Source organism: Roseateles sp. GW823-FHT07B05, assembly GCF_058794515.1.
Genome location: NZ_JBXAGX010000004.1, coordinates 1 through 57671, shown reverse-complemented (window position 1 = coordinate 57671; position 57671 = coordinate 1). Strand labels below are relative to the sequence as shown.

Below are 57671 nucleotides of genomic sequence, written 5' to 3'. Positions count from 1 at the left end.
GCTGTGACGATGGGCGATCACGACTTCCAGCCCACGATGCCAGCGCCGATCCCGGCGCCCCACCCCGCGCCCGCTGCCGCCCCGGTGGCGCGGGCGCTGGAGATCCGCTTCACCGGCTCCGGCAGCGAGTACTTCCGCATCTGGATCGTCAACATGCTGCTGACGCTCGTGACGCTGGGGCTGTACCTGCCCTTCGCGAAGGCGCGCCGCATCCGCTATTTCTACGCCAACACGCTGGTCGATGGGCAGGCGCTGAGCTTTCACGGCGATCCGTGGAAGATGTTCCGCGGCTTCCTGCTGCTGGTGTTCGTCATGGGGCTGTACGGCGGCCTCAGCGCGCTGTCGCCGCTGCTGGGCGGCGCGGTCTTCATCGTGCTGATGCTGCTGTGGCCACCGCTGTGGCGGGCCGGCATGCGCTTTCGGCTGACGCACACCAGCTGGCGTGGCCTGCGCTTTGGCTTTGCCGGCGACGTGGCCGGTGCCTACCGCGTCTTCCTGCCCATCGCCGTGCCGCTGGCGCTGCTCGTTGCCGTGCCCGAGGACGCCAGCACGGCCTGGCACGTGTTGGCCGGCATCGGCGCGCTGGCCATCAACATCATGGTGCCGTGGACGCTGGGACTGGCCAAGCGCTACCAGCACAACCACTACCGCTTCGCCGGCCAGCAGACCCGCACCTGGCTCGAGCCCTCGCAGGTCTACGGGTTGAGCTTTCGCGCCGGCTTCATGGGCGGCGTCGCCCTCCTCGTCGGCGGGTTCGCGGCGGCGCTGCTGCTGCCGTCGACGCGCGGGCCGGGCGACTGGACACCGCTGGTGATGCTGGGCGTGCTGTATGGACTGGTCTCTGTCTGGGTCAGCTCCGCGTTCACGGCCGGGTTCCAGAACATGGTCTGGTCGCGCACGGCCAGCGAGCACCTCAGTTTCAAGAGCGAGTTGGACACCATGGCGCTGGCCACGCTGACGCTGAAGAACTGGGCGTTGACGGTGCTGACGCTGAGCCTGTACCGGCCGTTCGCGGCCGTCGCCACGGCGCGCTTGCGCCTGCAGGCCGTCGAGTTGCAGACCACTGCCGACATCGACGCCTGGGCGGGCGACGAGGCGGCCCGCGATGCCAGCGCTGCGGGCGACTTCGCCGGCGACTTCTTCGGCATCGACCTGGGGCTGTGATGAGCGATCAGCCTCACCTTGTCGCCGACTGGTTCGACGGCCGCAGCGCCCGCGGGCGGCCGGTGGACGTGTGGGTCGACGGCGCGACGCTGCATTTCGGCGACCACAGCGCGCCGCTGTCCGGCCTCACCTGGCCCGAGCGGCAGCGCCACGGCCAGCGCCAGATCCTGCTGCCCGGCGGCGGGCTGCTGAGCTTTGCCGACGCGCCGGCCTTCGACGCGTGGGCGCAGGCCTCGGGCCGTGGCGACAGCCTCGTCGTGCGCTGGCAGCAGAGCTGGCGGCTGGCGGCGCTGTCGTTGCTGCTGCTGGTGGCCAGCCTGGCCGCCGGCTACCGCTGGGGGCTGCCCTGGGCCGTCGACCGGGCGGTGGACGTGCTGCCGGCCTCGGTCGAGCTGCGCCTGGGCGAGCAGGTGCTGGCGGGGCTGGAGGGCGACTGGCTCAAGCCCAGCCGGCTGGACGCCGCGCAGCAGCGCGCCTGGCGCGAGCGCTGGGCCGCCGCGCTGGACAAGGCGCGCGACGACGGTCGCACGCCGCTGCCGCCGCGCTACGAGATCCACATTCGCGACGGCGGCAAGTCGCTGGGGCCCAACGCGTTTGCGCTGCCGGGCGGCGACATCGTCATCACCGACGCGCTGCTGGAACTGCTGGCCGACGAGCCCGACGCGGTCATGACGGTGCTGGCCCACGAGCTGGGCCACGTGCAGCACCGCCACGGCCTGCGCCTGATGCTGCGCGCGGGCGCGGTGGGCATCGTCGCGACGGTCATCGTGGGCGACTTCTCGTCGCTGCTGGCGGCGGCGCCGGCGTTGCTGGCGAGCAATGCCTACTCGCGCGACAACGAGCGCGAGGCCGACGTCTACGGCCGCACGCTGGCCCGCGCCGGCGGCGTCGACACGTCGCGCATGGGCGTGTTTTTCGAGCGCCTGGCCAAGAAGCATGCGAGCGTGAGCGACAACCCCGTCGCCATCGCGATCTCGTCGCACCCGGCGGACGCGGAGCGCGTGAAGTTCTTCAGCGAACCCTGACCCCGCGAACGCCGGTGGGTCGCCGGCCGGCGTGACTTTTAGAATGTCGGGTTTTCCACGACCCGCCGGCCTGCCATGACCACCACCGACTACTCCGCCATCAGCGCCCTCTCGCCGCTGGACGGCCGCTATGCCGCCAAGGTCGCGGCGCTGCGCCCGCTGCTGTCCGAGTTCGGCCTGATGCACCGCCGCGTGCAGGTCGAGGTGGAGTGGTTCATCGCGCTGAGCGACGCGGGCTTCAAGGAGTTCAAGCCGCTGTCGTCGGCCGCCCGCAGCCGCCTGCGCCGCCTGGTGAAGAAGTTCTCCGAGGCCGACGCCGAGGCCATCAAGGCCATCGAGCGCACCACCAACCACGACGTGAAGGCCGTGGAGTACTGGATCAAGCGCAGCTTCGAGGGCCACCCCGAACTGCTGGCCGCCGGCGAGTTCGTGCACTTCGCCTGCACCAGCGAGGACATCAACAACACCAGCCACGCGCTGATGCTGAAGGCCGCGCGCGACGAGGTCATGCTGCCGGCGCTGGACGGCATCATCGAGAAGCTGCGCGGCATGGCGCACCAGTTCGCGGCCATCCCGATGCTGTCGCGCACGCACGGCCAGACGGCCAGCCCGACGACCGTGGGCAAGGAGATCGCCAACGTCGTGGCCCGCCTGCAGACGGCCCGCACGCGCATCGCCGCCGTCAAGCCGCTGGCCAAGATGAACGGCGCGGTCGGCAACTTCAACGCCCACCTGTCGGCCTGGCCCCGCCACGACTGGGAAGCCTTCTCCAAGACCGTCATCGAGAAGCAGCTGAAGCTGACCTTCAACCCGTACACGATCCAGATCGAGCCGCACGATTACATGGCCGAGCTGTTCGACGCGTTCACGCGCGCCAACACCATCCTCATCGACTGGTCGCGCGACGTGTGGGGCTACATCAGCCTGGGCTACTTCAAGCAGAAGACCAAGGCGGGCGAGATCGGCAGCTCGACGATGCCGCACAAGGTCAACCCGATCGACTTCGAGAACGCCGAAGGCAACTTCGGCCTGGCCAGCGCCGTGCTGACGCACCTGAGCCAGAAGCTGCCCGTGAGCCGCTGGCAGCGTGACCTGACCGACTCCACCGTGCTGCGCAACATGGGCGTGGGCCTGGGCTACGCGCTGCTGGGCTACGACTCCCTGGCCAAGGGCCTCTCCAAGCTGGAAGTGAACGAGGCCGCGCTGGCCGATGACCTCGACGCTGCCTGGGAAGTGCTGGCCGAGCCCATCCAGACTGTCATGCGCCGCTTCGGCCTGCCCAACCCCTACGAGCAGCTCAAGGAGCTGACGCGCGGCAAGGCCATCACGCAGGAATCCATCCGCGCCTTCATCGAGGGCCTGGACCTGCCCAAGGCCGAGAAGGCGCGGCTGCTGAAGATGACGCCGGGGTCTTACACCGGCATCGCGCAGGATCTGGCAAAACGCGTCTGATCAAAGCGCCAACCTGAACACTCTCGAGGGCTCGTTGTAGCCCTCGAGCTGTTCCTGGCCCTGCTCGATGAAGCCCAGCTTGGCGAGCAGCGCCACGCTGGCCGGGTTGTCCAGCGCCGTGATGGCCATCAGCGTGGGCCAGCCCAGCACGTCGCGTGCATGCGCCACGCAGCCGCGAGCCGCCTCCAGCGCGTAGCCGCGGCCCTCGTACTCGGCCAGCAGCGCGTAGCCGATGTCCGGCTCCGGCAGCACCGGCCGCTTGAACAGCCCGCACATGCCGACCAGCGTGCCATCGTCGCGGCGCTCGACCGCCCAGAAGCCGTGCCCCAGTTCCCGGTAGGCCTTGAACAGCCGGCCTTCGGCCCAGGCGAGCGCGTCGCCCACCGTGCGCACGCCGGGGTCGTTGATGTTGCGCAGCCAGCCGGGCTCGTTGACGAGGCGCAGCAGGAAGGGCGCGTCTTGCGGTGTGAATTCACGCAGCGCCAAGCGTTGGGTGTCCAAGATATGCATGAGGCCAGACAATAAATGGTTCATGCCCTGATACTCCGCCGCCCTCCCGTTCGACGCCTGATGACGCCTTCATGAGCCTCGCGCCCGACCCCAGCGACAACCCCGCGCTCAGCCAGGCGTTGCGGGAGCTGGACGTCATCCTGGCCAATGCCGGCGTGGGCGTGGTGTACGTGAAGGCCCGCACGCTGGTGCGCTGCAACCAGCGCTACGCCGAGATCTACGGCTTCGCCGGTCCCGAGGACGCGACCGGCCGCAGCAGCATCGAGCTGTACGAGAGCGAGGACGAGGCACGCAGCCTGGGCCGGCGCGCCTACCCGCTGCTGGCCTCGGGCGAGACCTTCCGCAGCGAGCAGCTGATGCGGCGCCAGAACGGCGAGATGTTCTGGGCCCACCTGACCGGCCGCCTCATCGACGCCGCCGACCCGGCCGCGGGCTCCATCTGGATCGTCGACGACATCCACGAGCGCAAGCTGGCCGACGCCGCGCTGGCCGACCTGCATGCCGAGCAGCAGCTGATCTTCGACCACGCGATGGTGGGCATCGTCTACCTGCGCGGCCGCCGCGTGACGCGCTGCAACCGCGCGTTCGAGCAGCTGTTCGGCTTCGGGCCGGGCGAGCTGGACGGCCAGCTGTCGCGTGCCTGGTACCTCAGCGACGAGGCCTGGAAGGCCGCCGGCGACCTCTGCTACGAGCCGCTGTCGCGCGGCGACTCCTTCCACGCCGAGATGCTGCTGGGCCGGCGCGACGGCACGCCCGTCTGGTGCGAGGTGCGCAGCAAGGCCATCGACCGCAGCGACCTGTCGCGCGGCTCGATCTGGATCACGCAGGACATCACGGCCCGCAAGCAGGCCGAGCAGGAGCTGGTGCAGGCCAAGGCGCAGCTGGAGGCGCTGGTGGCCCAGCGCACCGAGCAGCTGAGCCAGACGGTTGCGGCACTGGAGCTCAAGATCGCCGAGCAGCAGGCGGCCGAGGCCCGCGCCGAGCGGCTGGCGCTGTTCGATGGCCTGACCGGCCTGCCCAACCGCCTGCTGCTGGCCGACCGCGCCAGCCAGGCCATCGACATCGCGCGTCGCGGCGACGAGCCGCTGGCCGTGCTGTTCCTGGACCTGGACCACTTCAAGAACGTCAACGACTCGCTGGGCCACCGTGTCGGCGACAGCCTGTTGACGCAGCTCGCCTGCCGCCTGCGCGGCGCCGTGCGCGAGCAGGACACCGTGGCCCGCACCGGCGGCGACGAGTTCGTGCTGGTGCTGCCGCTGACCGACATCGCCGGCGCCGCCCACCTCGCCACCAAGCTGATGGCGCTGGCCAGCGCGCCGTTCCAGGTGGAGGGGCAGGAGCTGACCGTCACGCCGTCCATGGGCATCGCGATGTTCCCGACCGACGGCGACGACTTCGACACGCTGTGCAAGTGCGCCGACGCGGCCATGTACCGCGCCAAGAAGGACGGCCGCAACGCCTACCGCTTCTTCACGAGCGAGATGCAGGCGCAGTCGGCCCGCGCGCTGCAGCTGGAGAACGCGCTGCGCCGTGCGCAGGAGCGCGGCCAGCTCAGCCTGCACTACCAGCCGCAGCTCATGCTGGACGCCGATGGCGACAGCCACGTCGTCGGCGCCGAGGCGCTGCTGCGCTGGCAGCACCCCGAGCTGGGCTGGGTGTCGCCGGCCGAGTTCATCCCCATCGCCGAGGCATCCGGGCTGATCCTGCCCATCGGCGAGTGGGTGCTGCAGGAGGCGCTGCACCAGCTGCGCCGCTGGGACGACGCTGGCCTGCCCGAGCTGTCCATGGCCGTGAACCTGTCGGCCGTGCAGTTCCGCCACGATGACCTGCCCCAGCTCGTCGAGCGCGTGCTGGCCCAGGTGGGCATGCCCGCCGAGCGGCTGGAGCTGGAGCTGACCGAGGGCGCCGCGATGGACAATCCCAGCGTCGCCATCACCGTGATGAACGAGCTGCACGAGCGCGGCGTGCGGCTGTCCATCGACGACTTCGGCACCGGCTACTCGTCGCTGGCCTACCTGAAGAAGTTCCGTGTCAGCAAGCTCAAGATCGACCAGTCCTTCGTGCGCGACCTGACCGACGACGCCGAGGACCGTGCCATCGTCGACGCCGTCATCCGCATGGCCGGCGCCTTGGGCCTGCAGACGCTGGCCGAGGGCGTCGAGACCGACGGCCAGCTCGCCTTCCTGCGCCGCCAGGGCTGCCAGGCGGTGCAGGGCTATCTGTTCAGCCGCCCGCTGCCGGCCGAGGCTTTTGCAGAATTCGTCCTCGCCCAGACCGCCCCTCTTTCCGCCTACTGATGACCTTCACCGCCCAGCTCCAAGCCCTCTGCCCGCAATCCCGCCTCTGCGTGGGCCTGGACCCCGAACCGGCCAAGCTGCCCGGCGACTGGGCCGGCGACGCGAGCAAGTTCTACGACTTCTGCGCAGCCATCGTCGACGCCACCAAGGACCTGGTCTGCGCGTTCAAGCCGCAGATCGCCTACTTCGCCGCGCATGGCGCCGAGGCGCAGCTGGAGCGGCTGATCGACCACATCCACGACGTGGCGCCCGGCGTGCCTGTCATCCTCGATGCCAAGCGAGGCGACATCGGCTCCACCGCCGAGCAGTACGCGCGCGAGGCCTTCGTGCGCTACCGCGCCGACGCGGTGACGCTGTCGCCCTTCATGGGCTTCGACAGCGTGGAGCCCTACCTCGCCTACGAGGGCAAGGGCGCCATCCTGCTGTGCCGCACGTCCAACAAGGGCGGTGACGACTGGCAGATGCAGCGCCTGGCGGACGTGCCGGGCCAGCCGCGGCTGTTCGAGCACCTGGCGCACCTGGCCGAGAGCCAGTGGAATCGCAACGGCCAACTGGGGCTGGTGGTGGGCGCCACCTACCCGGCCGAGATCGCACGGGTGCGCGAGCTGGCGCCCACGCTGACGCTGCTGGTGCCGGGTGTCGGCGCGCAGGGCGGTGACGCCGGCGCCGTCGTGCAGGCCGCCGGCCGCACGGCGCCGCTGGTGGTCAATTCGTCGCGCGCCATCCTCTACGCGAGCCACGGCGCCGACTTCGCCGAGCGAGCCCGGGCCGTGGCCGAAGCCACCCGCCTCGCCCTGGCCTGACATGGCCCGCGCCGGCGACGACCTCAGCAGCCTCGTCGGCCACGCGGCCCCGCCCGAGCAGCAGCGGGAGCAGCTGGCCACCAGCATGCGCTGGCATGCGGCGCGCGTCTTCCTGCTGGCCTGCGGGCCCGTCTTCCTGCCGGTGGCGGCGCTGCTGTGGCACACGCGCCAGCCCAGCGAGTGGTTGGAGGGCTGGCTGCCGCCGCTGATCGCCGCGCTGATCTCTGTGCTGGCGTTTGCCCGGCTGCTGGTGTTGTCGCGCAGCCCGCGCCGCGAGTCGCGCCCGGGCCTGGCGCTGCTGATGATGGCGCTGGTGATCGCGCTGCCAATGGTGGTGGCGGTGTCGCGCGACCTGGGCGTGTGGGCGTTGAGCCTGCCGCTGTCGGGCCTGGTGGTGGCCTTCGCCACCGGCATGCTGGGCCTGCGCGCGGGCGCCGTGCTCACGGCGCTGGCTGGCAGTGGCCTGGCCGTGATGGCGGGTGCCGAGGTGCTGGGCTGGGCCACCCACCCCATGGCCATGAACAGCCTGCTGCTGCGCACCGTCGTGCAGTTCAGCCTGCTGGGCTCGGGGCTGATCGCCGGCTTCGGCCTGTTGAAGATGGTGCAGCGCTCGCTGGCCGAGGCCGAGGAGCGCACCGCGCGCTTCCGTGGCCTGCTGGGCATGGCGGTGGACTGGTACTGGGAGATGGACCGCGATTTCCGTTTCACCCACGTGGCCGAGGAGCGCGCCGGCAGCTCGGGCCTGGACCTGTCGTCCCGCCTGGGCAAGACGCCGTGGGAGATCGACGGCATGGGCCTGTCGGACGACGAGCTCGACGCCCACCGCGCCGACCTCGAATCGCACCGCCCCTTCCACGGCATGGTGGCGCGCCGGCTGGGCGTGGACGGCCATGCGCGCTGGGTGTCCATCAGCGGCGAGCCGCGCTTCGACGCGCAGGGCAACTTCCGCGGCTACTGGGGCGTGGGCCGCGACGTGACGCACGAGGTCACCGCCGAGCAGACCGTGCACGCCACCGAGACGCGCTACCGCGAGCTGTTCCGCCGCTCGCCCAGCCCGCTGGTGCTGCACCGCTGGGGCCGCGTCGTGGACGCCAACCCGGCGGCCATGGCCATGTTCGGCTACGCGCAGCGCTCCAGCATGATCGGGCAGGACCTGTTCAGCCACTACGAGCCCGGCGACGACGAGACTGCGCGCCAGCAGGCCGCGCGGCTGGAGGGGCTGGCGCCCGGCGCGATGCAGCCGATGGCCGAGTACCGGCTGCGCACGCTATCGCGCCGGCGCCGCCTCGTGCAGGCCACCAGCGTGCGCGTGGAGACGGCCTCGGGCCCGGCCACGCTGACCTTCTTCACCGACCAGACCGAGCAGAGCCGCGCGCAGGACGCGCTGCGCCGCAGCGAGGGCCTGCTGTCCCATCTCGTCGCCACCAGCCCCGACCTCATCACGCTGACCGAGGCAGACAGCGGCCGCTACGCGATGGTCAACAAGGCCTTCGAGCACCTGACCGGCTGGAACAGCTCCGAGGTGCTGGGCCGTACGTCCGAGGAGATCGGCATCTGGCACAACCCGGCCGACCGTGCGGCCGTGCGCGAGTCCATCCGCCGCGACGGCATCGCCAGCAACGTACCCATCGCGTTCCGCCGCAAGGACGGCAGCACGGTGTCCATGCTGGTGTCGGTGGCGCCGTTCGAGATGGACGGACAGAACTACCTGGTGCTGTACGCGCGCGACGTGTCGGAGAGCGAGCGCACGCGGCTCGTGCACGGCGCCATCCTAGAGAACGCGTCCATCGGCATCGCGCTGACGCGCGACCAGCAGTTCGTGCTGGCCAACCCGCGCGTGGAGGCCATGTTCGGCTGGGAGCGCGGCGCGCTGCTCGGGCAGCACGGCAGCGTCGTGTGGCCCAGCGTGGAGGACTGGCAGTCGGTGGGCCGCGACCTGGGCCCGCGCCTGGCCGCCGGCGAGCAGGTCGAGGCCGAGCGCACGATGCGCCGCCGTGACGGCTCCACTTTCCTGGCCCGGCTGCTGGCCCAGGTGGTGGACCCGGCCCACCCCAGCCGCGGCGGCACGATCTGGATCATCGAGGACGTCACCGAGCGCCGCCGCGTGGAGCAGCAGCTCGCCCACGCCAAGGACGAGGCGCAGGCCGCCAACCGCGCCAAGAGCGCCTTCCTGGCCAACACCAGCCACGAGATCCGCACACCGCTGAACGGCCTGCTGGGCCTGGGCCGGCTGGCGCAGCAGCCCGACATCGGCGACGAGCAGCGGCGCGACTACCTGAACCAGATGATGGACAGCGCCGAGAGCCTGTCGGGCCTGATCTCCGACATCCTGGACCTGTCCAAGATCGAGGCCGGCCGCCTGACGCTGGAGACGCAGCCGTTCTCGCTGCGCGAGCTGCTGGCGTCCATCCGCCTGGCCTACCTGACGCTGGCGCAGGCCCGCGGCCTGACCTTCGCCGTCGAGATCGACCCCGCATTGCCGAGCTGGGTGTTTGGCGACCCGCTGCGCACGCGCCAGATCCTGTCCAACTACCTGACCAACGCGCTCAAGTTCACGTCGCACGGCGGCATCACCGTGCGCGTGAAGGCCTTGTCGCGCAACAGCCAGGGCAGCGCCGGCGAGTGGGTGCGCGTGGAGGTCAGCGACACGGGCTCCGGCATCGCGGCCGAGCAGCAGGTGCGGCTGTTCCAGCCGTTCACGCAGGCCGACGAGTCCACCACGCGGCGCTTCGGCGGCACGGGGCTGGGCCTGTCCATCTGCCGCGAGCTGGCCACGCTGATGGGCGGCGAGGTGGGCGTGTGCAGCACGGTGGGCGAGGGCTCCACGTTCTGGGCCGAGCTGCCGCTGCCCGGCGCGCCGGCGCCCCTGGCCCACCAGCCGCGCGAGTCGCGCGCCAGCGGCCACGACGCGCTGCACGGCCGCCGCGTGCTGATCGCCGAGGACCACCCGGTCAACATGCTCATCGCCGTGGCCCAGCTGGAGCAGTGGGGCATGGAGGTGGCGCAGGCCAGCGACGGCCGCCAGGCCATCGAGGCCGTGCATGCGGCCGCCAGCGTCGGCAAGCCCTTCGACATCGTGCTGATGGACGTGCAGATGCCCGTCATGGGCGGGCACGACGCGACGCGCGAGCTGCGCAAGCAGTTCCCGGCCGAGCAGCTGCCCATCGTCGCGCTGACGGCCGCGGCGCTGGTCTCGGAGCGCGACGACGCGTTCGCCGCGGGCATGAACGACTTCCTCACCAAGCCCATCGACACGACGAGGCTGCACCAGACGCTGCTGCGCTTGACGGCCCGGCATTGACACAATGCGGGCTCCAACGGGAGGGAGCCGATGAACGTCACCGCGCCACCGCGCAGCTTCAAGTACTACGACCTGATCATGGCGGCCTGCGTCTGCGTGCTGCTGTGTGCCAACCTCATCGGCCCGGCCAAGGCGGCGCAGGTACAGCTGCCGCTGTTCGGCACGGTCACGTTCGGGGCGGACCTGTTCTTCTTCCCGATCAGCTACATCTTCGGCGACGTGCTGACCGAGGTGTACGGCTACGGGCGCGACCGCCGCGTCGTCTGGGCGGGCTTCGGCGCGCTGCTGTTCGCGGCCTTCATGGCCTTCGTCATCGTGCACCTGCCGCCGGCACGCAACGGCTTCATGGACGCCTACCAGCTCCACGTGGAGGCCGTGTTCGGCAACACGTGGCGGGTCGTGGCCGCATCCATGATCGCGTTCGCGGCCGGCAGCTTCGCCAACAGCTTCGTGATGGCCAAGATGAAGGTGGCCACCAACGGCCGCTACCTGTGGGCTCGCATCGTCGGCTCCACGGCCGTCGGCCAGCTGCTGGACACGGGGCTGTTCCTGAGCATCGCGTTCTGGGGCATCTGGCCGCAGGAGCAGCTGCTGGCGGTGTTCGTCGCGCAGTACTTCTTCAAGCTGATCTGGGAGGCGGTGCTGTACCCCGTCACGGCGCGGCTGGTGGCGTTCCTGAAGCGCGCCGAGGGCGTGGATTTCTATGACCGCAGCACGAACTTCAATCCGTTCACGTTGAAGGTCTGATAGGGGCCGTCGCAGCAGGCAAAGAAAAAGGCACCGCGTGGTGCCTTGCTTGTGGGTCGAGCGCCGGGCCGCTCCCAAGCCGGCCCGCGCTGGCGATGTGCTTGCGGCTCGAGGCCGCAAGCATCGCCGTCCCCTCGGGGGACCGCCCAGACGCCCGCGTTCAGCGGGGGCGACTGGGCGAGGGGCCAACAGTCTCAGAGACCGCCGCCGCCGCAACCCTTGCCGAGGTAGGTGCTGATCAGGCCCAGCTGGTCGGCCATGATCTTGCGCGTCCAGGCCGGGCCGTGGGCGTAGTCGGCCAGCGCGTGGTACTCCACGGGCTTGCCGGCGGCCTTGGCCTTGTCGACGAACAGCTCGGACTGGATGATGGGCACGGTCTGGTCGCGGTCGCCGTGGTAGACCATCAGCGGGATCTCCATCTTGTCCGCCTTGGTCAGCGGGCTCAGGCCACGCACGGTGGGTTCCTGGGCCGACTGGAAGTACGGGTTGTTGAAGAACTTGGCCCAGATGCGCTCGATGTCCGACACGCCGGCGCCGGCGATGGCGCATTTGTACAGGCCGTTGGAGCGCACCGACGCCGCGAACGCCGAGTAGCCGCCGTAGGAGAAGCCGAACATGGCGATGCGCTTGGGGTCGGCCAGCTTCTCGCTGACCAGCCACTTGGCGCCGTCGTCCTTGTCGTCCTGCATCTTCTGGCCCCACTCGCGGTCGCCGGCGAGCCACAGCGTGCGGCCCCAGCCCTGCGAGCCGCGGAACTGCGGCTGCAGCACGACGCGGCACTGCGACACCAGCAGCGGCACCCAGCCCGAGCCGTCGTAGTCCATCGTGTCGCGCCCCCAAGGGCCGCCGTGCGGGTGCACGACCGCCGCGTAGGGGCCGGCGCCGCACAGCTGCGGGTTCGGCACGGTCAGGTAGGCGGGAATGTTCAGGCCGTCACGCGCCTTGTAGTAGACGAAGCGTGCGGTGCCGAGGGCACGCTTGTCGACCTCCGGGCGCTCCTTGGCCAACAACTGGATGGCCTGGCCGCGCAGCAGGTAGTGCTCGGTCGGGTAGGTCAGGCCGCTGACGCGGACCAGGTAGGTGGGCGTCTCGCCCCCCACATAGCCTGTGAGGCGCACTGACACGCCGTCGAACGACGGTGTCGTCGCGCGAACACCCGAGCCCACGCCGACCAGCTCCTGGTCGATCTCCTTGATGCCCAGCGCCTGACCGACACCGCGCACGACCGACTCCAGCTTCGGGTTCACCCAATGCGTGTCACGGCCCAGGTGGCCGTCGAAGGTGTAGCCGTCGTAGCCCTCGTCGGACGGGCCGTCGTCGGTGCGGAAGGTGCGCACGCCGGTGGCGTCGAAGAACTTGTGCTCGAACAGCGGCTCTCCGGTCTTGCGGGTGGCGATGTCGTACTCGTACAGCGCCGTGAACTCGCGGCCCACGTTGCTGCTGATGATGGCCGTGCCGGGCTTGGTGCCCATGCCGATGACGTCGACGACGTCGCGGTTCTTGACGTAGTTGCGGAAGTGCTCTTCCCAGTCGCCGTCCTTGTTGCGGAACTCGATCGCGACGAACAGACCCTGGCCGTCGCTGTTCAGGCGCGACTTGGCCCAGACCACGCCCTTGCCGTTGACGACCACGTTGGTGTCCGACTCGCCCAACCGCATGATGCGCACGGCCTTGTTGGTGCGCAGGTTGTAGCGGTAGACGTCGCGGTTGGCCGTGGCGCCGGAGTCGCTGATGACGATGACGTTCTCGGGGTCGGTCAGCAGCCGGTTCAGCACCGTCGGGTTGGCCAGTGCGGCGGCCTTCTTCGCGATCTCGGAGCGCGGGATCTCGGTGGCCGCCATCGGCTCGATCCAGTTCTTGCCCTCGAGGTCGGTGAAGAACAGCTTGTTGATGAAGACCTTGACGAACTCGTCGCCGCGCAGGTCGTAGGGCTGCATCATGCTGACCTGCAGCATGTCGTTCTTCAGGAACGACACGGTGGAGATCTGCATGTTCTTCGCGCCGATGACGGTCGGCCGTGCGGCCAGGTCGGCCAGCTTCCACACGAGGATGTTGCGCGTGTCGCCCTGGCTCTGCAGCGCCACCATGTGCTTGCCGTCGGGCGAGATCTGGAAGCCCGTCATGCCGGGGAATTGCGCCAGCGTCTCCACGGTCGGGACGCGGATGGGCGCGGCGGGAGCCGTCTGTGCCGTCACGGCAGCCGGGTAGGCCGCGAGCGCTGCGCCGGCGGCGATCAGCAGCCGGCCCAAGTTGTTCAAGTAGCTTTTCATGAAATCACACCTGAAAAAAAGCCCTGGCAACCAGGTGGTTGCCAGGGCGTGGGAGCGTTAGCCGATCAGAACGTCTTCTGGACGTTCATGAAGAAGCGACGGCCCTGCAGGTCCATGCCGCTGTACAGCGGCGCGTTGCCGAGACGGTTGGAGCCGTAGGTCGTGACCGCGGAGATCTGCGGCGGGTTCTTGTCGGCGATGTTGCGAACGCCGGCCGTGACCTTCCACTTGCTGACCGAGTCGCTGTAAGACAGCGACACCGAGTGCAGGAAGTAGTTCGGCGTGTCGATCTTGTACGCGGCGGTAGCGGGGTTGATGCCGTAGTAGCCGTAGTTCGACATCTTGCCGACCCACTCCAGGCCGTAGAAGACGTTCCAGCCCTTGACCGTGTAGTTCACGTCCATCGCGCCCGACCAGGCCGGCGAGCCCAGCGTGCCGTTGGTGTCGTCCAGCGCGTCCTCGGCGAACAGCTTGTTGGACTGCTCCTTGAACTCGGTCGCCGTCATGTTCACGCGCAGCTTGCCAGGGCCCACTTCGTTGGTGTAGCGCACGCTGAAGTCGTAGCCGCGGACGACGTCGGTGGCCAGGTTCACGTAGCTGTTGTTGACCGACAGCGCGTTGTTGCCCGGGTTGCGGGTCACGAGGCGGCAGAAGCTGCCACCGGAGCGGAACTGCGGATCGTCGTAGCACTTGCTCAGGATGGAGCCGGTGCCGACGCGCGACACGCCGTTGTCCACCTTGATGTCGAAGCGGTCCACGGCCAGCGACAGATCACCCCAGCCGGTCGGCAGACCCGGTTGCAGGATGATGCCCCACGACGAGTTGCGCGACGTTTCCGCGGCCAGGCCCGACGTCGCACCACCGGAGGTGATCGACGTGATGCTGTTGGTCTGCTGGAAGTTCGCCGGCAGGTTCTCGCTGGCGCAGTTGGCGGCGCGGACGGCACCCTTGGTGGTGTAGTCGTTGCAGGGGTCGCCCGAAGCGGTCAGGAAGCCGGTCGTCGCGCCGACGAACTGCTCGAACAGCGCCGGAGCGCGGTACGACGTGCCGCTGGTGCCACGCAGGGAGATCCAGCCGGCCGGCGCCCACAGCGCGCCGATCTTGTGGGTGGAATCCGAACCGTAGGACTTGTAGTCCGCGCGGCGGATGGAGGCGTTCAGCGTCAGCTCCTTGGCCATCGTCAGGCCCTTGAGCACCGGCACTTCGAACTCGGCGAACACGTCGGTGGCGTTGTCGCTGCCGCGCGTCGGCGAGCCGGACGTGAAGTTGTAGATGTTCGCGTTCTGCATCGCTTCCGACGGGGTGTCGTCGATGGAAGCCTTGCGGAATTCAGCGCCGAACGCGGCCTTCAGGTCGCCGTAGGGCAGCTTGAACAGCGAGCCGGTCGTGGAGGCCGTGACGACGGTTTCCTTGTACTTCGTCGTGCCGACGAAGTTGCCGTACACGAAGCCCAGCCAGGCCGACGGCAGCTTGCCGCCGATGACGTCGGCGGTCAGTGCCGGTGCGGCCACGCAGCCGTTGGCGGTGTTGACGCAGTTGAAGCCGCCGCTGCCGTTGGAGACGACGTTCAGGCTCTGTGCCAGGCGGTCGGTGGCGAAGCCGTCGAAGGTGTAGGAAGCGCTGCTTTCAGCGTGCACGACCGACAGGTCGTAGTCCCAATTGATCTTCGCGAACGAACCGCGCAGGCCAGCGGTGGCGCGCTTGAAGTCCACTTCCTGGCTGGAGTAGCTGTTGCCGGCACCGATGAAGCCGCGCACGCCCAGGGCCGCGCCGTTGGTGATGACGGTGGGCGCAGCCTGGATCTGGCTGAACTGCAGGTTCGCCGGGATCAGCGGGCTGCCCTTGGCGTAGTCCAGCGACAGCTGGCGGAAGCCGACTTGCGACGATTCGCGGCGGTTGAACAGCAGTTCCGCGTACAGCTCGGCGTCGCCCAGGGCCGGCAGGTCCATGGCGCCTTCGGCGTAGAAGTTGTGGTTGCGGATCGGCGACAGCAGCGTGTTGTCCAGCACGCGCTTGTCGAACGTGTCGCGCACATACAGGCTGGTGGTCTGGCCACCGCCCACGCCTTCGTAGCCGACCAGGCCGGTCGTCACGTTGGCGTTCGGGCGCCAGCGGTTGAACGTGGTGCCGATGGCGTTGGTGGCGCCGACGCCGGTGAAGTTGCTGGTGCCCAGCGTGTTGATCGTCACGCCGTTTTCACCGGTCAGGCCGGTGGGGTAGCACTTGGGCTTGCCGGTGGCGGGATCGATGTAGTCAGCACTGCCCCACTCACCGACGACGCCGTTGGCCACGGTGCGCTGGTAGGTGGTGTTGCAGCTGGTCCAGTCGCGCTGGCCCAGGGTCTGCGCGCGGTTGTCGTTGAAGTTGTACGACGCCAGCACGCGGAAGTTGTCCTTGATCAGGCCGCCGGCGATGGAGAAGTTGTAGGTGTTGCCGCCACCGTGTTCGGTCGCGGAGATGCCGCCGTCCACACGGATGGAGTCCAGGTCCTTGCGGGTGATCACGTTGATCACGCCGGCCACGGCGTCGGAGCCGTAGATGGACGAGGCGCCGTCCTTCAGCACTTCGATGCGGTCGACGATGGAGTTCGGCAGCACGTTCAGGTCGACGGCGCCGACGGAACCGCGCGTGCCGGACGGCGACAGGCGGCGACCGTTCAGCAGCACCAGCGAACGGGTCGGGGCGAAGCCGCGCAGGCCGATGGTGTTGGCGCCGGGGCCGCCGTCGGTGACGTAGCCGCCGTACGCGGCGTTGATCTGGCCTTGGCCGCCGGTCACGGACGTGCTCTGCAGCACCTGGGCCGTCGACGTGAAGCCAGCCAGCGCGGCGTCTTCGTTCTTGATGACCAGGATGGGGGCCGGCGAGCTGAACGCGTCACGCTTGATGCGCGAGCCGGACGTCACGACGACGGTGTCCAGCTTGGTGGGTTCGCTCTTCGCCGGGGCCTCGACGGTGGTGGCCGGCTTGTTATTGTCGGCCGGGGTTTGTTGCGCCGCAGCATTCTGGGCCAGGATCAGGCCGAGAACCGCCAGAGCGATGGGTTTGTGGACAGGTTTGAAACCGGAGGATTGGGTGGGCATAAAAGGGTCCGTCTGAGGGGTACGTCTACGAACCATCCGCCACCCGGATAAGGCGGCGCAGCCTGCGGCTCGTCAACGAAGTTCGATGCTAGGGGGTGGCCCCCGTTACAGGCAGCCATCAGCGCCGACCTAGGGTCATCCCCGACCGCCCGGACGAGTCATCGTTACAGCATTGTTGCGAATGACCAACAAAATTCATCGACCGCTCGGTCGGCTGATTCCAACTTGCGCGATTGGCGCCGAACGGTGATTACTTGCTCGTGAAAATAAACACAAACCTTCGCGCGCTGGAAATACGGCAAATAGGCCGGGCGAATGCATGCACTTTGAAGGTGCCGTCGGTATATCTCGTCACCGATATTTCTTACGGGGGTGACAAACACCTTTCAACGGGTTTCGGCGATTTCTTACTGGTTTGGAAAAATTCACCATACCGTCGAAAATGACGGCATGAATACGCCCGACGCCGCCCCCGACCTGCTGTTCGCGCTGCTGCCCGACAGCGGCATCGCCCCCGATGGCCCCGACACCCTCGCGCCGCTGGCCGCCGCGTTGCAGGCGCAGTACCCGCATGCCGTGACGCTGAACCTGCACCCGCCGCTGCGTGATGACGAGGGCCGTTGCCGCTGGTGGACCGGCGACGCGCCCAGCCCCGACGGCGTGGCGGCCGCGTTGCCGCACCTGCTGGAGCGCCTGCGGCTGGAAGCCGCCAGGCTGGACCTGCCCTGGCAGCGCGTGGCGCTGGCCGGCGTGGGCGACGGCGCGCTGCTGGCGCTGGAGGCGGTGCAGGCGCAGCCCGAACTGGTGGGCCGCGTGCTGGCGTTGGCGGGCGGCTACCTGTCGCGGCCCGAGCACGCGCCGCAGGACGTCTGCGTGCACCTGGTGCATGGGCTGGAAGACCAGCGCTTCCCGTACCGGCACGTCGTCGACGCGGCCCAGGCGCTGGTGGACCTGGGCGCCGACGTGACGGCCGACCTGCTGCCGCACCTGGACCACGGCCTGCACCCGGCGCTGATCGCCAAGGCCATGGAGCAGCTGCGCACCTTCATCCCCGCGCGGCTGTGGCGCGAGGCGCTCATTGCCGCCCAGGAGAACGAGCGGCCCGTGGGCTGATCAGTCCAGCACGATCTCGGTCCGGACCACGCCGGCGCGCTCGGCGCTGGCGCTGAGTGCCAGCCGCGTGCCGACCGGCGCGCGCACCACCCACTCGGCCACCGCGCGGTCGCCGGTGGCCTGGCGGTTGGCGAGGAAGGCGAGCTGGCTCTGCTGGGGGCCGTGGCCTTCGAGCTGCGGACCTTCCATGCGCTCCTTGCCGCTGACCAGGCTGATGCCGGGGTCGCCCGACGGCATGTGGATCTCGAACATGACGCCGCGCACGGTCTTGCGCTCCAGCGCGCGCTGCGTCACGTAGGCCGGCAGGTAGCCGGCGTTGGCCACCGCCAGGCGCACGCGCCACATGTCGGGGCCCAGCGCCCGCACCTCGGTGCGGATCAGCTCCAGCTTGGGCAGGCTCATCGCGATCTGCGTCATCCACGCCGGGAAGCGCGCCGCCTCGCGCTCGCGCAGTGCGGGCGGCGGGTTGCGCCAGTAGTTCATCTTGTCCCAGCCGCCGATTTCCACGACGCCCAGCTGCGGGTGCTGGAACGGTGTCCAGTCCACGTGCGCCTGGCCGCCGCACTGCTCGTCGCTCCACCTCAGGAGTTGGAGGTCGTCCTCCACCGGGTGGCTGCGGTACCAGTCGATCCAGCCGGCGCTGTCGTCCACGCCGGCTTCCTTCTTCGGCGACCACAGCTCGACGACCCAGAACAGCGCGCCCAGGTGCTCGTAGACCCAGTCCTGCGTGCCGGTGATGACGTCCTTGGGGTGGTAGCGGAAGTCCTCGTAGATGCTGATGGCGGGGTAGCCGGTGTGCTTCTCGCCGAGCGCCGAGAACTGCTGGAACAGCCACAGGTCCTCGGGCGTCATGTCCTTGTCGCTGCGCGTGCCGCAGGGGCGCAGGATGACGCCGCTGTGCGTGTGGAAGCTCAGCGCCGCGCCGATGTTGGGATGACCCGTGATGAACTCCACCATCGCCCGCACCTCGGGCTCGCTGGTGGGGTAGGGGCCGGCGCCCAGTTGCTGGAACTCCTGGCGCCACTCGCCGGGGAAGTTGCGGTTCAGGTCCAGCCCCTCGCGGTCCGCGTTGACCTTCACGGTCAGGCCGTCGTGGTTCTTGATGAAACCCTCGGGGATCAGGCGGTAGTACTCGCCGCCATGCTCGCCGGGTTCGCGCGGCACCATCAGGCGCGGGTCGCCGGCGTGCTTCTTGTAGCCGCCGTGCGGGTCGGGCACGCGCATGGTCAGGATGCGGCCGTCGCCGTCCACGTCCTCCACGGTCAGGCCGTCGACCGGTTCCTCGGTGTAGGGGTAGGCGCGCGTGGAGCTGCGGATATGACGCGGCCGGTCGGCCAGCGCCAGCTCGGCGCCATCGGGGTTCAGGCGCGGCACGAGGTAGAGCGTGCGCGTGTCCAGCAGGCGGTTGACCTGGGCTGCCTCGGCCGACGTGCCGCCGTGCTGCGTCAGCAGTTGGTGCAGGTAGTACAGGCAGGTCGTGGACGCCGTCAGCTCGGCCGCGTGGATGTTGCCGTCCACCCACAGCGCGGGCTTGTCGATGTCCATGCCGCTGGCCAGGTTGGTGACGACGACGACCCAGATGTCACGGCCCTCGTAGCTCTTGCCGATGGAGCGCACCGATACGAGGTTGGGGCGCGCCTCCGCGTAGGCGAACAGCAGCGCGGTGAGCTCGTCGTAGCGGTAGAAGTGGTCGAAGCGGGGGCTGGGCAGGGCGCTGGGCATGGAGGCCTTCTCGGGTGGCGGCCCCTCCCTACTGTTTGGGGGGACCTTGTCGGTGGCGCGGATTCTCCGAACTGCACCCCGCGGACATGGCAGGGTTTGCCCCAGGCCTGGAATATCTACTGGCCTTTGAAGAGGGCCTGGAACTGGCGCGACACCGGCAGCCGCTCGTCGCGGCCGCGCAGCGTGACGACCATCGTGCCCTCGTCCACGCGGATGGCGCGCGCGATGCAGCGGCTGTTGACCAGCACCGAGCGGTGGATCTGCCAGAACTGGTCGGGGTCCAGCTGCGTCAGCAGCTCGCGCAGCGGCGTGCGGATCAGCGCCTCGCCGCCCTGGTGCACGACGCGGGTGTAGCGCGCATCGGCCTCGAAGTAGAGGATCTCGTCGGGCGGGATCAACTGCACCTCGCGGCCGATGCTGGCCTGGATGGGGCGGTTGTTGGGCCGCGCGGGCTGCAGCGCCGGCAGGCTCGCCAGCAGGCGTTGCAAGGCCGCCGTGTCGGGCGCGGGCTGGGCCAGCCGTGCGCGCAGCCGGGCCAGCGTCTGCGCCAGGCGCTCGTCGTCCACCGGCTTGAGCACGTAGTCGACCGCACCGGCGTCGAAGGCGGCCAGCGCGTGGTCGTCGAACGCCGTCACGAAGACGATCAGCGGCGGCGCGGCCAGCGCCGCCAGCCGGCGCGCCACCTCCAGGCCAGTCAGGCCCGGCATGCGGATGTCCAGGAAGGCGATGGCCGGCTCGTGGGCCAGGCAGTCGTCCCAGGCGTCCACGCCGTTGACGCTGGCCGCCACCAGGCTCAGCTCGGGCCACAGCCGCGTGAGCGCGGCGCGCAGCTGTTCGCGCGGGGCTTCCTCGTCGTCGGCGATGAGGGCGGTGGTCGTGGAAGTCATAGCGTCAGTGTCGCGAGGCAGCCGGGGTGGGCGTCCGCCAGCGTCAGCGTCGCGGCGGGGTGGGCGTGCAGCAGGCGGCGGCGCGTGTTGGCCAGGCCCACGCCCTCGGCCCAGCCGGGCGCCAGGCCGGGGCCGTCGTCGCGCACGGTCAGCCGCAGGCGGCCGTCGTGCAGCCGGGCGGCGATGCCGACATGGCCGCCGCGCAGCTGTGGCTCGATGCCGTGGGCGATGGCGTTCTCCACCAGCGTCAGCACGATGCCGGGCGGCAGCTCGGCCACCGCGTCGTCGGGCACGTCGATGTCGTACGTGAGGCGCGCGCCGAGGCGGGCCTGCATGATGGCCAGGTAGCGCCGCACCATCTCGATTTCGTGGGCAAAAGGCTGCAGCTCGCGCTCGAACATCGGCAGCGTGGCGCGCAGATAGGCCGTGAAGTCGCGCAGCAGCGGCGCGGCGCGGGTGTCGCCGGTGTCCACCCAGTGCTGCAGCGAGGCCAGCGTGTTGAACAGGAAGTGCGGCTGGATCTGCGCCGCCGCCAGCCGCGTTGACAGGCGCAGCGCCGCGTCGCGGTCGGCCAGCTCGCGCAGCCGTGCCTCGATCTGCTCGACGCGGTACAGCGTCAGGATCCACCAGCCGGACAGCACCGCTGTCAGCACGGCCAGCAACAGCGGCAGGCGGGCCTCCAGCTGCTCGCGCAGGCCGTATCGCACGGTCAGCACGGCGGCGATGAACAGGGCGATGCAGGCGCCGTAGCAGGCGATGTTGAGCCGCCGGCGCGTCGGCGCCCGCCACAGCCAGCGCGCCACGGCCAGCGTGGCCCAGCCCGCACCCAGCGCCAGTGGCCAGACCCAGCCGCCGCGGTGGCCGGCATAGACGGCCAGCAGCAGGATGAGGTTGACGTAGGCGTACTGGTCGATGCCGTTTGGCCAGGGCTGGCCGCCGGCGCTGGCCATCTCGTCGGCCGTGAAGACACGGCGCGGGCCGGGGTACAGCCACTGCGACCAGTCGGTGCAGATCCAGCGGCGCAGGGCGGAGGGCTCGGGCATGGCGCGCAGTCTAGGAGGGGGCCGGCGCCAGCCGTGCCGGGCTGCGGCGAATGGCAGGTCGGGAGGCTTGAATGGTCAAGGAGGGTCTGCAAAACCCCTGTGGGCCGCGTTTGCGACAGCACCGGCCCGCGAGTAGGCGTGTCGCGAAGCTGGGGCTGGCCGCCCCAGCGAACGGCGCAACACCCGCGCGGGCCGGTGCTGTCGCAAACCCGCAGGGGCGTGGCTTTGCCGGCGCGGGGCGGCGTTGCGAACCTTGCCCAGGCACGAGCCTGGGCGGCGGTCCGCGCCTTGCCCTGCATCCGGCAAAGACCTCGCCGCGGCCCGCAGGGGTTTTGCAGACCCTCCTTATTCGACCGATCGGTCGGGAAAGATGCAGAATGCCGGTCCATGCCTTCCTGGACTGCGCTTGATCTTGATCGCCGTGCCCGCGGCGTGGCTGTGCTGACGATGAACCGGCCGGCCGTGTTCAACGCCTTTGACGAGGTGCTGATCGCCGAGCTGGACGCGGCCTTCGCGCTGCTGGGCGCGGACGCCGGCGTGCGCGTCATCGTGCTGGCCGGCGCCGGCAAGCACTTCAGCGCCGGGGCCGACCTGCAGTGGATGCAGCGTGCCGCGGCCGCGTCGCAGGACGACAACCTCGCCGACGCGCGCCGCTTCTCGGCCATGCTGGCGCGCATCGCCGACTGCCCCAAACCGACGCTGGCCCGCGTACAGGGCGCCGCGTTGGGCGGCGGCGTGGGGCTGGTGGCCGCGTGCGACCTGGCCGTCGCGTCCGAGGCTGCGAGCTTCTCGGTCAGCGAGGCCCGCATGGGCATCCTGCCCGCCGTCATCGGGCCGCACCTCGTTAACGCGGTGGGGCTGCGCGAGGCGCGGCGGCTGGCCCTCACCGCCAGCCGCATCGACGCCGCCGAGGCGCTGCGCGTGGGCCTGGTGCAGCGCGTGGTGCCGGCCGACGGGCTGGACGCCGCCGTCGACGCCTGCGTGACCGACCTGCTGGCCTGCGGGCCTCAAGCTCAAGCGGAAATCAAGCAGCTCTACGCGCGCCTGGCGCCCGGCCCCGTGACCGCTGACGTGCGCGAGCTGACGGCACAGACCATTGCCCGCGTGCGCACGACGCCCGAGGCTCGCGAGGGCTTTGCCGCCTTCCTGGGCAAACGCCCCCCGAACTGGAACGCTCCCGAATGAACCTCGACAACGCCCGCCTCCTCGTCGTCGGCGCCGGCCTGATGGGCGCCGGTATTGCGCAGGTCGCCGCCCAGGCCGGTCACGACGTGCTGCTGTTCGATACCCGCGACGGCGCGGCTGATGCGGCCAAGGCCAAGCTCGTCACCACGCTCGAAGGCCTGGCCGCCAAGGGCAAGCTGACCGCCGACGCCGTGCAGGCCACGCTGGCCCGCATCACGCCGGTGGCCGCGCTGCAGCCGGCCGACCTCGTCATCGAGGCCATCGTCGAGAACCTGGACGTCAAGCGCGCGCTGTTCGCCGAGCTGGAGGCGCTGCTGGCCGACGACGCGGTCATCGCCACCAACACCTCGTCCATTTCCGTGACGGCGCTGGCGCGCGGCATGAAGCGGCCCGAGCGTCTGGTGGGGATGCACTTCTTCAATCCGGTGCCGTTGATGAAGCTGGTGGAGGTGGTGTCGGGGCTGGACACCGATTCGCACGTGGCGCAGGCCATCGCCACGCTGGCCGCGCGCTGGGGCAAGACGCCCGTGCACACCCGCTCCACGCCGGGCTTCATCGTCAACCGCATCGCCCGCCCCTACTACGCAGAGGCGCTGATGCTGCTGCAGGACCATGTCGCCACGCCCGAGATGATCGACGCCTGCCTGCGCGCCGCGGGCTTCCGCATGGGGCCTTGCGAGCTGATGGACCTGATCGGGCACGACACCAACTTCGCGGTGACGAACTCGGTGTTCGCGGCCAACTTCTTCGACCGGCGCTTCACGCCGTCGCTCGTGCAGCAGGAGCTGGTGGACGCGGGCTACCTCGGGCGAAAGAGCGGCCGGGGGTTCTACCGCTACCCCGACGGCGCGCCGGCCTTGCCCGCCTACAGCTACCCCGTGCCCACGGCGCAGCGCCTGGTGGTGCACGGCCAGGGCTTCGTGGCCGACCGCTTCGCGGCCGCCTTCCCGCAGGCCGAGCGCCAGACGCTCAGCGACTGGGTGGGCATGGAGGCCGACCGCGCGCAGATCCGCCTGACCGACGGCCGCACCGCGCGCGAGATCGCGGCCGAGCGCGACCTGCAGGCGCCTGTGGTGGTGTTCGACCTGCCGCTGGGCGAGCCCGCGCACCTGGCCTATGCCACGTCGGGCGACTTCAACGCGCCGGTGGCCTGGCTCGCCGCCGCGGGCTTCCAGCCGGTGGAGATGGTGGACGTGCCGGGCCTCATCGTGGCTCGCACCATCGCCATGCTCGTGAACGAAGCCAACGATGCCGTGCAGCAGGGCGTGTGCAGCGAGGAGGGCGCCGACGCCGCGATGAAGCTGGGCGTGAACTACCCCGCCGGTCCTTTCGAGTGGCAAGGGCGCTGGGGCGCGGCAGCCATCGTCGCGTTGCTCGACCGGCTGGACGCCTACCACCGCGGCGAACGCTACCGCGTGAGCCCTTACCTCCGCCTCACCACGTCGTGACCTGCTCAGGACTTGCACAATGACCCACGCCTTCATCTGCGACGCCATCCGCACCCCGTTCGGCCGCTACGGCGGCGCGCTGTCCAGCATCCGCACCGATGACCTCGCCGCGCTGCCGATCAAGGCGCTGATGGCGCGCAACGCCGGCGTCGACTGGGCGGCGGTGGAAGACGTCCTCTACGGCTGCGCCAACCAGGCCGGCGAGGACAACCGCAACGTCGCCCGCATGGCGGCGCTGCTGGCCGGGCTGCCCATCGACGTGCCCGGCGCCACCATTAACCGCCTGTGCGGCTCGGGCCTGGACGCCGTGGGCAGCGCCGCGCGCGCCATCCGCGCCGGCGAGGCCGGCCTGCTGATCGCCGGCGGCGTGGAGAGCATGAGCCGCGCGCCGTTCGTGATGCCCAAGGCCGAGTCGGCGTTCAGCCGCAGCAACGCGATCTACGACACCACCATCGGCTGGCGCTTCGTCAACAAGGCGATGAAGGCGGCCTACGGTGTGGACGCGATGCCCGAGACGGCCGAGAACGTGGCGCGCGATTTCGGCATCGAGCGTGAGGCGCAAGACCGCATGGCGCTGGCCTCGCAGACCAAGGCGCTGGCCGCCCAGCAGCGCGGCTTCTTCGAGCGCGAGATCGTGCCGGTGGACGTGCCGCAGAAGAAGGGCGACCCACTGCGCGTGACGCTGGACGAACACCCGCGCGAGACCAGCCTGGCGGCGCTGGCCAAGCTCAAGGGCGTCGTGACGCCCGACGGCAGCGTGACGGCTGGCAACGCCAGCGGCGTCAACGACGGCGCCTGCGCGCTGCTGCTGGCCAGCGAAGCGCAAGCCGCGCGCCATGGCCTCACGCCGCGCGCCCGCGTGGTGGGCATGGCCACGGCCGGCGTGGCGCCGCGCATCATGGGCATCGGCCCGGCGCCGGCCACGCGCAAGGTGCTGGCGCTGACCGGCCTGACGCTCGCGCAGATGGACGTCATCGAGCTGAACGAGGCCTTCGCCGCGCAAGGCCTGGCCGTGCTGCGCGACCTGGGCCTGGCCGACGACGACGCCCGCGTGAACCCCAACGGCGGCGCCATCGCGCTGGGCCACCCGCTGGGCGCCAGCGGCGCGCGCCTCGTCACGACGGCTGTGAACCAGCTGGAAGTGAGCGGCGGCCGCTATGCGCTGTGCACGATGTGCATCGGCGTCGGGCAAGGCATCGCGCTCGTGATTGAACGCGTTTAGCCTGAGTGATGTTTTGCGGGCCGAGCGCCGGGCCGCTCCCAAGCCGGCCCGCGTGGGGCGATGTGCGAGCGGCTCAATGCCGCGAGCATCGCCGTCCCCTCGGGGGACCGCCCGGGCTGGCCGGCGTTCAGCCGGGCCAGACTGGGCGAGGGGCGTTGTTCACTCGAAGAACAAGCGGCTGATGCCCTTGAGGCTGACCAGGTTGCCCGGGTTGCTGGTCTCGTTGAGCACGCCCATCAGGCGCCGCCGCACGCGGGCGCTTTTCTTGGCGCGCCAGATCACCAGGTCTGCCAGCCAGGGATGGTCGTTGACGCGGTTGGCGGCCTCGTACAGCTTGAACTTGGGCTTGAGCGCCGTCAGCCCCGCCTCGTAGAGCTGCCGTGCGGCGGTGTCGTCCGCACCGTGCGCCAGCAGCGCGTCGGCCGCGAGCATGCCGGTCTCCATCGCCTTGCCGATGCCCTCGCCGGTGAAGGAGTAGGTGGACCCGGCCGCCTCGCCGGTCACGAGCAGGCCGGGCCGCGTCCAGCGCGCGCCGGCCAGCGTGAACCGCAGCGGCGCGCCCTTCAGCCACTGCTCCCCTTCGCCCACCTTCTCGCCCACGCGCATCAGCTCGGCGGCGGGGGCGTACTTCTCGACGAAGGCGTCGAAGATGGCGCGCAGGTTGACGTCCCGCTTGCGGCCCTTGCCGTCGTCGTCGCGGTGCGAGTTGGTCACGCCCACGCCGATGTTGAAGTGGCCGTCCGGCGCCGGGAAGATCCAGCCATAGCCCGGCCGCAGCGCCTTGTCCCAGACGACTTCCAGCGCCGTGATCCTGCCGACCATCGCCGGCGCCTTCACGTAGCCGCGCAGCGCCACGCCGCTGGGCGTGTGGCGCTCGCACATGCCGGCGGCCGTCAGCGCCTTGGGCACCGCGCCGGTGGCCAGCACCACCCACGGCGTGCGCACGTCGACGACCGCGTCGCCCTGCCTGAGCCGCGCGCCGACGACGCGGCCCGCGTCCTCCAGCGGCGCCTCGAAGCGCGCCTGCTCGAAGCGCGCGCCGGCGTCGCGGGCCGCCTGCAGCAGCAGCGCGTCCAGTTGCTTGCGCGGCAGCACGGCCAGCGTGCCGGGCACGTCGATGCGCCCGCCGCGCGGGCCGATGCAGCCCACGTGCGACACGGGCTCGGCCAGCCGCATCACCGGCTCCAGCAGGCCCAGCCGGGCCAGCGCCTTGTGCGCGTCGGGAATGAGGCCGTCGCCGCAGGTCTTGTCGCGGCCGGGCGGCTGCTGGTCCACCAGCAGCACGTCCACACCGGCCTGCGCCAGCACGCGGGCGCAGGCGCTGCCGGCGGGGCCGGCGCCGATGACGAGGACGCCGCAGTGCGTCGGCGGGGAGGCGGTGGAATCGGGCATGCCAGGGGCGGGGTTCATGGAGCGGGCGCTATTTTCGGCGTGCCCAGCCCGTCACCGCGTAGCGCGGCTGCGGCGCGAACGGCGCCACCAGGCTGACCGAGTGGTCGCAGGGGATCTTGAACAGGTTCAGCGCGTTGAAGGCCGGCGTGAAGCCGCCGTCGACGTTGGCGTCGGCGCCGTGGAACAGCAGCAGGCCGCCCCAGTCCGCGCGCCAGCTCGGGGTGAGGTTCAGCACGAAGGCCATCACGCGGCCCTTGCCGGCGACGTCGTCGTTGTGCATCGTCAGGAAGTGCCCCGGCCGGTAGCGCGTGACCTGCGCGTCGCAGAAGGCGATGCCGTCGTCGTCGGCCAGGTGGCGGCAGCGGGCCAGGAACGCTGGCGCGTTCAGCGCGCGGTACAGGTCGACCAGCGGGCCGGCCGCCAGCCGGCCGGCGTCCACCTCGTCGGACAGCCGGTAGGTGTCGAAGCAGTACTGGAAGCCCGCGGCGGCGCCGGCATGGACCAGCGCGGTGAACTTCGCGGCCTGCTCGGGCTGCAGCGTGGCGAGCTCGTCCAGCGCCAGGTCCAGGCTCTTGGCGCCGCTGTTGACCGACAGCCGGAACGGCGCCTGCTCGGTGGCCAGGCGCAGGGCGGCCGCGTCCCCGGCGCGCAGCGCGGGGCTGATCTGTGTGCGGCCGGCCGTGCGCAGCCGCTGGCGGTGTGCCTCCAGGTCGATGGCGGCATCGCCCAGCAGCGCCATCGTGCCAGCGTCGTCGGTCGTCACGGTCTTCTTTCCTCGCGTTCAAAAAAAACGGCCGCATCGCTGCGGCCGTTTCGGGAGCCCGTGAGGACTTTAGTTGAAGGTCATGTTGGCCGTGACGAAGAAGCGGCGGCCCACGACGTCATACGTGGACGGGTCGGTGCCCGACTGCACGTTCGGCGAGTAGGTGCGCGGCTTCTGGTCCAGCACGTTGTTCACGCCGGCACGAACCGTCATGCCCTTCGTGAACTCGTAGCTGCCTCCCAGATCCCAGTACACGGTGGAAGGCACACCCGTCAGCGCCTCGCCCGGGAAGAGCTTGGCCATGCGGTTGGTCATCGCGCCGATGTAGCGCATGCGCAGGTCGATGCCGACGCTGTTCCACTTGTAGTTGGTGTTGATGGTGACCTTGTCCGTCGGGAAGGTCTGGCCCAGACCCGCGCCGAAGTAGGCGATGGTGCCGGCGTAGTCCACCGAGGGCAGCAGCGACGTCGTCTTGGACTTGAAGTTCAGCAGGTGGGTCCAGAAGCCCTGGACGTCCAGCTTGCCGGGGCCGACCTTGCCGGTCCAGCCCAGCGACAGGTCGATGCCCGACGTGTCGACCTTGCCTTCGTTGCTGCCGGCGAAGTTGCCGTCCGGATCGATGGGGTCATACGCGCCCTGGATGGAGCTGCCCGAGCGCGAGATCGCCGCGCAGCTCGTCTGGGTTGCCGAGTACGACGGGTTGCGGCCGTTGTAGTTGTAGCAATCCGCGATGAACTCGTTGACGTCGGGCGTCGTGATGGCGTCCTTGATCTTGATGCGGTAGTAGTCGGCCGTGGCACGGAAGCCGCCGAACATGCTGTCCGCACGCGGCGACCACACCAGACCCAGCGTCGCGGAATTGGACGACTCCGGCTTCAGGTTGATGTTGCCGTTCGAGTTGGTCTCGGCCTGGGCGCCCGGCGAGGCGACGAAGCTCGGGTTGGAGACGCCGGTGGCCGCGCACAGCGTGCCCAGCTTGGCGGCGTCGGCGCCGGTCGTGCGGCCCACGCTGTTGACCGAGCAGGGGTCGAAGAAGCTGGGGAAGCCGCCACCGCCGTCGAACAGTTCGCCGAAGTTCGGGGCGCGCACCGAGTGCTGCAGCGAGCCGCGGGCACGCAGTTCGTTGGTGGGCTTCCAGTCCAGGTTCGCGGCGAACGCGTTGGAGCGCGTCTTGGGCGTTTCCAGGTTCTTGATGAAGTCGCTCGCCTTGCTGCTGGAGCTGCGATACGCCAGCGACAGGTTGGCGGACTTGGCCCAGGCCGTGTTGGCCGCCAGCGGGATGGACAGCTCGGCGAAGAGGTCGTCGAAGCTGTTGCGCGCCTTGGCAGCCGACTGCGAATTGAAGCCGTAGATCGGGCCGGAGGTCGCGCCCGGCTGCAGCTCGTAGTCGAAGCGGCGGGTTTCCAGACCGACCACCAGGCCCATGGGGCCGGCGGGCAGTTCGGTGATGTCACCGCTGACGAAGAACTGGCCGATGGTCTGCTTGAACTTCTGCGCCAGCGACGTGGGCAGCTGCAGCCAGGACACGCACTCGGCCGACAGCGGCTGGCGGCCGAACGGGTTCACACCGCCCGCGCACAGGCTCTTGCCGCCGTCGTCGGCGCCGAAGGCGTCGGCCAGCTTCTGAGCGTTGATGTTGCCTTGCTGGTTCTGGTCGATCTTGGTGATGCCGTGCGAGACGGAACCTTCCCAGTTCCAGCCGGTGTTCAGGATCTCGCCCTTGGCGCCGGCCAGGTACTGCGTCACGTCGTTGGTGTACGTGTTGGTACGCAGGCCCGCGGCGACGGTACGCCAGGCCATCGTGAACGGCTCGGCGGCGCCGGTGCCCACGAGGTTGATGTCGTCACCCGTGCGGCTGTTCAGCAGCGTCTTCAGATCCGCGGGAATGAAGACGTTGTTCGGGCTGACCAGCAGCGTCGTGCCTGCGTACGGCCTATTGTTGTTCGCGGGGTTCGTTCCTGGCGTGATGAACCGGCTGACGATCTGGGTCGCGGCCGTCGTCTGACCGGGGGCGCGCCAAGCGCCGCCGGACACGGGCGTCGGCGCCAGCGCGGTGGTGGAGTTGTAGTTGGAGTTCGAGAACTTGCCGAAGATCTCGATGCCGTTGTTCAGCTGGTAATTGGCCTTGGCGGTGATCGAGCGGCGCTGCAGCGGCAGCACCAGGATATTCGCCGGGTCGAAGTTGTAGCTGTAGAAGTCCGGGAAGAAACGGGTATTGACGCCCGCGTCGACCGGGTATTTCCAGTTGACGACGTCCAGCGGTGAATTGAACAGGCCGGGGTAGATCAGCGTGCCGTCGGTATTGAACGAATGGGCGCTGCCGTTGGAAATCTGCGGGCCGGTATAACCGTAGCCGGCATACAGCGAATTGACCACGGCCTGCGAGGGCAGGTTCGCGGAATTGGGGGCGAAACGGCCTTCGGGCCACGATGTCGTGGTGCTGGTGGCCAGCGCCGCGAAATCACGCTGGCGCTTGTAGATCGCCTGGCGATCCATGTATTCGAGACCGATGACGGCATTGCCGCGGTTGTCGGCGAAATTGCCGCCCAGCAGCGCCTGGAACGAGCGCTCGCGGGCGTCACGGTCCTTGGTGGTGTTGGAGTAGCCGGCGCGCAGGTCCAGGCCCTGGAAGCGCTTCTTCAGCTTGATGTTGACCACACCGGCCACGGCGTCGGCGCCGTACACGGCTGCAGCGCCGCCGGAGATGATCTCGATGCTTTCCACCATCGCCATCGGGATGGTGTTGATGTCCACCGTCTGGTTGGACGCCGACACCATGGGGCGACGGCCGTCGATCAACACCAGGTTGCGGTTGGCGCCTAGGCCGCGCAGGTCGATGTTCGACTGGCCGCCGTTGCCGGGGTTGTTGGAACTGGTCGTGCCGGCGGGATTGACCTGCGGCAGCGTGTTCAGGAAGGTTTCCAGCGTGACGTCCTGATTGGCCTGCAATTCAGCGGCGGTAATCGTCACGGTGGGGCTGGCGGCTTCAAGATCCAGTTTCTTGAGGCGGCTACCGGTGATTTCAACACGCTCCAGCGTCTGTTGCTGCTGGGCGAATGCCGGAATTGCCAGAGTTGCAAGGCACGCTAGTGACGCAGCGCTCACAATATTTCGTTTGAACATAGTGACTCCAAGATGGGCGAGTATTGAATGCAATACCGATACTCGCCACATCAGGATCACCGAAGTGGCGAGGCGGGGGCAGTGTGAAGGAAGACACCCCCCGCCCGCCCCGGGTTAGCACTAGCGGCTTCTCCCGCCGCAGCCGGTTTTGGGAGAGGCGACGCCAACTTACGTCAGCGCGGGGTCCCTAAGGTCACGCATGACTTTCGGGCTGGTCTGTTGTGCATGCGCGACGAAGCCAGGCTTCTCGCGCCCGCAAGCCGCTGCCGGGCGCCCGTCCGGTCGGGCGGGCTACCCTGCACGCCCCTGCAATTGTCACAAACTCGTTTCGCAGGTTTCTATTTCATTGCTGGACGGGTTCGGCATATTGCTGGGCTCCGCTTGCAGGAAATACCGGTTTCAGCCCGCCTTGACCTTCAGCCGCCAGGCGTGGAGCAGCGGTTCGGTATATCCGCTGGGTTGTGCCTCGCCCTTGAACACCAGGTCCAGCGCCGCCTGCATGGCCGCGCCCTGCGGGTTGGCCGCCAGCGGCCGGTAGGCCGGGTCGCCGGCGTTCTGGCCGTCCACCACCTGGGCCATGCGGGTGAAGGTCTCGCGCACCTGGCTCGCCGTCACGACGCCGTGGCGCAGCCAGTTGGCGATGTGCTGGCTGCTGATGCGCAGCGTGGCGCGGTCTTCCATCAGGCCGATGCCGTTGATGTCGGGCACCTTGGAGCAGCCCACGCCCTGGTCCACCCAGCGAACGACGTAGCCGAGGATGCCCTGCACGTTGTTGTCCAGCTCCTGCTGGCGCTGCTCGGCCGTCCAGTCGGCCTGGGGCGCGACGGGAATTGTCAGCAGCGCGTTCAGGATGGCCTCGCGCTCGGCGGCCAGGTCCACCTTCTCCAGCTCTTGCTGCACGGCGCTCACGCTGACCTGGTGGTAGTGCAGCGCATGCAGCGTGGCGGCGGTGGGCGAGGGCACCCAGGCGGTGTTGGCGCCGGCCTTGGGGTGGCCGATCTTTGCCTTCAGCATCTCGGCCATCAGGTCGGGCATGGCCCACATGCCCTTGCCGATCTGCGCGCGGCCGCGCAGGCCGCAGGCGAGACCCGTCAGCACGTTGCTGCGCTCGTAGGCGGTGATCCAGCTGGACGTCTTCATGTCGCCCTTGCGCAGCATGGGGCCGGCGCGCATGGCGGTGTGCATCTCGTCGCCGGTGCGGTCCAGGAAGCCGGTGTTGATGAAGGCCACGCGGCTGGCCGCGGCAGCGATGCACGCCTTCAGGTTGACCGAGGTGCGGCGCTCCTCGTCCATGATGCCCAGCTTGACCGTGCTGTCGGGCAGGCCCAGCAACTGCTCGACGCGCGTGAACAGCTCGGCGGCGAAGGCCACTTCAGCCGGTCCGTGCATCTTGGGCTTCACGATGTAGACGCTGCCGGTGCGGCTGTTGCCACGGCGCTTCAGGTCATGCATCGCGATGGTGGTTGTGACGACCGCGTCCATGATGCCCTCGGGGATCTCGCTGCCGTCGTCCAGCAGGATGGCCGGGTTGGTCATCAGGTGGCCCACGTTCCGCACGAACATCAGCGAGCGGCCATGCAGCGTGACCGTGCCACCGGCGGGTGCCGTGTAGACGCGGTCCGCGTTCAGGCGGCGCGTGAAGGTGGTGCCGCCCTTGGCGACCTCCTCCGTCAGCGTGCCGAGCTGGATGCCCAGCCAGTTGCGGTAGGCCAGCAGCTTGTCCTCGGCGTCGACGGCGGCGACGGAGTCTTCCAGGTCCAGGATGGTCGACAGCGCCGACTCCAGCACCACGTCGGCGACGCCAGCCGGGTCGGTCTTGCCGATGGGCGTGCTGCGGTCGATGCGGATGTCCAGGTGCAGGCCGTGGTGCACCAGCAGCACGCTGCTGGGCGCTTCAGGCGAGCCCTGGTAGCCGGCGAAGGCGGCAGGGTCCTGCAGGCCGGTCGTCGCGCCGGAGGCCAGCGTGACGACCAGCTGGCCGCCTTCGACGCGGTAGCCGGTGGCGTCGGCATGCGAGCCGGCGGCCAGCGGCGCGGCCTGGTCCAGCACCTGGCGGGCGAAGGCGATGACCTTGGCGCCGCGCACCGGGTTGTAGGCGCCGGCGCGCGTCGCGCCGTCGGCTTCGGAGATCGCGTCGGTGCCGTACAGCGCGTCGTACAGCGAGCCCCAGCGCGCGTTGGCTGCGTTCAGCGCGTAGCGCGCGTTCAGGATGGGCACCACCAGCTGCGGGCCGGCCTGCACGGCCAGCTCGGCGTCGACGTTGGCCGTCGTCGCCTGCACCTGCGCCGGCGGCTCGACGAGGTAGCCGATGCGTTCCAGATGCGCGCGGTAGGCCGGCATGTTGGCGATGGGGCCGGGGTGGGCCTCGTGCCAGGCGTCCAGCTCGGACTGCAGGCGGTCGCGCTCGGCCAGCAGCGCGCGGTTCTTGGGGGCCAGGTCATGCGCGATGGCGCTAAAGCCGGCCCAGAACGCGTCCGGCGCGACGCCGGTGCCGGGCAGCACCTCGGTGTCGATGAAGCGGGCCAGGTCGGCATCGACCTGCAGGCGGTGGAGAGGGGTGCGGGTGGTGGACATGGACAAGCTCCTGGGAAGGCGAAGAACGCTGTGAAATCGACGAGAGATTGCCGTGCATCTTGCCGCCGCGCGAGCCCTCGATTCGCAGCCGTGCACGCAGGGAATCTGTGACGAAAACGCAAAGATGGGGCGTGAAAATGCTGTCTTTGCGTTCGTCAGTCAGCACAATCGGCACATGGACAAGCTCAAGCAGATGGAGTCCTTCGTGCTCGTGGCGGCCAAGGGCAGCCTGACGGCGGCGGCGGCGGCGGAAGGGCTGGCGCCCGCCGTCATGGGCCGGCGGCTGGACGCGCTGGAGGCGCGGCTGGGCGTCAAGCTGATGCTGCGCACGACGCGGCGGCTGACGCTGACGCCCGAGGGCCAGGCCTTCCTGGAGGACTGCCAGCGCCTCATCGCGTCGCTGGCCGACGCCGAGGCCGCGGTGAGCGCCGGCGGCCTGAAGGCCAGCGGCCATCTGCGCGTGACAGCGCCGGCCGGCTTCGGCCGCCGCCACGTGGCGCCGCTGGTGCCGGCGTTCCTCGCCGAGCATGCCGAACTCAGCCTGTCGCTGAACCTCAGCGACCGCGTCGTGGACATCGTGCACGAGGGCTTCGACTGCGCCGTGCGCGTGGGCGACCTGCCGGACTCCAGCCTCGTCAGCACGCGGCTGGCCGACAACCGGCGGCTGTGCGTCGCGTCGCCCGGCTACCTGAAGCGCGCCGGCGTGCCGCGCCACCCCGACGAACTGGCGCGGCATGCCTGCCTGACGCTGAGTTCCGAAGCCAGCCAGGTGCGCGGCTGGGCCTTCCAGGTCGACGGCGCGGTGCAGCACCTGCGGCCCGAGACCCGCGCACAAGGCCGGCTGGACTGCAGCGACGGCCAGGTGCTGCACGACTGGTGCGTGCAGGGGTTGGGCATCGCGTGGCGCAGCACCTGGGAGGTGGAGGCCGACCTGGCAGCCGGCCGGCTCGTCACCGTGCTGGACGACTTCGCCGCGCCGCCCAACGGCATCTACGCCGTGTTCCCGCAGTCACGCCACCTGCCGCTGCGGACGAGGCTGTGGGTGGAGCATCTGCGGGCGCATTACGGGCGGGTGGAGTACTGGCGCGGGTGACGCACGGCAAGTCAGACGTTGCCGGTCCGCTGGACCACGGTCACATCGTGTCGCAACACCTCGCGATGCTTCTGCAGTTCGACCTTGACCGCCAGCGGTGAGTGGACAAAGACCTGCGTGCCTGCGCGCGACAGATCCTGGGGGCCGTGGGCGACGGGGCCGACGAAATAGGCGTGACCTTCTTTCAGGCAGAAGGTGGAGATGAAATGGACGCCATTGCCCCAGTCTGCGATGTTGAAGCGCAGTTCGGCGTCCAGCACGGAGGTCGGTTTCTCCAGCGAAAAGAACCCTGACCCCCATTCGCTGCTGCTTGCCCCCCACGCGCGGTACATCACCAGTCCACCCGGCGGGGCAGTTTTCTGCTCCGGCGCCGAGGCGAATCCTTTGCCCTTCCAGTCGATGCTGATGGCCATGCGCGCTCCTGCAGGTGGGACCGAGGCATTGTCGCCATCAGAGGCGAAGCGGCATCCTCAGCGCTGAGGGCTTCAATCACTGCACTCTCCCGCCTCGTCGGCACTCAGCGGGCTGCCAATTGGCGCGCAAGCTAGTCAGACCAAGGCTAGGGATATCGTGCAGCGGCACGATGCCGCCTGCCATGCCCTTTGGCAATGCTGCAATCAGGGCGCAATCGATAGGGTCGTTAACGCCGTGGTGCCCGTGTTGAAGCCTGGAAACACCACTTCGACCACCGATGTGCCGGCCAGTTCCTTCGCTTCAAGCGGTACGCCTGAGACCGTGCCCGTCGCAGTGTCCAGCTGCAAGCCGCGGGGCAGCGTGACGCCGGGACCCAGTTGGAAGGACTGCAGGCCCACGCACGCGGCAGGTTGCAAATCCTTCAGCTCCAGCGTCGCTCGGAACGCTTCGCCCACCTTGCCGTCGAGCCGTTGAGTGGGAGCAAAGCTGCCGTTGAGGTACCAGCGCGGCGCGAAGGAATAGGTGTCTGAGCAGCGTTTGACGGTCGGGTTTGAGTCGGACGGGCCGCCACCGCCGCCGCCACAGCTTGCTAGCAATGCAGCCAAGCCTAGGGATACAAAGAAGCTAGGAAATCGCATGAATACGTGGTGCGTGGAGTCAGAGTTAGCCCCCCAAGTTTCGCAGGCGAAGTTGCGACTTCAGATTGAATTCGCTCTTGCGAGGCTCAGTCCCCAAATTGCACTTTCGCGCGTTTGCCTACCCAGCCTTCCAGCTTGCCGCCGTAAGCCTCTTCCACGCGGTTGCGCTTGACCTTGAAGGTGGGCGTGATGAAGCCGTTGTCCACGGTCCACGGCGTCTTGATGAGCACCAGCGTGTCCAGTTGCTCGTGCGGGTCCAGCCGCGCGTTGACGGCTTCCAGGTGCTGGGCCAGCTCGGCCTGCAGGCCGGCGGCGTCGCTGGCGGCGCGCTGCAGGCCTTGCGGCGACAGCATCGCGATGCCCACCGGCTGGCCCATGTTGGCGCCAGCCACGCAGCAGGCCTCCACATTGGGGTTCATGCCCAGGCGGTCCTCGATGGGGGCGGGCGCCACGTACTTGCCCTTGCTCGTCTTGAACAGGTCCTTCACGCGGCCAGTGATGCGCACGCAGCCGTCAGCGTCCTGGCTGGCCTTGTCGCCGGTACGCAGCCAGCCGTCCTCGGTGAAGCTGTCGCGGGTCTGCTCGGGCGCCTTGTAGTAGCCCAGCATGACGGCCGGGCTGCGCATCTGCAGCTCGCCCGTGGCGGCGTCGATGCGCACCTGCACGCCTTCGTAGGCCGGGCCCACGGTGCCGCGCTGGTTCTTGCCGGGCAGCGTCAGGTGGGACAGCGCGAGGTTCTCGGTCATGCCGTAGCCCTCGTTGATGTGCAGGCCCAGCGTGGCGTACCACTCCAGCAGCGCCACCGGCATAGGCGCGGCGCCGCCGGCGGCGAACTTGCATTCGTTCAGGCCCAGCGCCTTGAGCACCTTCCTGCGCACCAACCCGCCGATGATCGGCAGCCGCAGCAGCTTGTTGAGCTTCTGCTGCGGCATCTTGGCCTGGATGCCCTGCTGGAATTTCACCCACAGGCGCGGCACCGAGAAGAACACGGTGGGCAGCGCCCGCTGTAGGTCGGCCGTGAAGGTGTCCAGCGACTCGGCGAAGAAGATCTTGATGCCGCGCGCCAGCCAGCCATGCTCCACCAGCGTGCGCTCCACGACGTGGGCCAGCGGCAGGTAGGACAGCATGCGGTCCGAGCCCGTCATCGGGATGCGCTTGAGGCCCGAGTGCACCGCCCAGGCGAAGGCGCCGAATGTGTGCATCACGCCCTTGGGCAGGCCGGTGGTGCCGGACGTGTAAATCAGCGTGCAGAGCTCGTCGGCGCCACGCTGCGGCGAGTCCTTCATGGGCTCGGTGCGGGCACAGATGGCGTCCCAGCTCTCGTAGGTCTGCTTCGCGTCGTCGGGCGACAGCACGTAGCTGGCGCCGGGCAGGCCGGCCGGCACGCCGGGCTTCATGCCTTCCCAGCCGTCGAGCTTGCCGATGAAGACGAAGCGCGACTCGCTGTGTTCCAGGATCTGCGAGATCGTCTCGGGGGCCAGCGTCGGGTACAGCGGCACGCTGACATAACCGGCCATCCAGATGGCGAGGTCGCTCATCAGCCACCAGGCGCAGTTCTTGGACAGGATGGCCACCTTGGCATCGGCCGGCCAGCCCTCGGCCTGGCCCTTGGCCTTCAGGAACGCGGCCATGCGGCGCACCTGGTCGCCCACCTGGGCCCAGGTGAAGTCCTTCACCTCCGTGCCGCCCATGGGCTGTGTCAGCGTGACGGCGTTGCCGGCGGTGCGCTCCCAGTGATACAGGCGGGGCAGCGCAAGCTGGTCGGCGGCGATGGTGGCCATGGGTGTCTCCTTCGACGTTCTTTTCGGACCTGCGAAGTTACCGCGAGGTAACGGCCTTCCCCTGCGGGTAAACACGTTCTGGCGTGATGACCTGCCCAGTTTCTGTAGGGCAAGGACTCTAGAAACGGGCGCCCGCGCTCAGAACTGACCGGCCCACTGCGGCCGCCACTGGCTGCGGCCCAGCTCGGCGCGCAACGCGTCCAGCGGATGTTGCTGCAGCCAGGGCGGCCGCAGTGCATCGGCGCGCGCCAGCGCCGCCGGCGCATCGGGCGTGCCCACGAGGCTGGCCGCCAGGTCCAGCTGGGCGCGCCAGTGCGGCAGGCCTTGCGGCGCGGGCAGCGCGTCCAGCACGGCGACGCGCTCGCGCAGCCCAGCCAGGCTGGCATCGCGGTCGCCGCGGGCGCGGGCCAGCTCGCCTGCCAGCTGGGCGACACGGCTCTGCAGCTGGCGGTGAATGCCCAGCCAGGGCTGGGCCTGCAGATCCTGCAGCGGCGCCAGCGCGCGGGCCGCGAGCTCGAGATCGCCCAGCCGCAGGCCCACGCGCACCAGCGCCAGGCCGGCCTCTGCCCACGGCGGGCCGCTGATGTCGTGGCTGTGCGCCAGCTCGTCCGCCAGCCGGTGCGCGGCGGGCAGCCAGTCGCCCGCGCGGTCGGGCTGGGCCAGCGCGCGGGCCAGCAGCGCGGCGGTCTCGCGCGGCAGCCGCAGCGTGGGGTGGCGGGCGGCCTCGGGCGGCAGGCCGGCCGCCATGGCCTCGTGCACCTGCACGGCCTGCGCGTAGTCACCGCGCTCGACGAAGTGGCGCGCCAGATCGGCGCGCATGCGCTGGCTGCTGGAGTTGCCGGGGCCCAGCAGCGCGTCCATGTCGGCAACCAGCTTGCGCGCGGTTTCCGGGGTGCCCTCGGGGCGGCCCAGCCGCGCCTGCACGTTCCACAGGTGCTGGCGCGAGCGCGTCACGAAGCGCGCGCGGTGCGGCGGCGCCGTGGCCCAGGAGGCGCGCGTGGCCTCGATGAGCCGCTCGGCGTCCAGCAGCCGGCCCTCGGCCATGCGCAGCTGGTAGAGGTAGGTGTTGTAGTACGGGTACTCGAAGTCGGCCGGCTTGTACTGGCGCTGCACGATGGGCCAGGCCTGCGCGTGCGCCGCCTCGGCGTCGGCAAAGCGCGCCGCGCCGGCGTAGGCCACGATGAGCTGGTACAGCAGGTTGACGTGGTCGTTCTCCTGCTCGGAGCCCGGCCGCGCCCGCGACAGCTGCGGCAGCAGCGGCTCGCCCAGCGCGATGACCTCCAGCGGCGAGTTCAGCGCCGTGTAGATGCGCGCCAGCCGCAGCCGCGCGGTCAGCGTGCGCTCGTCGGCCTCGCCCCACTGCCGCGCGCTGACGGTGATGAGCTCCTGCGCCAGCGGGATGGCGATGTCGTGGCGGTTCATGTCCGAGTAGGTCGCCACCATCACGTCCAGCACGCGGGTGTAGGTGGCGTCGTCGCCGGCGAAGCGCTGGCGCAGCTCGGCGCGGCTCTTCTCCAGCACGTCGAAGATGGTGGGCATGCGGCCGCCGTGCCGGTCGGGGTTGGCCGACGCCAGCAGCTCGGTCAGGTAGCGCGTGACCTCCTCGCTCTGGCGGGCGGCGGCCTGGGCCTGGTTGCGTTGCCACAGGCTGGTGGCCAGGCCGGCACTGAGCGTTGCGAACACGGCCGCGCCGCCCACCGCCAGCGCCAGGTTGCGCCGCGTCCACAGCCGCACGCGGTGGCGCCAGTCCTCGGCGCGCACGCTGACGGGGCGCTGCGCCAGCCAGTGCTCCAGGTCGTCGATGAAGCTGCCCACGCTGGCGTAGCGCTGGGCCGGGTCACGGCGCAGCGCCTTGGCGGCCACGGCCTCCAGGTCGCCGGCGGCACGCTGCGCGTCGCGCGGCCGGCCGGGGCCGGCGTCGCTGCCGCCGGTGTCGGCGCCGGTGGTGCGCGACAGGCGCTGCGCCTGGCCGTGCAGCACCGCATGCTCCAGCGCCGTGCGGCTGAGGCCGCGCTTGCCGAACGGCAGCTGGCCGCTGGCCAGCTCGTACAGCATGACGCCCAGCGAGTAGATGTCGGCGGCCACGCCGATGGCGCCGCCGGTGATCTGCTCGGGCGCCGCATAGGCCGGCGTCAGCCGCCGGCCGGCCAGCTGCGTGAGCTGGCTGTCGGCCTGCTGGCCGGAGTCGTCCAGCAGGCCGGCGATGCCGAAGTCCAGCAGCTTGGTGCGGCCGCCGCCCGCCGGGCCGCTCCCAAGGGCGGCAGCGTCCCCCCGGGGGACCGCCCGCGTACCCGCGGGCGAGGGGTAGGCCTCGTCCAGCATCACGTTGCTGGGCTTGAGGTCGCGGTGCACGATGAGCTGCGCGTGCGCGTGCTCCACCGCGCGCGCCACGTCCACCAGCAGGCGCACGCGCTCGGTGAGCCCGAGGTCGTGCATGCGCACATGCTCCGACAGCGTGCGCCCGGCCACGTACTCCAGCACGAGGAAGGCGCGGCCGTCCTGCTCGCCGGCGTCCAGCAGCCGCGCGATGCCGGGGTGCGTCAGCCGGCCCAGCAGCGCGCGCTCGCGGGCGAAGCGCGCCGCCAGGCCGCCGCCGGCCACGTCGTCGCGCAGCAGCTTGATGGCGGCCTCGCCTTGGTAGAGACCGTCGGCCCGTTCGGCGCGCCAGACCTGGCCCATGCCGCCTTCGCCCAGCAGCTCGGCCAGGCACCAGGCACCGAAGCGGTCGCCGGCCTGCGGCGCGCGCGCCGTGGCACCGGGCGTGTCGGCCAGCGCGGCGGCCAGCTGCTGCTCGAAGCCGGCGAGGCCGGCCGTGGCCGTCAGGTCGTCATCGCGCAGGCTGGCCAGCATGCGGGCCAGGCGCGCCGCCAGCTCGGGCGGCTGCAGCGCGGCCAGCCGGGCCTCGCGCGCGGCGGGCGGCAGCTCGGCCAGCTCGTCGTACAGCGCGGACAGGCGCTGCCAGTCGGTGGCCAGCAAGCCGGCGGCCATCAGTACACGGTGTTGGGCGGGTCGCCCAGCAGCTCCTGCAGCAGCGCGCGCGCCTTCAGCAGCTCGCGGTTGATGCTGCGCGTGGACAGGTCGCGCAACGTGGCCACCTCGGCGATGGACAGGCCGGCGAAGCCGATCATCTCGATGAGTTCGTACAGGCCCTGGTCCAGCTCGCGCATGCGTTCCAGCGCCTGGTCCAGCCCGATCAGGTCCACCGCCTGGCTCTGCACGGCGGCCACGTCGCCGGCAGCCGACAGCGTCACCATGACCGCGTCGCCGCCGCGCTTGTCTCGGCCCTCGGTGCGCAGGTGGTCGATGACGACCGAGCGCAGCACGCGGCCGACGTAGGAGAAGAACTGGCCGCGCGTGTCGCCCTGCAGGCCTTGCTGGTCGGCCATGCGCAGGAAGCCCTCGTGCACTAGCGCCGTCGTGTTCAGCCCCGCCGCGTGGCCGCTCTGCGCCAGCCGCACGCGGGCGACCCGCTTGATCTCGGGGTACAGCACCGCATAGAGCTGCTGCAGCGCCGCGGCGTCACCGCGCGCGGTGCCGGCCAGCAGCTCGGTGATCGCGGGCGTGGTGACCACGTCAGTGATCGTCCTGGAACGCGGCCAGCGCCGCGGCGACGTCGGCCTCGGCGGCCTCGCGCTGCACCGGCGCGTCGGCCACCCAGCCGTCCTTCTTCAGACGTGCGACCCACTGGCCGGCCTCGCGGCCCTGTTCGAACGCATGGCTCTGCAGCAGCAGCTCGCCGCCGGCGGACAGCAGCTTGAAGTAGAACTTGCCGTCCGCCTCGCGGTATTGCTTGAAGACGGGCAGCGCGGCCTTCTCGTTCTTGGTGACTGCGGTGGTGGCCGTCTGCGTGTAGGGGCGCAGGCCCACGGCTTCGCGCAGCGACTTCAGGAACGGCACGGCGATGGCGCGGGCCTTGGCGGCGCCTGCCTGCAGCGTGGCCTCCAGCTGCTCGGGGTGAGCCATCAGCTCGGCGTAGCGGGCGCGCATGGGGCCGATCTGCGCCTCGATCTGCGCCACCAGCTGCTGCTTGGCCTCGCCCCAGCCCAGGCCGGCGCGCAGCGCGGCGCGGAAGGCGGCGCGCTCGTCGGGCGTCGCGAAGGCGTCGTAGATCGTCACGAGCGCCTGGCCCTCGGGGTCCTTGGGTTCGCCGGGCAGCTTGCTGTCGGTGACGATGCGGGCCACCGCGTCCTGCAGCGCCTTGGCGCCGCCCTCGAAGAGCGGGATGACGTTGTCATAGCTCTTGCTCATCTTGCGGCCGTCCAGGCCGGGCAGCAGCTCCATCTCGGCATCGGTCACCGCCTCCGGCAGCGTGAACAGCGCCTGGCCGCGGCCGAACAGGTGGTTGAAGCGCTGGGCCACGTCGCGGGCCATCTCGATGTGCTGGATCTGGTCCTTGCCCACCGGCACCTTGTGCGCGTTGAACATCAGGATGTCGGCCGCCATCAGCACGGGGTAGCTGAACAGGCCCATGCTGACGTTGGCGTCGGGTTCCTCGCCGGCCGCCACCGCCGCGTCCACGGCGGCCTTGTAGGCATGGGCGCGGTTCATCTGGCCCTTGGCCGTCACGCAGGTCAGCAGCCAGGTCAGCTCGGGGATCTCGGGGATATCGCTCTGGCGGTAGAAGGTGACGCGGTCGGTGTCCAGCCCGGCGGCCAGCCAGGTGGCGGCGATGGCGCGGCTGGAGTGGGCAAGGCGGTCCGGGTCGTCGCACTTGATCAGCGCGTGGAAGTCGGCCATGAAGAAGAAGCTCTCCACGCCCGCCGCACGGCTGGCGGCGATGGCCGGGCGGATGGCGCCGACGTAGTTGCCGAGGTGCAGGGTGCCGGTGGTGGTGATGCCGGTCAGGACGCGGTGGGACATGGAGAGGCCAGGCCGAAAAAGATCAGCCCGGATTGTGGCCTCTGCTTCGATGCCGCGAAAAGCGGAGGCCGAGCGCCGGGCCGCCCCAAGCCGGCCCGCGGGCGATGTGCGTTCGGCTCCATGCCGAACGCATCGCCGCCCCCTCGGGGGGCCGACCAGGCGCCCCCGCGTTCAGCGGCGGGCGACTGGGCGGGGGGCAGCCACGGAAGCGCGCCAGGTCACGGTGATGTCGAACTGACGCGACACGGGCAGCTCCAGCTCGTAGCAGCGGTTCAGCAGCCAGTTCAGGCCCGCCAGCGTGACTTCGTGGCTGGGGATGTGCACCGAGGTGAGGCGCGGCGCGGCGAACTCGGCGCTGGGCGAGTCGTCATAGCCCAGCACCGACACCTGGTGCGGCACCGACACGCCGCGCTCCTGGAAGTGGGCCAGCAGGCCGATGGCCATCTCGTCGTTGGCGCAGAACACGGCAGTGGGCAGCTTCTTGAGCTTCAGCAGCACGTCGGCGGCGTCCCAGCCGGCCTGGTTGGAGAAGTCGCCGGGCACGGTCAGCACCTTGGACACGTCATGGCCGCGCAGCGCCAGCTCGCCCATGAAGCCGGCCAGGCGGGCGACGTTGTCGGGCGACGTCGTCGGGCCGGACACAACGGCGATGTCCTTGTGCTTGTGCTGCAGCAGCGCGCGGGCCGCCTGCACGCCGCCCTGCACGTGGTCGGCCGTGAAGCACTGTTCCTTGATGCGGTCGAAGTGGCGGTTCAGCACCACCACCTGGCGGGCCGCGGGGCCCAGCGCCTTCAGGTCCTCGTCCTGCAGCGCGTTGGACAGCACGATGAGGCCGTCGCAGTCGCGGTCCAGCAGGAAGCGCATGCCGTCGTTGGTCTCGACGCGCTCGTCCTCGATGCCCTCGCCGAACGCCACCACCATGTGCAGGCCCTGCGTGCGCAGCACCGTGTCGATGACGCGCAGGATGGGCGTGTAGTAGGTGCCGCGCAGGAACGGGATGTAGACGCCGATCAGCTTGGACGTGCCGGCGCCGAGCGAGCGTGCGGTGTGCGACGGCCGGAACTTCAGCTGCGCGATGACCTTGCGCACGCGCTCGGCCGTGGCCGGCGCGACGGAACCGTTTCCGCTGATGACGCGCGATGCGGTGCCCACGCCCACGCCGGCCAGCCGCGCCACATCCTTGATCGTTGCCATTCGCCCTCTGCTCTTGTTGGGGCGGATTGAATCACAGGGGGCAGATGGGGGGATCGGTCGGCTCGGGCAGCGGCTTGGCCGCCGTCTTCGTTTCCCGACCGCTCAGGCCGCCGCCGATGGGCCACCAGGGCCGGGCCTCGCGCGTGCTGAACTGGCAGGGCCCGGCCGGCCACGGGAACGACAGCCGGCCCGTGAAGCCGGGCCAGGCCGGCTCGCCGGCGGCGGGCGCGACAAGCAGGTCGGCCAGCCCCGTGCCTTCGGTGCCGGGCAGCCAGGCGGCGATGAAGGCGTCGCTCTTGTTGGCGAGGTCGTTCACGTACAGCGGCCGGCCCGAGAACAGCAGCGTGACGACCGGCGCGCCGCGGCCCGACACCTGCTGCAGCAAGGCCAGGTCGGCCGGCTGGCGGCGGCTGTGGCGCAGGTTCTCGGTGACGCGCACATCGCCCTCGCCCTCGGCGTAGGGCGGCTCGCCGATGACGGCCACGACGGCGTCGAAGCGGGCGGGGTCGTGCCGCGTGCCGTCCGCGTCGAACGTCACCTGGCCCGCGCCCAGGCGCTGGCGCAGCGCGGCCAGCAGCGTGGTGCCTTGGGGGAAGTCGGCGTTCGTCGTGTCGCGGCCCTGCCAGGTCACGCTCCAGCCGCCGGCCTGCCGGGCCAGGCTGTCGGCCGCGGGGCCCACCACCAGCACGCGGGCCGTGCGCTTGAGCGGCAGCAGCCCGGGCTGGTGCTTCAGCAGCACCAGCGACTCTCTCACCGCGCGGCGCGCCAGCTCGGGCGCCTGCACCGCCTCCAGCATGGCGGGCACGGTCGTCGGCACCGACATGCTGAACTTCACGCGCAGGATGCGGCGCACGGCGTCGTCCAGGCGGCTCATCGGAATGCGGCCGTCCTCGACGGCGCGCAGCGTGCTGGCGTGGAACGCCTTCCACTTGAACGGCACCATGACGATGTCCATGCCGGCGTTGATGGACGCGGGGCAGTCCTCGTCGGTGCAGCCCGGCACCTGGCCCACGCCGTCCCAGTCGCTGACGATGAGGCCGTCGAACGCCTGGCGCTCTTTCAGCACGTCGGTCAGCAGCGTCTTGTTGCCGTGCATCTTGCCGTGCTCGACGTAGCCGGCGCTGTCGGTCCAGCTGCTGAACGAGGCCATCACGGTCAGCACGCCGGCGTCCAGCGCGCCGAGGTAGCCGGCGCCGTGCACGCGGGCGAGGTCGGTGGCGGACGCGTGCGCCACGCCCTGGTCGATGCCGCGGCGCGTGCCGCCGTCGGCGATGTAGTGCTTGGCCGTGGCCAGCACGCCGCGGCCGTCCTTCAGGCCGTCCTGCAGGCCTTCGACGGCGGCCTGGCCGAGCTGGCGGACCAGTGCCGGGTCGGCGCCGAAGCTCTCGTAGGTGCGGCCCCAGCGCACGTCCTGCACGACGGCCAGCGTCGGCGCGAACGCCCAGTGCAGGCCCGTCGCACGCACGGCGCGGGCCGTGGCGCGGCCGATGTCGCGCACCAGGGCGGCATTGCGCGTGGCGCCCAGGCCGATGTTGTGCGGGAAGAGGGTGGCGCCGCGCACGTTGTTGTGGCCGTGCACGGCGTCCGTGCCCCACAGCAGCGGAATGCCCGGCGTGGCCTGCTGTGCGGCGGCCTGAAACTGTTCCGACAGCGCGCGCCACTGCGCGGGCGTGGCGGCCTTGTCCAGGTTGGGCCAGGCGCCGCCGCCGTTGAGGAGGGTGCCGATGGCGTACTCGCGCACCTCGTCCGGCGTGATCGCGCGGATCTCGGGCTGCGTGATCTGGCCGACCTTCTGGCGCGTGGTCAGCGTCTTCAGCGCGGCCTCCACGCGGGCCTCCAGCGCGGCGTCGCGCTGCGGCGGGCGCGCCGGCCAGGCCTGCACGATGGCATCGGTGTCAGCCAGGGCGCTGGTGGCGCCGGCACACCACAGCAAGGTGGCGGCAAGGAGAGGGATGGAGCGGGGCATGGGCGGTGGGGGGGTGGGGCCGCGACGGTAGTGGGTGAAGCAAAAAAACGTCAACCCCTGGGCGGCTTCGGTTGACAAGGCGGTGGCGGGCGAATTAGATTTGCGCCGCGTTTGGAACCGGTTCCAATTTGAACCGATATCCAGGCCAGCGAACAAGACGAACCAGACCCAGGAGACTGACAACATGACCCGCCTCGCCCTGCCTTTGCAGGCGCCGCAACAGCGCCTGCGCCTCACGCCCATCGCCGCCCTCTGCGTGGGGCTGTGCACCGCGCCGGCCTTCGCCCAGACCGCGCCGGTCTCTGCCGAGCAGAGGCTGGAAACCGTTACCGTGACGGGCTTCCGCGCCAGCCTCGAGTCGTCGATCAGCACCAAGCGCAACGCCGACGCCATCGTCGAGGCCATCTCGGCCGAAGACATCGGCAAGCTGCCCGACGTGTCCATCGCCGACGCCATCTCGCGCCTGCCGGGCCTGACCTCGCAGCGCGTCAACGGCCGCTCGTCGGTCATCAGCATCCGCGGCATGGCGCCGCGCTACGGCGTCACGCTGCTGAACGGCCGCGAGATCGTCTCCACCGGCGACAACCGCTCGGTGGAGTACGACCAGTTCCCGTCGGAGCTCATCAACGCCGCCACCGTCTACAAGACGCCCGACGCCAGCCTGTCGGCGCAGGGCCTGTCCGGCACCGTCAACATGAAGACGCTGCGGCCGCTGGACTTCGGCAAGACGATGGCCGTCATCGGGGGGCGCGTCGAGCGCAATTCCAACGGCGCGCTGAACCCCGAGATCTCGGGCACCGGCAACCGCCTGAGCGCGTCCTACGTGACGCAGTCGGCCGACCGCACCTGGGGCGCGGCCGTGGGCTTTGCCCACCTCGATTCGCCCAACCAGGAGCAGCACTACAAGAGCTGGTGGTGGGCCAACACCAAGGTTTGGGGCTCGCCACTGCCGGGCACGCCGGATGACTCCGTCGCGCTGCAGGGCTTCGAGCTGGGCGTGGCGTCGTCGCGCCAGAAGCGCGACGGCCTGATGGGCGTGCTGGAGTACAAGCCCGGCAACGGCTTCCACAGCACGCTGGATTTCTACTACTCCAGGTTCAACCAGACCGAGTCGCGCCGCACGGTGATGGCGGACATGTCCGTCTGGGCCGGCGCCAGCTGGAGCGGTGCGCAGACGACGATGGTCAACGGCGACAAGCTCGTCACGAGCGGCGCCGTCAACAACGTCAACCCGGTCGCGCTGACATCCTTCAATAAACGCAAGGACGACGTGCGCGCCCTTGGCTGGAACAACGAGCTGAAGCTGGCCGACTGGAAGCTGATGGCCGACCTGAGCTGGTCCAAGGCCAAGCGCGACGAGCAGAACGCCGAGCTGGCCGCCGGCGCGCCCACGCGCGTCAGCCTGGGCTCCGTCAACATCGCCACCGGCGACGGCATCTCCACCTTCCATCCGGCGTTCGACTACGGCGACGGCAGCAAGGTCGTGCTGGCCGACCCGCCGAACTGGGGCCGCGACGGCCGCAGCCAGTTCCCCAAGGTGGGCGACGAGATGAAGGCGCTGAAGTTCACGGTGGGCCGTGCGTTCGAGGGCTTCTTCAACAGCTTTGAAGCCGGCGTCGACTACTCCGAGCGCGACAAGAGCATGAACCGCCAGGAGGTCTACTACAACCTCAAGAACAACCGCGCGCCGGTGCTCATCCCCGCCAACCTGCTGCGCACGCCGACCGACCTGAGCTTCGCCGGCAGCCCCATCCGCATGGTCAATTTCGACGTGCCGAGCGCGCTGGGCCTGTACGACGCGGTGCCCGCCTCGGTCGACCAGGCGCCGGGCCGCATCTGGCAGGTGCACGAGAAAGTCACGGCGGCGCACGCCAAGCTGAGCTTCGACACCGAGCTGCGCTTCCCCATCCACGGCACGCTGGGTCTGCGCGTGGTGCGGGCCCAGCAGTCCAGCGACGGCATGCTGTGGAACCCGGTCACCAAGAAGGGTGACCCGATCAGCGGCGGCACCAGCTACACCGACGTGCTGCCCAGCATCAACCTGTCGGCTGACCTGACCGACAAGACCGTGGCGCGCTTCGCTGCGGCCAAGGTGCTGGCACGGCCCAACATGGAGGACATGCGCTCCGGCATGTCGTACAGCCTCAGCGGTACGGCACCCTTCCTGTGGTCCGGCAACGCCGGCAACCCGGCGCTGGAGCCGTGGCGCGCCGACGCGGTGGACGTGTCCGTCGAGCACTACTTCAGCAAGCGCAGCTACGTGGCGGCGGCGGCCTTCCACAAGAACGTCAAGAGCTCCGTCAGCGGCATGGGCGTGGACTTCGACTTCACCGGCTTCCCCAACCCGACGCCGAACCCGCCGACCAGCAACATCGGCACGCTGAACCGGCCCGTCAACGGCAAGGGCGGCATGATCGCCGGCACGGAGCTGAGCGGCTCCATCGACGGCGGCCTGTTCAACCCGGCGCTGGACGGCATCGGCGTGTCCTTGAGCTACTCCAACACGCGCAGCTCCATCCATGAGGACAACAACCCCAGCAAGCCACTGGATGGCCTGTCGGGCGTGTCGACGAACTTCACCGTCTACTACGAGCGCGACGGCCTCTCGGCCCGCGTCGGCAGCCGCCACCGCTCGCCGTTCACGACGACGGTGCGCGGCACCTTCGGCGAGAACGTGCCCAGCCAGATCTCCGGCGAAACCATCATCGATGCCCAGGTGGGTTACGCGTTCGAGACCGGCGCCTTCAAGGGTCTGTCGCTGACGCTCCAGGTCAACAACCTGCGCGACCGTCCCTACCGCACGCGGGTGGGCATCTCGTCCGGTGCCAGCGACCCGAACTCCACGCTGCCGGAACGCTTCACGCACTACGGGCGGCAGTTCCTGATGGGCGGCACGTACAAGTTCTGATCTGATTTCCCTGTTCCTGAAACCGCGCCGGCTTCACCGCCGGCGCCCCCACATCCGAAGCATGAGCTCCAACACCGCCCCAACCCGCAAAGACTTCCCCGCCGACTTCCGTTGGGGCGTGTCCACCTCTTCCTTCCAGATCGAAGGCGCCGGCCAGGAAGACGGCAAGGGCGAGTCGATCTGGGACCGCTTCTGCAAGGAGCCGGGCCGCATCCGCGACGGCGCCAACGGCAACGTGGCCTGCGACCACTACCACCTGTACCCGCAGGACCTGGACATGGCGAAGAAGATGGGCGTCAACGCCTACCGCTTCTCCATCGCCTGGCCGCGCATTCTCCCGAGTGGCCGCGGCGCCGTGAACGAGGCCGGCCTGGCGTTCTATGACCGCCTCGTCGACGCCATGCTCGAACGTGGCCTGGACCCCTGGTGCACGCTCTACCACTGGGACCTGCCGCAGGCGCTGCAGGAGCAGGGCGGCTGGCTGTCGCGCGACACCGTGGCCGCGTTCGTCGAATACACCGACATCGTCACCCGCCGCCTGGGTGACCGCGTCAAGCACTGGATCACGCACAACGAGCCGTGGTGCTCCTGCATGATGGGCTATTGGGAAAACGTGCATGCGCCCGGCGGCAAGAGCTTTGCCGACGCGCTGCAGGCCAGCCACCACGTGCTGCTGTCCCACGGCCAGGCGATTCCCGTCATCCGCAAGAACGTGGCCGGCGCCGACATCGGCATCACGCTGAGCCTGCATCCCATCACCGTGGCCAGCGACAGCGCCGAGGACGCCGCCGCGCTGCAGCGCCACGACGGCCTGCGCAACCGCTGGTTCCTGGACCCGCTGTTCGGCCGCGGCTATCCGGCGGACACGCTGGCACTCGTCGGCGACGCCGCCCCGACCGTGCTGCCCGGTGACCTGGACGCCATCGCCACGCCCACCGACTTCCTCGGCGTGAACTACTACTTCCCCGAGATGGTGAAGGACGATCCTGATCCGAAGACGGGTGGCCCGATGCGCGCCAGCCTCGTCGAGAAGCACGGCGTCGAGCGCACCGGCTTCGGCTGGGAGGTGTCGCCGCAAGGCCTGGTTGACCTGCTGACCCGCGTGCAGCGCGACTACAACCCCGCCGTCATCCAGCTGACCGAGAACGGCTCTACCTTCGAGGACGTGCTGACGCCCGAAGGCCGCGTGCACGACAAGGAGCGCCTGTCCTATCTGCAGCGCCACCTGGCCGCGCTGAAGCAGGCCGTGGACGCCGGCGTGCCGGTGAAGGGCTACTTCGCCTGGAGCCTGCTGGACAACTTCGAGTGGGCCGAGGGCTACCTGCGCCGCTTCGGCCTGGCCTATGTGGACTACCCCACCCAGCGCCGCATCCTGAAGGATTCCGGCCTCTGGTACGGCCAATTTCTGAACGAATAATTAACGCGATGCAAGCCGCCTGTTCGTGGGAATGGGCGGTTTCTAAATGAAATATTACAGGGTCATCCCGCAGGTCGGTTTTGCCGCCGCGGGTGACACTGCGGGCCTCGCCGCCCACAAGAATCCGGAGACAAGATGAAGTACCCCCGCCTCGCCCTGCTCGCCGCCGCCCTCGCCGTGGCCGCCCTGCCGGCTGCCGCCCAGGCGCCGCTGAAGGCCGAAGTCATCCACTGGTGGACGTCCGGTGGCGAGTCCGCCGCGGCCAAGACGCTGGCCGAGGCCTACAAGGCCCAGGGCGGCCAGTGGGTGGACACCGCCGTCGCGCTGGGTGAGCAGGCGCGCTCCGTCGCCATCAACCGCATCGCCGGCGGCAACCCGCCGACCGCCGCGCAGTTCAACACCACGCAGCAGTTCCGCGACATCGTCGAGCAGGGCTACTTGAACAACGTCGACGATGTGGCCAAGCGCGACGGTTGGGACAAGTTCCTGCCCGAGGCCGTGCTTAGCGCCATCAAGGTCAACGGCCACTTCTACGCCGCGCCGGTCAACATCCACAACATGAGCTGGTTCTGGTTCTCCAAGGCCGCCTTCAAGAAGGCCGGCATCGCGGAAGAACCCAAGACCTTCGACGAACTGTTCGCTGCGCTGGACAAGCTCAAGGCCGCCGGCCTCGTGCCGCTGGCCCACGGCGGCCAGCCCTGGCAGGACGGCATCGTCTTCACCGCCACGCTGGCCCACTTCGGCGGCCGCGACCTGTACCTGAAGGTCTTCAAGGACCGCGACCCCAAGGCCATCCAGGGCGAGGCGTTCAAGAAGGTGCTGCTGGCGTTCAAGCGCCTGCAGAGCTACACCGACAAGGGCTCGCCCGGCCGCAACTGGAACGACGCCACCGCCATGCTCATCAGCGGCCGTGCCGGCGTGCAGATCATGGGTGACTGGGCCAAGGGCGAGTTCGCCCAGGCCAAGCAGGAGGCCGGCAAGGACTACGGCTGCGCGCCGGGCTTCGGCCCGCAGGCACCCTACATCATCCAGGGCGACGTGATGGTGTTCCCGAAGACGAACAAGCCGGATCAGATCAAGGCCCAGCAGCTGCTGGCCAGCGTCATCACGCAGCCGGCCACGCAGGTCGCGTTCAGCATCAAGAAGGGCTCTATCCCCATCCGCACCGACGTGGACGTCAGCAAGATGGACCTCTGCGCGCAGATGGGCGTGGCGGCGATGAAGGACAAGTCGCGCCACCTGGCCAACGGCGAGATCTACATCACGCCCGACCAGAACGGCGCGTTGCAGGACGTGCTGACCAGCTACTGGAACCGCAACATCCCGGTCGAGAAGGTCCAGAAGGACATCGTGTCGGCTCTGCGGAACTGAGGGCCCGACATGAAACGCCGTGGTCTCGCGGCCTGGGGCGCGTTGCTGCCCCTGGCCCTCATCGTGGGTGTTGGCTATGTCGGCACCGTGCTGTGGACGTTGCGCACGTCCATGTCCAGCTCGCGCACTTTCCCCAAGGACGACTTCGTCGGCCTGCAGCAGTTCGAGCGCTTGCTGGACAACGAGCGCTGGCAGCTCGCCATCCACAACCTCGCCGTCTACGGCGTGCTCTACATCGTCGCGGCCATGGTGCTGGGCTTCCTGCTGGCCGTGTTCATCGACCAGAAGGTGCGCGGCGAGGGCGTGCTGCGCACCGCCTTCCTGTATCCCTATGCGATGTCCTTCGTTGCGACGGGCCTGGTCTGGCAGTGGGTACTCAACCCTGACAGCGGCCTGCAGAACGCGGTGCAGCAGATGGGCTGGACCGACTTCACGTTCGACTGGATCGTCGACCAGGACATGGTCATCTACACCGTCGTCATCGCCGGCACCTGGCAAGGGGCAGGCCTTGTGATGGCGCTGATGCTGGCCGGCCTGCGCGGCATCGATGAGGAGATCTGGAAGGCCGCGCGGCTGGACGGCATCCCCACCTGGCGCGTGTATCTCTCCGTCGTGCTGCCCATGATGGGCCCGACGCTGGCGACCGTCTTCACGCTGCTGGCCACCGGCGTCGTCAAGGTGTTCGACACCGTGGTCGCGATGACCCAGGGCGGCCCCGGCACAGCTAGCGACGTGCCCGCCAAGTTCATCATGGACCACCTGTTCGGCCGCGCCAACCTGGCGCTGGCCTCTGCTGGTGCCGTCATGCTGCTGCTGACCGTGCTCGCCCTCGTGGCGCCGCTGGCCTATGCCCGCAGCCGTCAGGCTGTGAAGGGAGGCCACTGATGGCCCGCAAGAAAGCCACCGCCCTGTGGGCGCGGGTCGGCGTCTACGCCTTCCTCGCCTTCGCCGCCGCCTTCTTCCTGCTGCCGCTGTACGTCATGCTGACGACGTCGTTCAAGAGCATGGAGGAGATCCGCCTCGGCCAGATCTTTGCGCTGCCGTCCAGCATCACCTTCGACGCCTGGCGTGCCGCGTGGAGCGAGGCCTGCACCGGCGTCAGCTGCGATGGCGTGCGCGGCGGGTTCTGGAACTCCGTCACCATCGCCGTGCCGTCCGTCGTGCTGCCCATCCTGCTGGGCGCCATCAACGGCTATGCACTGAGCTGGTGGAAACCCAAGGGCAGCCAGTGGCTGTTCGGCGTGCTGATGATGGGCGCTTTCATCCCCATCCAGGTGATGATCTATCCGCTCGTCAAGCTGGAGGCGGCCATCGGCATCTACAGCAGCCTGCCCGGCATCGTGTTCGTGCACCTGGTGTTCGCGATGCCCATCATGACGCTGCTGTTCCGCAACTACTACGCGGGCCTGCCGAGCGAGCTGTTCAAGGCGGCGCGCGTGGACGGCGGCGGCTTCTGGCGCATCTTCATCCAGCTGGTGCTGCCGATGTCCACGCCCATGCTCATCGTCGCGGCCATCATGCAGATCACCGGCGTGTGGAACGACTACATCCTGGGCCTGACCTTCGCCGGCCGCGAGAACCAGCCGATGACGGTGCAGCTCAACAACGTCATCAACACGACGACCGGCGAGCGCCTCTACAACCTCAACATGGCCGCGACCATCCTCACGTCGGCGGTGCCCTTGTTGGTCTATCTGATTTCTGGCCGCTGGTTCGTCCGTGGCATTGCTGCGGGAGCGGTCAAGTGAGTGGTGTGAACATCCAGGGCCTGAGCATCAAGTTCGGCGCCAACGAAGTCATCAAGGGGCTGGACCTGCAGGTCGTTGAGGGCGAGTTCCTCGTGCTGCTGGGGCCCTCGGGCTGCGGCAAGTCCACGCTGCTGCACAGCATCGCCGGCCTCATCGACGTGAGCGGCGGCAGCATCCACATCGGCGGGCAGGACATGACCGAGGCCGAGCCGAGCGAGCGCGGCATCGGCATGGTGTTCCAGAGCTACGCGCTGTACCCGACGATGACCGTCGAGAAGAACATGAGCTTCGGCCTGCGCGTGGCCGGCACGCCCAAGGCCGAGATCACGCGCCGCGTCGAGAAGGCCGCCGACATGCTGCAACTCACGCCGCTGTTGAACCGCAAGCCGGCCCAGCTGTCCGGCGGGCAACGCCAGCGCGTGGCCATCGGCCGCGCGCTGGTGCGCGAGGCCGGCGTGTTCCTGTTCGACGAGCCGCTGTCCAACCTCGACGCCAAGCTGCGCGCCGAGCTGCGCCGCGAGCTCAAGCTGCTGCACCAGAACCTGGGCAGCACGATGATCTACGTGACGCACGACCAGGTCGAGGCGATGACGCTGGCCTCGCGCATCGTCGTCATGAAGAGCGGCGTCATCCAGCAGATCGGCACACCCGCCGAGGTCTACGAGACGCCGGCCAACCTGTTCGTCGCCGGCTTCCTCGGCGCGCCGGCCATCAACCTCGTGCCGGCCAAGGTGGGCGCCGATGGCGTGACGCTCGACGGCACGCTGGCGCTGAAGCTCGCCGCCGGCCGCGTGAAGCCGGGCCAGAGCGTCGTGCTGGGCATCCGCCCCGAGCATGTGCGCCTGCAGGCCGACGGCCGCTGGCGCGCCACCGTGGAGCTGGTCGAGCCCATGGGCAACCACCAGGTCGTCTGGATGAAGTCCGGCGACCAGGGCTTCTCGGTGGTCGTGCACGACGGCCAGCGCATCACTGCCGGCGAGACGCTGGCCTTCGACATCGACGAATCCCTGCTGAGCGTGTTCGACGCGACCAGCGAACTCCGACTGGGCTAGGGCCTGTTCAGGCTACGGAGATCGGATGCGTTGCCACTTCAAAACCCGCGAGCAAGGCGCGAAACGAAGCCGGGGTATGCCCCCGGCGAGGCTTCGCAACGCTGCGCGCGGGTTTTTAAGTGACAACCCTTCGGGAGAGGGGCTGCGCGGGCGCAGGGCGTTGTTTCGACCCTTGCCCGGGCCTTAGCCCGGGCTGCGGCCCACGCCTAGCCCTGCGCCCGCGCAGCCCCTCTCGCACCGATTTCCGTAGCCTGAACAGGCCCTAACCATGAAACATCTCCTTTTGGCGGTTGCGACTGCCTGCGCCTTCGGTGCTAACGCTGCACCTGTACGGGCCTTCCTGACCACCGGCGACCAGCAGCACCTGCTGTCGCCCAGCGCCGTCGCCGCGCCCGCGAAGGCCGATGCCGTCATCCGCATCGACCCCCAGCGCCAGTACCAGCGCATGGCCGGCTTCGGCGCAGCCATCACCGAGGGCTCGGCCTGGCTGATGCGCAACGGCATGAGCCCGGCGCAGCGCGACGCGCTGATGAAGGAGCTGTTCACGCGCGAAGGCAATGGCGTGGGCTTCGACCTGACGCGGCTGACCATCGGCGCCTCCGACTTCTCGCGCCACCACTACAGCCTGGACGACATGCCCCCGGGCCAGACCGATCCGGAGCTCAGGCACTTCTCGCTCGCCCGCGAGCATGAGGACGTCATCCCCGCCACGAAGCAGGCGCTGGCGCTGAACCCGCAGCTGCAGGTCATGGCGTCGCCGTGGAGCGCGCCGGGTTGGATGAAGACGACCGACAGCCTCGTGCAGGGCCAGCTCAAGCCCGAGCACTACGGCAGCTTCGCCAGGTACATGGTGCGCTACGTCGACGAGATGAAGGCCGCCGGTGTGCCCATCTTCGCGCTGACGCTGCAGAACGAACCGCACTTCGAGCCCGGCGACTACCCCGGCATGCGTATGACGCCGCGCACCCGCGCCGAGGTCGTCGGCAAGCACCTGGGCCCGCTGCTGCAGGCCAAGGGCATGAAGACGCAGATCCTGGAGTGGGACCACAACTGGGACGAGCCCTGGAGCCCGCTGTCCATGCTGTCCGACGCGACGGCGCGCCAGTACGTGTCGGGCGTGGCCTGGCACTGCTACGCGGGCGACGTGTCCGCGCAGTCGCAGGTGTCCCGGCAATTCCCCGAGCTGGACGTTTGGTTCACCGAATGCTCCGGCGGCGAATGGAAGCCGCAATGGGACGAGACGCTGCCGTGGATGATGCGCAACCTCATCATCGGCAGCACGCGCCACGGCGCGCGTGGCGTGCTGATGTGGAACCTGGCGCTGGACCCCAAGCACGGCCCGCACCTGGGCGGCTGCAAGGACTGCCGCGGCGTCGTCACCATCGACCCCAAGGACGGCAGCGTCACGCGCAACATCGAGTACTACGCCTTCGGCCACGCCAGCCGCTTCGTGCGCCGCGACGCGCGCCGTGTCGACTCCGAGGGCGGCGCCCAGGGCATCGACCATGTCGCCTTCACCAACCCCGACGGCAGCACCGTGCTCATCGTCAGCAACTCCGCCGCCAAGGCACAGCGCTTCACGGTGCAGGCGCCGGGCCGGCGCTTTGCGTACGAGCTGCCGGCCAGCGGCGTCGTGACCTTCACCTGGTGATGCCCACAGGGGTGGCGGCAGGCGCCGGCCCGCGCGACGTGTCACCGCAGCGCTGACCGGGAACTTTCACCCCCTGGCGCGGGCAGGCATGCCGTCGCTAGGATGGGCCGATGACGGGGTTCCTGCTGATCAGCACCAGCCTGATCGCCATGCTGGGCGTGGCGCTGCTGGTGCTGGCGCGGCTGGAGCCGGGCCATCCGCACATCAGCGACTGGGGCTGGAGCCACGTGACGCTGGCGCTGGGCCTCACGCTGGGCGTGGCGCTGGCGCCGCCCGACCTGAACTCGCTGCACTACCAGGCGCAGGCCACGGTCGCCACCGCCTGCATCATCGCGTCGCTGGCGCTGGAGCTCGCCGGCGCGGCGCGCTACAGCGGCCGGCCCTGGCGCTGGGCGCGCAACGCGCCGCTGTTCGGCGCGCTGCTGGGCGTCATCCTGGCGCTGGCGCTGCTGGACCAGCGCTACGCCGTCGTCGTCGCGGCCCTGGTGCTGACCAGCGGCGCCTGGCTGGCGGCCTCGTGGCTGTGGCGTGGCGGCGCGCGCTCCGAGCGCTTTGTCGCCGCCTGCTTCATCGCGTCGGGGCTGGTGCACCTCAGCGGCCCCGCGCTGGACCCGCTGGCCCGCTCCATCCTCACCCACATCCTCGGCACCTACGTGCACGTGGCGCTGGCCATGGCGCTGATCCTGCTGTCCGTGCGGCGCGCCCACCACGAGACTGGCCAGGTCAACGCACGGCTGCGGCAGCTCTACGAGCAGTCCATGCAGGGCCTGGTCGTCGTGAAGGACGGCGAGGCGGTCTACGCCAACCCCGCTGCGCTGGCGATGTTCGGCGTGGACCGCCTGGGCGACAGCCGGTCCATCGAGTCCGTCATCGCGCCGGCCGACGTCGAGCAGACGCGGGCGCGCAACGCCCAGCTGCTGCAGCAGCGCGGTGGCCAGATCGCCTGGGAAGGCGAGCGCCTGCGCAGCGACGGCAGCGCGATCTTCGTGCGCGGCACGTCCAGCTACTTCGAGTGGGAGGGCAGCCCGGCGCTGCTGGTGCTGATGCTGGACGACACCGAGCGTCAGCGTGCCACCGAGGCGCTGCGCCGCCAGGCGCTGCACGACGAACTCACCGACCTGCCCAACCGCCACGCCGCGCTGGCCCGGCTGGCCGAGCTGACTCAGCCGGGCAGCCCAGGCTTTGCGCTGCTGTCCGCCGACCTGGACCGCTTCCAGCTCGTCAACGAAAGCCTGGGCCACGAGACCGGCGACGCGCTGCTGCAGGCCATCGCCGCGCGGCTGCGCGGCGCCTACCCACCCGACGTGATGCTGGCCCGGCTGGGCGAAGACCAGTTCCTGCTGCTGCAGCCCGGCGTGGGCGACGACACCGCCGCCGGGCTGGCCGGCCAGCGGCTGCTGGCACTGATGAACGCGCCCTTCGTGGTGGGCCACCGCGCGCTGTATGTGCACCTGTCGGTCGGCATTGCGCGCTACCCGGCGCACGGCCAGGGCGGCACCGCGCTGCTGAGCGCGGCCGACGTGGCCATGCACCAGGCCAAGCAGCAGGCCGGCGCGGCGGCGGTGGCCTTCCAGCCCGGCATGGCGGCCGGCGCCGGCGGCCTGCTGGAGATCGAGCAGGCGCTGGCCGCGGCCATCGAGCAGGGCGAATTCCAGCTGGACTACCAGCCCAAGTACGGCGCCGGCGCGCGCCGCCTGGCCGGCTTCGAGGCGCTGGTGCGCTGGCAGCGCCCGGGCCGTGGCCGCGTCAGCCCGGCCGACTTCATCCCCGCTGCCGAGCGCACCGGCCAGATCGTCGCGCTGGGGGCGCTGATCCTGCGCCAGGCCGTGCAGCAGCAGCGCATCTGGCAGCAGCAGGGCTTGGCGACGCTGCCGGTGGCCGTCAACGTCTCGCCGCTGCAGTTCGAGGACGTGGGCTTTGCCGACTGGGTGCTGGGGCTGGTACAGGCCCATGGCGTGGACCCGCGGCTGGTGGAGGTGGAGATCACCGAGACCGCCGCGATGACCCACATGGACCGCGTGCTGCCGCAGCTGGAGCGGCTGCGCCAGGCCGGCCTGGGCGTCGCGTTCGACGACTTCGGCACCGGCCAGAGCTCGCTGACGCTGCTGCGCCGCCTGCCCATCACGACGCTGAAGCTGGACCGCAGCATGATCGACCCGCTGCCCGAGCCGTCAGCCGGCGCCGTGGTGCGCGCGGCCTGCGTCGTCGCCGAGGCGCTGGGCCTGGCCATCGTCGCCGAGGGCGTGGAGACCGAGGCCCACGCCGCCGAGGTGGAGCGGCTGGGCTGCACGCACCTGCAGGGCTGGCTGCTGTCGCGCCCGCTGCTGGCGGACGCGGCCGGTGCGCTGCTGGCCCGCGCCGGCGAGCCTGCGTCGGGCGCCTAGCTGTGACGTTCCGATAGGTTGTTCATCCGTCCCTGATTTGGGAAGCTGGGGTTGTCGAGACCTCCCGCAACCC

Annotated in this window: 39 protein-coding genes (1 of these 39 running past the window's edge); 21 read left to right on the top strand and 18 right to left on the bottom strand. The window is 69.8% G+C overall.

Going from position 1 to position 57671, the window contains the following annotated elements; genetic code table 11:
* The 4 genes from AC1Q7O_RS10640 to purB form a co-directional block, all read left to right on the top strand.
* Positions 1 to 7 carry the 3' end of a YjgN family protein gene (locus AC1Q7O_RS10640; RefSeq protein WP_492661587.1) on the top strand. 1211 nt of this gene lie to the left of the window's left edge, so only the last 7 of its 1218 coding nucleotides appear in the window; its start codon lies off the left edge, out of view; its stop codon occupies positions 5 to 7.
* Positions 8 to 9: 2 nt separating this feature from the next.
* Positions 10 to 1164 carry a YjgN family protein gene (locus tag AC1Q7O_RS10635; protein WP_492662699.1) on the top strand — a complete coding sequence of 385 codons (1155 nt, stop codon included), beginning with the start codon at positions 10 to 12 and terminating at the stop codon, positions 1162 to 1164.
* Positions 1164 to 2189 (top strand): M48 family metallopeptidase, encoded by a 1026-nt coding sequence (locus tag AC1Q7O_RS10630; RefSeq protein WP_492661589.1) that lies wholly within the window; start codon positions 1164 to 1166, stop codon positions 2187 to 2189. The genes AC1Q7O_RS10635 and AC1Q7O_RS10630 overlap by 1 nt, the downstream gene beginning before the upstream one ends.
* Positions 2190 to 2264: 75 nt before the next feature.
* Complete coding sequence (purB, locus tag AC1Q7O_RS10625) at positions 2265 to 3641, top strand: adenylosuccinate lyase (RefSeq protein WP_492661590.1); 1377 nt, start codon at positions 2265 to 2267, stop codon at positions 3639 to 3641.
* On the opposite strand, the gene AC1Q7O_RS10620 is transcribed toward purB, so the two are convergent.
* Positions 3642 to 4151, bottom strand: coding sequence for a GNAT family N-acetyltransferase (locus tag AC1Q7O_RS10620; protein WP_492662698.1), 510 nt, complete (start codon positions 4149 to 4151; stop codon positions 3642 to 3644).
* A gap of 71 nt (positions 4152 to 4222) precedes the next feature.
* Here AC1Q7O_RS10620 and AC1Q7O_RS10615 point away from each other — a divergent pair, with 71 nt between their 5' ends.
* Genes AC1Q7O_RS10615 through AC1Q7O_RS10600 form a run of 4 tightly spaced genes read left to right on the top strand, consistent with a single transcriptional unit; the run spans position 4223 to position 11299 of the window.
* Positions 4223 to 6448: a putative bifunctional diguanylate cyclase/phosphodiesterase gene (locus tag AC1Q7O_RS10615; protein ID WP_492661592.1), complete on the top strand. Its 2226-nt coding sequence runs from the start codon at positions 4223 to 4225 to the stop codon at positions 6446 to 6448.
* Positions 6448 to 7251 carry an orotidine-5'-phosphate decarboxylase gene (gene pyrF, locus AC1Q7O_RS10610; protein ID WP_492661593.1) on the top strand — a complete coding sequence of 268 codons (804 nt, stop codon included), beginning with the start codon at positions 6448 to 6450 and terminating at the stop codon, positions 7249 to 7251. Before AC1Q7O_RS10615 ends, pyrF begins: the two co-directional genes overlap by 1 nt.
* A 1-nt stretch (position 7252) precedes the next feature.
* Positions 7253 to 10552 carry a PAS domain S-box protein gene (locus AC1Q7O_RS10605; protein WP_492661594.1) on the top strand — a complete coding sequence of 1100 codons (3300 nt, stop codon included), beginning with the start codon at positions 7253 to 7255 and terminating at the stop codon, positions 10550 to 10552.
* Between the two features lie 30 nt (positions 10553 to 10582).
* Complete coding sequence (locus AC1Q7O_RS10600; RefSeq protein ID WP_492661595.1) at positions 10583 to 11299, top strand: queuosine precursor transporter; 717 nt, start codon at positions 10583 to 10585, stop codon at positions 11297 to 11299.
* A gap of 194 nt (positions 11300 to 11493) precedes the next feature.
* On the opposite strand, the gene AC1Q7O_RS10595 is transcribed toward AC1Q7O_RS10600, so the two are convergent.
* Both AC1Q7O_RS10595 and AC1Q7O_RS10590 read right to left on the bottom strand, forming a co-directional pair.
* Positions 11494 to 13569, bottom strand: a complete 2076-nt coding sequence (locus tag AC1Q7O_RS10595) for an alpha/beta hydrolase family protein (RefSeq protein WP_492661596.1) — start codon at positions 13567 to 13569, stop codon at positions 11494 to 11496.
* A gap of 65 nt (positions 13570 to 13634) precedes the next feature.
* A complete protein-coding gene (locus AC1Q7O_RS10590) occupies positions 13635 to 16649 on the bottom strand; it encodes a TonB-dependent receptor domain-containing protein (RefSeq protein ID WP_492661597.1) in 3015 nt (1004 codons plus the stop codon).
* Between the two features lie 450 nt (positions 16650 to 17099).
* Between AC1Q7O_RS10590 and AC1Q7O_RS10585 the strand changes: the two genes are divergently transcribed.
* On the top strand, positions 17100 to 17762 hold the full coding sequence (locus AC1Q7O_RS10585) for an alpha/beta hydrolase family protein (protein WP_492661598.1): 663 nt from the start codon (positions 17100 to 17102) through the stop codon (positions 17760 to 17762).
* On the opposite strand, the gene AC1Q7O_RS10580 is transcribed toward AC1Q7O_RS10585, so the two are convergent.
* The 3 genes from AC1Q7O_RS10580 to AC1Q7O_RS10570 form a co-directional block, all read right to left on the bottom strand.
* Positions 17763 to 19484, bottom strand: coding sequence for a M14 family metallopeptidase (locus AC1Q7O_RS10580; protein WP_492661599.1), 1722 nt, complete (start codon positions 19482 to 19484; stop codon positions 17763 to 17765).
* Between the two features lie 116 nt (positions 19485 to 19600).
* Positions 19601 to 20371, bottom strand: coding sequence for a LytR/AlgR family response regulator transcription factor (locus tag AC1Q7O_RS10575; RefSeq protein WP_492661600.1), 771 nt, complete (start codon positions 20369 to 20371; stop codon positions 19601 to 19603).
* Positions 20368 to 21414 (bottom strand): sensor histidine kinase, encoded by a 1047-nt coding sequence (locus tag AC1Q7O_RS10570; RefSeq protein ID WP_492661601.1) that lies wholly within the window; start codon positions 21412 to 21414, stop codon positions 20368 to 20370. Before AC1Q7O_RS10570 ends, AC1Q7O_RS10575 begins: the two co-directional genes overlap by 4 nt.
* Before the next feature lie 387 nt (positions 21415 to 21801).
* Here AC1Q7O_RS10570 and AC1Q7O_RS10565 point away from each other — a divergent pair, with 387 nt between their 5' ends.
* The 3 genes from AC1Q7O_RS10565 to pcaF are packed head-to-tail and all read left to right on the top strand — an operon-like array spanning position 21802 to position 25269.
* Positions 21802 to 22599, top strand: coding sequence for an enoyl-CoA hydratase-related protein (locus AC1Q7O_RS10565; protein ID WP_492661602.1), 798 nt, complete (start codon positions 21802 to 21804; stop codon positions 22597 to 22599).
* The gene (locus tag AC1Q7O_RS10560) at positions 22596 to 24047 is read left to right on the top strand and encodes a 3-hydroxyacyl-CoA dehydrogenase (RefSeq protein WP_492661603.1); all 1452 of its coding nucleotides are present in this window, start codon (positions 22596 to 22598) and stop codon (positions 24045 to 24047) included. The genes AC1Q7O_RS10565 and AC1Q7O_RS10560 overlap by 4 nt, the downstream gene beginning before the upstream one ends.
* A gap of 19 nt (positions 24048 to 24066) precedes the next feature.
* Positions 24067 to 25269 carry a 3-oxoadipyl-CoA thiolase gene (gene pcaF, locus AC1Q7O_RS10555; protein WP_492661604.1) on the top strand — a complete coding sequence of 401 codons (1203 nt, stop codon included), beginning with the start codon at positions 24067 to 24069 and terminating at the stop codon, positions 25267 to 25269.
* Between the two features lie 159 nt (positions 25270 to 25428).
* Here pcaF and AC1Q7O_RS10550 read toward each other — a convergent pair whose 3' ends face one another.
* From AC1Q7O_RS10550 to AC1Q7O_RS10535, 4 genes are all read right to left on the bottom strand, one after another.
* A complete protein-coding gene (locus AC1Q7O_RS10550; RefSeq protein WP_492662697.1) occupies positions 25429 to 26661 on the bottom strand; it encodes an NAD(P)/FAD-dependent oxidoreductase in 1233 nt (410 codons plus the stop codon).
* A 28-nt stretch (positions 26662 to 26689) separates the two neighbouring features.
* Entirely contained in the window at positions 26690 to 27424 is a 735-nt protein-coding gene (locus AC1Q7O_RS10545) for a 2OG-Fe(II) oxygenase (RefSeq protein ID WP_492661606.1), read from the bottom strand.
* Between the two features lie 69 nt (positions 27425 to 27493).
* Positions 27494 to 30547 (bottom strand): TonB-dependent receptor domain-containing protein, encoded by a 3054-nt coding sequence (locus AC1Q7O_RS10540; protein WP_492662696.1) that lies wholly within the window; start codon positions 30545 to 30547, stop codon positions 27494 to 27496.
* 399 nt (positions 30548 to 30946) lie between these two features.
* Positions 30947 to 33121: a malate synthase G gene (locus tag AC1Q7O_RS10535; RefSeq protein ID WP_492661608.1), complete on the bottom strand. Its 2175-nt coding sequence runs from the start codon at positions 33119 to 33121 to the stop codon at positions 30947 to 30949.
* A gap of 175 nt (positions 33122 to 33296) precedes the next feature.
* Here AC1Q7O_RS10535 and AC1Q7O_RS10530 point away from each other — a divergent pair, with 175 nt between their 5' ends.
* Positions 33297 to 34214 (top strand): substrate binding domain-containing protein, encoded by a 918-nt coding sequence (locus AC1Q7O_RS10530; RefSeq protein WP_492661609.1) that lies wholly within the window; start codon positions 33297 to 33299, stop codon positions 34212 to 34214.
* An 11-nt stretch (positions 34215 to 34225) separates the two neighbouring features.
* Here AC1Q7O_RS10530 and AC1Q7O_RS10525 read toward each other — a convergent pair whose 3' ends face one another.
* From AC1Q7O_RS10525 to AC1Q7O_RS10490, 8 genes are all read right to left on the bottom strand, one after another.
* Complete coding sequence (locus AC1Q7O_RS10525) at positions 34226 to 34627, bottom strand: hypothetical protein (RefSeq protein WP_492661610.1); 402 nt, start codon at positions 34625 to 34627, stop codon at positions 34226 to 34228.
* Positions 34628 to 34831: 204 nt separating this feature from the next.
* Positions 34832 to 35266, bottom strand: a complete 435-nt coding sequence (locus AC1Q7O_RS10520) for a putative Ig domain-containing protein (RefSeq protein ID WP_492661611.1) — start codon at positions 35264 to 35266, stop codon at positions 34832 to 34834.
* 86 nt (positions 35267 to 35352) lie between these two features.
* Positions 35353 to 37047 carry an AMP-binding protein gene (locus tag AC1Q7O_RS10515; protein ID WP_492661612.1) on the bottom strand — a complete coding sequence of 565 codons (1695 nt, stop codon included), beginning with the start codon at positions 37045 to 37047 and terminating at the stop codon, positions 35353 to 35355.
* A gap of 138 nt (positions 37048 to 37185) precedes the next feature.
* A complete protein-coding gene (locus tag AC1Q7O_RS10510) occupies positions 37186 to 40035 on the bottom strand; it encodes a serine/threonine-protein kinase (protein WP_492661613.1) in 2850 nt (949 codons plus the stop codon).
* Positions 40035 to 40619, bottom strand: coding sequence for an ECF-type sigma factor (locus AC1Q7O_RS10505; RefSeq protein ID WP_492661614.1), 585 nt, complete (start codon positions 40617 to 40619; stop codon positions 40035 to 40037). Before AC1Q7O_RS10505 ends, AC1Q7O_RS10510 begins: the two co-directional genes overlap by 1 nt.
* A 1-nt stretch (position 40620) precedes the next feature.
* Positions 40621 to 41907 carry a tryptophan--tRNA ligase gene (locus tag AC1Q7O_RS10500; RefSeq protein WP_492661615.1) on the bottom strand — a complete coding sequence of 429 codons (1287 nt, stop codon included), beginning with the start codon at positions 41905 to 41907 and terminating at the stop codon, positions 40621 to 40623.
* Positions 41908 to 42078: 171 nt separating this feature from the next.
* Positions 42079 to 43101: a LacI family DNA-binding transcriptional regulator gene (locus AC1Q7O_RS10495; protein WP_492662695.1), complete on the bottom strand. Its 1023-nt coding sequence runs from the start codon at positions 43099 to 43101 to the stop codon at positions 42079 to 42081.
* A 31-nt stretch (positions 43102 to 43132) separates the two neighbouring features.
* Positions 43133 to 45067 carry a glycoside hydrolase family 3 protein gene (locus AC1Q7O_RS10490; RefSeq protein WP_492661618.1) on the bottom strand — a complete coding sequence of 645 codons (1935 nt, stop codon included), beginning with the start codon at positions 45065 to 45067 and terminating at the stop codon, positions 43133 to 43135.
* Between the two features lie 184 nt (positions 45068 to 45251).
* On the opposite strand from AC1Q7O_RS10490, the gene AC1Q7O_RS10485 reads away from it, so the two are divergent.
* The 8 genes from AC1Q7O_RS10485 to AC1Q7O_RS10450 all read left to right on the top strand — a co-directional run bounded on the left by AC1Q7O_RS10485 (position 45252) and on the right by AC1Q7O_RS10450 (position 57598).
* Positions 45252 to 47975, top strand: coding sequence for a TonB-dependent receptor (locus tag AC1Q7O_RS10485; protein WP_492661619.1), 2724 nt, complete (start codon positions 45252 to 45254; stop codon positions 47973 to 47975).
* Between the two features lie 61 nt (positions 47976 to 48036).
* Positions 48037 to 49392 carry a GH1 family beta-glucosidase gene (locus AC1Q7O_RS10480; RefSeq protein ID WP_492661620.1) on the top strand — a complete coding sequence of 452 codons (1356 nt, stop codon included), beginning with the start codon at positions 48037 to 48039 and terminating at the stop codon, positions 49390 to 49392.
* Between the two features lie 135 nt (positions 49393 to 49527).
* Positions 49528 to 50763 carry an ABC transporter substrate-binding protein gene (locus AC1Q7O_RS10475; RefSeq protein ID WP_492661621.1) on the top strand — a complete coding sequence of 412 codons (1236 nt, stop codon included), beginning with the start codon at positions 49528 to 49530 and terminating at the stop codon, positions 50761 to 50763.
* Positions 50764 to 50772: 9 nt separating this feature from the next.
* Positions 50773 to 51648, top strand: coding sequence for a carbohydrate ABC transporter permease (locus AC1Q7O_RS10470; protein ID WP_492661622.1), 876 nt, complete (start codon positions 50773 to 50775; stop codon positions 51646 to 51648).
* On the top strand, positions 51648 to 52511 hold the full coding sequence (locus tag AC1Q7O_RS10465) for a carbohydrate ABC transporter permease (RefSeq protein ID WP_492661623.1): 864 nt from the start codon (positions 51648 to 51650) through the stop codon (positions 52509 to 52511). Before AC1Q7O_RS10470 ends, AC1Q7O_RS10465 begins: the two co-directional genes overlap by 1 nt.
* Positions 52508 to 53563, top strand: coding sequence for an ABC transporter ATP-binding protein (locus tag AC1Q7O_RS10460; protein ID WP_492661624.1), 1056 nt, complete (start codon positions 52508 to 52510; stop codon positions 53561 to 53563). The genes AC1Q7O_RS10465 and AC1Q7O_RS10460 overlap by 4 nt, the downstream gene beginning before the upstream one ends.
* 268 nt (positions 53564 to 53831) lie before the next feature.
* On the top strand, positions 53832 to 55214 hold the full coding sequence (locus tag AC1Q7O_RS10455) for a glycoside hydrolase family 30 protein (protein WP_492661625.1): 1383 nt from the start codon (positions 53832 to 53834) through the stop codon (positions 55212 to 55214).
* Between the two features lie 110 nt (positions 55215 to 55324).
* A complete protein-coding gene (locus AC1Q7O_RS10450) occupies positions 55325 to 57598 on the top strand; it encodes a putative bifunctional diguanylate cyclase/phosphodiesterase (RefSeq protein WP_492661626.1) in 2274 nt (757 codons plus the stop codon).
* Positions 57599 to 57671: the final 73 nt, after the last annotated feature.

Excerpts from the sequence above, each read along its gene's own strand:
- AC1Q7O_RS10635 (WP_492662699.1), top strand. The coding sequence starts at position 10 with ATGGGCGATCACGACTTCCAGCCCACGATGCCAGCGCCGATCCCGGCG.
- AC1Q7O_RS10630 (WP_492661589.1), top strand. The coding sequence starts at position 1,164 with ATGAGCGATCAGCCTCACCTTGTCGCCGACTGGTTCGACGGCCGCAGC.
- purB (WP_492661590.1), top strand. The coding sequence starts at position 2,265 with ATGACCACCACCGACTACTCCGCCATCAGCGCCCTCTCGCCGCTGGAC.
- AC1Q7O_RS10620 (WP_492662698.1), bottom strand. The coding sequence starts at position 4,151 with ATGCATATCTTGGACACCCAACGCTTGGCGCTGCGTGAATTCACACCG.
- AC1Q7O_RS10615 (WP_492661592.1), top strand. The coding sequence starts at position 4,223 with ATGAGCCTCGCGCCCGACCCCAGCGACAACCCCGCGCTCAGCCAGGCG.
- pyrF (WP_492661593.1), top strand. The coding sequence starts at position 6,448 with ATGACCTTCACCGCCCAGCTCCAAGCCCTCTGCCCGCAATCCCGCCTC.
- AC1Q7O_RS10605 (WP_492661594.1), top strand. The coding sequence starts at position 7,253 with ATGGCCCGCGCCGGCGACGACCTCAGCAGCCTCGTCGGCCACGCGGCC.
- AC1Q7O_RS10600 (WP_492661595.1), top strand. The coding sequence starts at position 10,583 with ATGAACGTCACCGCGCCACCGCGCAGCTTCAAGTACTACGACCTGATC.
- AC1Q7O_RS10595 (WP_492661596.1), bottom strand. The coding sequence starts at position 13,569 with ATGAAAAGCTACTTGAACAACTTGGGCCGGCTGCTGATCGCCGCCGGC.
- AC1Q7O_RS10590 (WP_492661597.1), bottom strand. The coding sequence starts at position 16,649 with ATGCCCACCCAATCCTCCGGTTTCAAACCTGTCCACAAACCCATCGCT.
- AC1Q7O_RS10585 (WP_492661598.1), top strand. The coding sequence starts at position 17,100 with ATGAATACGCCCGACGCCGCCCCCGACCTGCTGTTCGCGCTGCTGCCC.
- AC1Q7O_RS10580 (WP_492661599.1), bottom strand. The coding sequence starts at position 19,484 with ATGCCCAGCGCCCTGCCCAGCCCCCGCTTCGACCACTTCTACCGCTAC.
- AC1Q7O_RS10575 (WP_492661600.1), bottom strand. The coding sequence starts at position 20,371 with ATGACTTCCACGACCACCGCCCTCATCGCCGACGACGAGGAAGCCCCG.
- AC1Q7O_RS10570 (WP_492661601.1), bottom strand. The coding sequence starts at position 21,414 with ATGCCCGAGCCCTCCGCCCTGCGCCGCTGGATCTGCACCGACTGGTCG.
- AC1Q7O_RS10565 (WP_492661602.1), top strand. The coding sequence starts at position 21,802 with ATGCCTTCCTGGACTGCGCTTGATCTTGATCGCCGTGCCCGCGGCGTG.
- AC1Q7O_RS10560 (WP_492661603.1), top strand. The coding sequence starts at position 22,596 with ATGAACCTCGACAACGCCCGCCTCCTCGTCGTCGGCGCCGGCCTGATG.
- pcaF (WP_492661604.1), top strand. The coding sequence starts at position 24,067 with ATGACCCACGCCTTCATCTGCGACGCCATCCGCACCCCGTTCGGCCGC.
- AC1Q7O_RS10550 (WP_492662697.1), bottom strand. The coding sequence starts at position 26,661 with ATGCCCGATTCCACCGCCTCCCCGCCGACGCACTGCGGCGTCCTCGTC.
- AC1Q7O_RS10540 (WP_492662696.1), bottom strand. The coding sequence starts at position 30,547 with ATGTTCAAACGAAATATTGTGAGCGCTGCGTCACTAGCGTGCCTTGCA.
- AC1Q7O_RS10535 (WP_492661608.1), bottom strand. The coding sequence starts at position 33,121 with ATGTCCACCACCCGCACCCCTCTCCACCGCCTGCAGGTCGATGCCGAC.
- AC1Q7O_RS10530 (WP_492661609.1), top strand. The coding sequence starts at position 33,297 with ATGGACAAGCTCAAGCAGATGGAGTCCTTCGTGCTCGTGGCGGCCAAG.
- AC1Q7O_RS10525 (WP_492661610.1), bottom strand. The coding sequence starts at position 34,627 with ATGGCCATCAGCATCGACTGGAAGGGCAAAGGATTCGCCTCGGCGCCG.
- AC1Q7O_RS10520 (WP_492661611.1), bottom strand. The coding sequence starts at position 35,266 with ATGCGATTTCCTAGCTTCTTTGTATCCCTAGGCTTGGCTGCATTGCTA.
- AC1Q7O_RS10515 (WP_492661612.1), bottom strand. The coding sequence starts at position 37,047 with ATGGCCACCATCGCCGCCGACCAGCTTGCGCTGCCCCGCCTGTATCAC.
- AC1Q7O_RS10510 (WP_492661613.1), bottom strand. The coding sequence starts at position 40,035 with ATGGCCGCCGGCTTGCTGGCCACCGACTGGCAGCGCCTGTCCGCGCTG.
- AC1Q7O_RS10500 (WP_492661615.1), bottom strand. The coding sequence starts at position 41,907 with ATGTCCCACCGCGTCCTGACCGGCATCACCACCACCGGCACCCTGCAC.
- AC1Q7O_RS10495 (WP_492662695.1), bottom strand. The coding sequence starts at position 43,101 with ATGGCAACGATCAAGGATGTGGCGCGGCTGGCCGGCGTGGGCGTGGGC.
- AC1Q7O_RS10490 (WP_492661618.1), bottom strand. The coding sequence starts at position 45,067 with ATGCCCCGCTCCATCCCTCTCCTTGCCGCCACCTTGCTGTGGTGTGCC.
- AC1Q7O_RS10485 (WP_492661619.1), top strand. The coding sequence starts at position 45,252 with ATGACCCGCCTCGCCCTGCCTTTGCAGGCGCCGCAACAGCGCCTGCGC.
- AC1Q7O_RS10480 (WP_492661620.1), top strand. The coding sequence starts at position 48,037 with ATGAGCTCCAACACCGCCCCAACCCGCAAAGACTTCCCCGCCGACTTC.
- AC1Q7O_RS10475 (WP_492661621.1), top strand. The coding sequence starts at position 49,528 with ATGAAGTACCCCCGCCTCGCCCTGCTCGCCGCCGCCCTCGCCGTGGCC.
- AC1Q7O_RS10470 (WP_492661622.1), top strand. The coding sequence starts at position 50,773 with ATGAAACGCCGTGGTCTCGCGGCCTGGGGCGCGTTGCTGCCCCTGGCC.
- AC1Q7O_RS10465 (WP_492661623.1), top strand. The coding sequence starts at position 51,648 with ATGGCCCGCAAGAAAGCCACCGCCCTGTGGGCGCGGGTCGGCGTCTAC.
- AC1Q7O_RS10455 (WP_492661625.1), top strand. The coding sequence starts at position 53,832 with ATGAAACATCTCCTTTTGGCGGTTGCGACTGCCTGCGCCTTCGGTGCT.
- AC1Q7O_RS10450 (WP_492661626.1), top strand. The coding sequence starts at position 55,325 with ATGACGGGGTTCCTGCTGATCAGCACCAGCCTGATCGCCATGCTGGGC.